General features: G+C 62.2%; 64 protein-coding genes, 2 tRNA genes and 1 other RNA gene (2 of these 67 only partly in view). 30 read left to right on the top strand and 37 right to left on the bottom strand.

The features are described from left to right. Window positions 1-91, top strand: partial view of a co-chaperone YbbN gene (locus FR699_RS05035; RefSeq protein ID WP_154551476.1) — the 3' end only. The gene continues 176 nt to the left of window position 1, outside the view; the window shows 91 of its 267 coding nt (coding positions 177-267); its start codon lies beyond the left edge, outside the window; it ends in the stop codon at window positions 89-91. Between the two features lie 124 nt (window positions 92-215). Here the strand turns inward: FR699_RS05035 and npdG are convergent, their stop codons facing one another. Both npdG and FR699_RS05045 read right to left on the bottom strand, forming a co-directional pair. Further along, window positions 216-884 (bottom strand): NADPH-dependent F420 reductase, encoded by a 669-nt coding sequence (npdG, locus tag FR699_RS05040; RefSeq protein ID WP_154551475.1) that lies wholly within the window; start codon window positions 882-884, stop codon window positions 216-218. Between the two features lie 74 nt (window positions 885-958). Then, entirely contained in the window at window positions 959-1834 is an 876-nt protein-coding gene (locus FR699_RS05045; RefSeq protein WP_158854516.1) for a TIGR01548 family HAD-type hydrolase, read from the bottom strand. A gap of 155 nt (window positions 1835-1989) precedes the next feature. On the opposite strand from FR699_RS05045, the gene FR699_RS05050 reads away from it, so the two are divergent. After that, on the top strand, window positions 1990-2511 hold the full coding sequence (locus FR699_RS05050) for an archaemetzincin family Zn-dependent metalloprotease (RefSeq protein ID WP_154551473.1): 522 nt from the start codon (window positions 1990-1992) through the stop codon (window positions 2509-2511). 32 nt (window positions 2512-2543) lie between these two features. On the opposite strand, the gene FR699_RS05055 is transcribed toward FR699_RS05050, so the two are convergent. The 6 genes from FR699_RS05055 to FR699_RS05080 form a co-directional block, all read right to left on the bottom strand. Continuing rightward, window positions 2544-4238: an L-lactate permease gene (locus FR699_RS05055; protein WP_158854518.1), complete on the bottom strand. Its 1695-nt coding sequence runs from the start codon at window positions 4236-4238 to the stop codon at window positions 2544-2546. Window positions 4239-4433: 195 nt separating this feature from the next. Continuing rightward, entirely contained in the window at window positions 4434-5204 is a 771-nt protein-coding gene (locus FR699_RS05060; protein WP_158854520.1) for a PHP domain-containing protein, read from the bottom strand. A 51-nt stretch (window positions 5205-5255) separates the two neighbouring features. Continuing rightward, window positions 5256-5852 (bottom strand): stage II sporulation protein M, encoded by a 597-nt coding sequence (locus FR699_RS05065; RefSeq protein ID WP_158854522.1) that lies wholly within the window; start codon window positions 5850-5852, stop codon window positions 5256-5258. Window position 5853: 1 nt separating this feature from the next. Next, complete coding sequence (locus tag FR699_RS05070) at window positions 5854-6003, bottom strand: hypothetical protein (RefSeq protein ID WP_158854524.1); 150 nt, start codon at window positions 6001-6003, stop codon at window positions 5854-5856. A gap of 113 nt (window positions 6004-6116) precedes the next feature. Continuing rightward, window positions 6117-7949, bottom strand: a complete 1833-nt coding sequence (locus FR699_RS05075) for a ribosome biogenesis/translation initiation ATPase RLI (protein ID WP_154551470.1) — start codon at window positions 7947-7949, stop codon at window positions 6117-6119. Between the two features lie 19 nt (window positions 7950-7968). Continuing rightward, window positions 7969-8268 carry a hypothetical protein gene (locus FR699_RS05080; RefSeq protein WP_154551469.1) on the bottom strand — a complete coding sequence of 100 codons (300 nt, stop codon included), beginning with the start codon at window positions 8266-8268 and terminating at the stop codon, window positions 7969-7971. 145 nt (window positions 8269-8413) lie between these two features. On the opposite strand from FR699_RS05080, the gene FR699_RS05085 reads away from it, so the two are divergent. Next, complete coding sequence (locus FR699_RS05085) at window positions 8414-8683, top strand: ArsR family transcriptional regulator (protein WP_154551468.1); 270 nt, start codon at window positions 8414-8416, stop codon at window positions 8681-8683. Window positions 8684-8769: 86 nt separating this feature from the next. On the opposite strand, the gene FR699_RS05090 is transcribed toward FR699_RS05085, so the two are convergent. From FR699_RS05090 to FR699_RS05105, 4 genes are all read right to left on the bottom strand, one after another. Continuing rightward, window positions 8770-9993, bottom strand: a complete 1224-nt coding sequence (locus FR699_RS05090; protein WP_158855712.1) for a lactate racemase domain-containing protein — start codon at window positions 9991-9993, stop codon at window positions 8770-8772. A 76-nt stretch (window positions 9994-10069) separates the two neighbouring features. Then, a complete protein-coding gene (locus FR699_RS05095; RefSeq protein ID WP_154551466.1) occupies window positions 10070-10753 on the bottom strand; it encodes a sugar phosphate isomerase/epimerase in 684 nt (227 codons plus the stop codon). Between the two features lie 70 nt (window positions 10754-10823). Further along, window positions 10824-13532, bottom strand: coding sequence for an AAA domain-containing protein (locus tag FR699_RS05100; RefSeq protein WP_158854526.1), 2709 nt, complete (start codon window positions 13530-13532; stop codon window positions 10824-10826). Window positions 13533-13642: 110 nt separating this feature from the next. Next, a complete protein-coding gene (locus FR699_RS05105; RefSeq protein WP_158854528.1) occupies window positions 13643-14116 on the bottom strand; it encodes a redoxin domain-containing protein in 474 nt (157 codons plus the stop codon). Window positions 14117-14250: 134 nt separating this feature from the next. Here FR699_RS05105 and FR699_RS05110 point away from each other — a divergent pair, with 134 nt between their 5' ends. Next, window positions 14251-14523 carry a hypothetical protein gene (locus FR699_RS05110; protein ID WP_154551463.1) on the top strand — a complete coding sequence of 91 codons (273 nt, stop codon included), beginning with the start codon at window positions 14251-14253 and terminating at the stop codon, window positions 14521-14523. A gap of 221 nt (window positions 14524-14744) precedes the next feature. Then, complete coding sequence (locus FR699_RS05115) at window positions 14745-15620, top strand: hypothetical protein (protein WP_158854530.1); 876 nt, start codon at window positions 14745-14747, stop codon at window positions 15618-15620. Between the two features lie 50 nt (window positions 15621-15670). Here the strand turns inward: FR699_RS05115 and FR699_RS05120 are convergent, their stop codons facing one another. Together FR699_RS05120 and tenA are read right to left on the bottom strand one after the other, a co-directional pair. Beyond that, entirely contained in the window at window positions 15671-17185 is a 1515-nt protein-coding gene (locus FR699_RS05120; RefSeq protein ID WP_154551461.1) for a sodium:proline symporter, read from the bottom strand. A gap of 46 nt (window positions 17186-17231) precedes the next feature. After that, complete coding sequence (gene tenA / locus FR699_RS05125; RefSeq protein WP_158854532.1) at window positions 17232-17897, bottom strand: thiaminase II; 666 nt, start codon at window positions 17895-17897, stop codon at window positions 17232-17234. 119 nt (window positions 17898-18016) lie between these two features. Here tenA and FR699_RS05130 point away from each other — a divergent pair, with 119 nt between their 5' ends. Continuing rightward, on the top strand, window positions 18017-18562 hold the full coding sequence (locus tag FR699_RS05130) for a hypothetical protein (RefSeq protein WP_158854534.1): 546 nt from the start codon (window positions 18017-18019) through the stop codon (window positions 18560-18562). Window positions 18563-18597: 35 nt separating this feature from the next. On the opposite strand, the gene FR699_RS05135 is transcribed toward FR699_RS05130, so the two are convergent. Both FR699_RS05135 and FR699_RS05140 read right to left on the bottom strand, forming a co-directional pair. After that, the gene (locus FR699_RS05135; protein WP_154551459.1) at window positions 18598-19554 is read right to left on the bottom strand and encodes a zinc-dependent metalloprotease; all 957 of its coding nucleotides are present in this window, start codon (window positions 19552-19554) and stop codon (window positions 18598-18600) included. A gap of 46 nt (window positions 19555-19600) precedes the next feature. Further along, window positions 19601-19864, bottom strand: coding sequence for a hypothetical protein (locus tag FR699_RS05140; RefSeq protein ID WP_154551458.1), 264 nt, complete (start codon window positions 19862-19864; stop codon window positions 19601-19603). 133 nt (window positions 19865-19997) lie between these two features. Here FR699_RS05140 and FR699_RS05145 point away from each other — a divergent pair, with 133 nt between their 5' ends. The 4 genes from FR699_RS05145 (at window position 19998) to purF (ending at window position 22964) form a co-directional block, all read left to right on the top strand. Further along, a complete protein-coding gene (locus FR699_RS05145) occupies window positions 19998-21068 on the top strand; it encodes a M20/M25/M40 family metallo-hydrolase (protein ID WP_154551457.1) in 1071 nt (356 codons plus the stop codon). Between the two features lie 107 nt (window positions 21069-21175). Further along, window positions 21176-21361, top strand: a complete 186-nt coding sequence (locus FR699_RS05150) for an LSM domain-containing protein (protein WP_154551456.1) — start codon at window positions 21176-21178, stop codon at window positions 21359-21361. Further along, the gene (locus FR699_RS05155) at window positions 21358-21531 is read left to right on the top strand and encodes a 50S ribosomal protein L37e (protein WP_158854536.1); all 174 of its coding nucleotides are present in this window, start codon (window positions 21358-21360) and stop codon (window positions 21529-21531) included. Before FR699_RS05150 ends, FR699_RS05155 begins: the two co-directional genes overlap by 4 nt. Window positions 21532-21536: 5 nt before the next feature. Further along, window positions 21537-22964 (top strand): amidophosphoribosyltransferase, encoded by a 1428-nt coding sequence (gene purF, locus FR699_RS05160; protein ID WP_154551455.1) that lies wholly within the window; start codon window positions 21537-21539, stop codon window positions 22962-22964. 25 nt (window positions 22965-22989) lie between these two features. On the opposite strand, the gene FR699_RS05165 is transcribed toward purF, so the two are convergent. From FR699_RS05165 to FR699_RS05180, 5 genes are all read right to left on the bottom strand, one after another. Further along, a complete protein-coding gene (locus tag FR699_RS05165) occupies window positions 22990-23553 on the bottom strand; it encodes a DUF420 domain-containing protein (RefSeq protein WP_154551454.1) in 564 nt (187 codons plus the stop codon). Between the two features lie 103 nt (window positions 23554-23656). Further along, complete coding sequence (locus FR699_RS13115; protein WP_195837622.1) at window positions 23657-23806, bottom strand: hypothetical protein; 150 nt, start codon at window positions 23804-23806, stop codon at window positions 23657-23659. Window positions 23807-23944: 138 nt separating this feature from the next. After that, entirely contained in the window at window positions 23945-24652 is a 708-nt protein-coding gene (locus FR699_RS05170) for an ABC transporter ATP-binding protein (protein WP_158854538.1), read from the bottom strand. Further along, window positions 24649-25722, bottom strand: coding sequence for an ABC transporter permease (locus tag FR699_RS05175; RefSeq protein WP_158854540.1), 1074 nt, complete (start codon window positions 25720-25722; stop codon window positions 24649-24651). Before FR699_RS05175 ends, FR699_RS05170 begins: the two co-directional genes overlap by 4 nt. 52 nt (window positions 25723-25774) lie before the next feature. Continuing rightward, entirely contained in the window at window positions 25775-27418 is a 1644-nt protein-coding gene (locus FR699_RS05180) for a hypothetical protein (protein ID WP_158854542.1), read from the bottom strand. A 166-nt stretch (window positions 27419-27584) separates the two neighbouring features. Here FR699_RS05180 and FR699_RS05185 point away from each other — a divergent pair, with 166 nt between their 5' ends. The 4 genes from FR699_RS05185 (at window position 27585) to FR699_RS05200 (ending at window position 29290) form a co-directional block, all read left to right on the top strand. After that, complete coding sequence (locus tag FR699_RS05185; protein ID WP_154551450.1) at window positions 27585-27881, top strand: DUF5785 family protein; 297 nt, start codon at window positions 27585-27587, stop codon at window positions 27879-27881. A 248-nt stretch (window positions 27882-28129) separates the two neighbouring features. Next, the gene (locus tag FR699_RS05190) at window positions 28130-28681 is read left to right on the top strand and encodes a CBS domain-containing protein (RefSeq protein WP_154551449.1); all 552 of its coding nucleotides are present in this window, start codon (window positions 28130-28132) and stop codon (window positions 28679-28681) included. A 62-nt stretch (window positions 28682-28743) separates the two neighbouring features. Beyond that, window positions 28744-29205, top strand: coding sequence for an N-acetyltransferase (locus tag FR699_RS05195; RefSeq protein WP_154553183.1), 462 nt, complete (start codon window positions 28744-28746; stop codon window positions 29203-29205). 11 nt (window positions 29206-29216) lie between these two features. Beyond that, a tRNA-Thr gene (locus tag FR699_RS05200) sits at window positions 29217-29290 on the top strand. Window positions 29291-29381: 91 nt separating this feature from the next. On the opposite strand, the gene FR699_RS05205 is transcribed toward FR699_RS05200, so the two are convergent. From FR699_RS05205 to FR699_RS05220, 4 genes are all read right to left on the bottom strand, one after another. Continuing rightward, a complete protein-coding gene (locus tag FR699_RS05205) occupies window positions 29382-30134 on the bottom strand; it encodes a plastocyanin/azurin family copper-binding protein (RefSeq protein WP_158854544.1) in 753 nt (250 codons plus the stop codon). Between the two features lie 347 nt (window positions 30135-30481). Next, window positions 30482-30835 (bottom strand): SHOCT domain-containing protein, encoded by a 354-nt coding sequence (locus FR699_RS05210; RefSeq protein ID WP_154551447.1) that lies wholly within the window; start codon window positions 30833-30835, stop codon window positions 30482-30484. Between the two features lie 2 nt (window positions 30836-30837). Further along, the gene (locus FR699_RS05215) at window positions 30838-30981 is read right to left on the bottom strand and encodes a hypothetical protein (RefSeq protein WP_154551446.1); all 144 of its coding nucleotides are present in this window, start codon (window positions 30979-30981) and stop codon (window positions 30838-30840) included. 73 nt (window positions 30982-31054) lie between these two features. Next, a complete protein-coding gene (locus FR699_RS05220; RefSeq protein ID WP_154551445.1) occupies window positions 31055-31369 on the bottom strand; it encodes a hypothetical protein in 315 nt (104 codons plus the stop codon). A 232-nt stretch (window positions 31370-31601) separates the two neighbouring features. Between FR699_RS05220 and FR699_RS05225 the strand changes: the two genes are divergently transcribed. After that, entirely contained in the window at window positions 31602-32189 is a 588-nt protein-coding gene (locus FR699_RS05225; RefSeq protein ID WP_158854546.1) for a MarR family transcriptional regulator, read from the top strand. A 180-nt stretch (window positions 32190-32369) separates the two neighbouring features. Here FR699_RS05225 and FR699_RS05230 read toward each other — a convergent pair whose 3' ends face one another. After that, the gene (locus FR699_RS05230) at window positions 32370-32570 is read right to left on the bottom strand and encodes a hypothetical protein (RefSeq protein ID WP_154551444.1); all 201 of its coding nucleotides are present in this window, start codon (window positions 32568-32570) and stop codon (window positions 32370-32372) included. Between the two features lie 237 nt (window positions 32571-32807). On the opposite strand from FR699_RS05230, the gene FR699_RS05235 reads away from it, so the two are divergent. The 4 genes from FR699_RS05235 to FR699_RS05250 all read left to right on the top strand — a co-directional run bounded on the left by FR699_RS05235 (window position 32808) and on the right by FR699_RS05250 (window position 36738). Then, entirely contained in the window at window positions 32808-33347 is a 540-nt protein-coding gene (locus FR699_RS05235) for an HIT family protein (protein ID WP_154551443.1), read from the top strand. A gap of 80 nt (window positions 33348-33427) precedes the next feature. Continuing rightward, window positions 33428-34351 (top strand): cation diffusion facilitator family transporter, encoded by a 924-nt coding sequence (locus FR699_RS05240; protein ID WP_158854548.1) that lies wholly within the window; start codon window positions 33428-33430, stop codon window positions 34349-34351. Between the two features lie 150 nt (window positions 34352-34501). Further along, on the top strand, window positions 34502-35269 hold the full coding sequence (locus tag FR699_RS05245) for an SDR family oxidoreductase (RefSeq protein ID WP_158854550.1): 768 nt from the start codon (window positions 34502-34504) through the stop codon (window positions 35267-35269). A gap of 86 nt (window positions 35270-35355) precedes the next feature. Beyond that, complete coding sequence (locus FR699_RS05250; protein ID WP_154551440.1) at window positions 35356-36738, top strand: phosphoglucomutase/phosphomannomutase family protein; 1383 nt, start codon at window positions 35356-35358, stop codon at window positions 36736-36738. 62 nt (window positions 36739-36800) lie between these two features. On the opposite strand, the gene FR699_RS05255 is transcribed toward FR699_RS05250, so the two are convergent. Continuing rightward, entirely contained in the window at window positions 36801-37250 is a 450-nt protein-coding gene (locus tag FR699_RS05255) for a metal-dependent transcriptional regulator (protein WP_154551439.1), read from the bottom strand. A gap of 497 nt (window positions 37251-37747) precedes the next feature. On the opposite strand from FR699_RS05255, the gene FR699_RS05260 reads away from it, so the two are divergent. Beyond that, window positions 37748-38740, top strand: coding sequence for a 5-methyltetrahydropteroyltriglutamate--homocysteine methyltransferase (locus tag FR699_RS05260; RefSeq protein WP_158854552.1), 993 nt, complete (start codon window positions 37748-37750; stop codon window positions 38738-38740). Then, window positions 38737-39792, top strand: coding sequence for a methionine synthase (locus FR699_RS05265; protein WP_158854554.1), 1056 nt, complete (start codon window positions 38737-38739; stop codon window positions 39790-39792). The genes FR699_RS05260 and FR699_RS05265 overlap by 4 nt, the downstream gene beginning before the upstream one ends. Before the next feature lie 27 nt (window positions 39793-39819). Here the strand turns inward: FR699_RS05265 and FR699_RS05270 are convergent, their stop codons facing one another. Together FR699_RS05270 and FR699_RS05275 are read right to left on the bottom strand one after the other, a co-directional pair. Continuing rightward, entirely contained in the window at window positions 39820-40293 is a 474-nt protein-coding gene (locus FR699_RS05270; protein WP_158854556.1) for an NUDIX hydrolase, read from the bottom strand. A 74-nt stretch (window positions 40294-40367) separates the two neighbouring features. Then, window positions 40368-41339, bottom strand: a complete 972-nt coding sequence (locus FR699_RS05275; RefSeq protein ID WP_154551435.1) for a transcription initiation factor IIB family protein — start codon at window positions 41337-41339, stop codon at window positions 40368-40370. Between the two features lie 180 nt (window positions 41340-41519). Between FR699_RS05275 and gatC the strand changes: the two genes are divergently transcribed. Beyond that, on the top strand, window positions 41520-41798 hold the full coding sequence (gene gatC, locus FR699_RS05280; protein ID WP_154551434.1) for an Asp-tRNA(Asn)/Glu-tRNA(Gln) amidotransferase subunit GatC: 279 nt from the start codon (window positions 41520-41522) through the stop codon (window positions 41796-41798). Then, window positions 41795-43099, top strand: a complete 1305-nt coding sequence (gatA, locus tag FR699_RS05285) for an Asp-tRNA(Asn)/Glu-tRNA(Gln) amidotransferase subunit GatA (RefSeq protein ID WP_158854558.1) — start codon at window positions 41795-41797, stop codon at window positions 43097-43099. The genes gatC and gatA overlap by 4 nt, the downstream gene beginning before the upstream one ends. Window positions 43100-43296: 197 nt before the next feature. On the opposite strand, the gene FR699_RS05290 is transcribed toward gatA, so the two are convergent. Next, window positions 43297-44415 carry a glycosyltransferase gene (locus tag FR699_RS05290; protein WP_158854560.1) on the bottom strand — a complete coding sequence of 373 codons (1119 nt, stop codon included), beginning with the start codon at window positions 44413-44415 and terminating at the stop codon, window positions 43297-43299. Between the two features lie 95 nt (window positions 44416-44510). Here FR699_RS05290 and FR699_RS05295 point away from each other — a divergent pair, with 95 nt between their 5' ends. From FR699_RS05295 to FR699_RS05310, 4 genes are all read left to right on the top strand, one after another. Continuing rightward, on the top strand, window positions 44511-44807 hold the full coding sequence (locus tag FR699_RS05295; protein ID WP_158854562.1) for a ribonuclease P protein component 4: 297 nt from the start codon (window positions 44511-44513) through the stop codon (window positions 44805-44807). Window positions 44808-44879: 72 nt separating this feature from the next. After that, window positions 44880-45128 carry a YhbY family RNA-binding protein gene (locus tag FR699_RS05300; RefSeq protein ID WP_154551430.1) on the top strand — a complete coding sequence of 83 codons (249 nt, stop codon included), beginning with the start codon at window positions 44880-44882 and terminating at the stop codon, window positions 45126-45128. Continuing rightward, window positions 45125-46030, top strand: a complete 906-nt coding sequence (locus FR699_RS05305) for a mechanosensitive ion channel family protein (RefSeq protein WP_158854564.1) — start codon at window positions 45125-45127, stop codon at window positions 46028-46030. Before FR699_RS05300 ends, FR699_RS05305 begins: the two co-directional genes overlap by 4 nt. 87 nt (window positions 46031-46117) lie before the next feature. After that, window positions 46118-47935 (top strand): formate/nitrite transporter family protein, encoded by a 1818-nt coding sequence (locus FR699_RS05310; RefSeq protein WP_158854566.1) that lies wholly within the window; start codon window positions 46118-46120, stop codon window positions 47933-47935. A 60-nt stretch (window positions 47936-47995) separates the two neighbouring features. Here the strand turns inward: FR699_RS05310 and ffs are convergent. Both ffs and FR699_RS05320 read right to left on the bottom strand, forming a co-directional pair. After that, an RNA gene (gene ffs, locus FR699_RS05315) (signal recognition particle sRNA) lies at window positions 47996-48308 on the bottom strand. Window positions 48309-48383: 75 nt separating this feature from the next. After that, window positions 48384-48767: a hypothetical protein gene (locus FR699_RS05320; protein WP_158854568.1), complete on the bottom strand. Its 384-nt coding sequence runs from the start codon at window positions 48765-48767 to the stop codon at window positions 48384-48386. 84 nt (window positions 48768-48851) lie between these two features. Between FR699_RS05320 and FR699_RS05325 the strand changes: the two genes are divergently transcribed. Beyond that, the gene (locus FR699_RS05325) at window positions 48852-49154 is read left to right on the top strand and encodes a DUF5798 family protein (RefSeq protein ID WP_154551426.1); all 303 of its coding nucleotides are present in this window, start codon (window positions 48852-48854) and stop codon (window positions 49152-49154) included. 9 nt (window positions 49155-49163) lie between these two features. On the opposite strand, the gene FR699_RS05330 is transcribed toward FR699_RS05325, so the two are convergent. Then, the gene (locus FR699_RS05330) at window positions 49164-49571 is read right to left on the bottom strand and encodes a CoA-binding protein (protein WP_154551425.1); all 408 of its coding nucleotides are present in this window, start codon (window positions 49569-49571) and stop codon (window positions 49164-49166) included. A gap of 95 nt (window positions 49572-49666) precedes the next feature. Between FR699_RS05330 and FR699_RS05335 the strand changes: the two genes are divergently transcribed. Next, window positions 49667-49741, top strand: a tRNA-Arg gene (locus tag FR699_RS05335). A 686-nt stretch (window positions 49742-50427) separates the two neighbouring features. On the opposite strand, the gene FR699_RS05340 is transcribed toward FR699_RS05335, so the two are convergent. Next, on the bottom strand, window positions 50428-51504 hold the full coding sequence (locus tag FR699_RS05340) for a hypothetical protein (protein ID WP_158854570.1): 1077 nt from the start codon (window positions 51502-51504) through the stop codon (window positions 50428-50430). Window positions 51505-51870: 366 nt separating this feature from the next. Here FR699_RS05340 and FR699_RS05345 point away from each other — a divergent pair, with 366 nt between their 5' ends. Then, window positions 51871-52389, top strand: coding sequence for a phosphate-starvation-inducible PsiE family protein (locus tag FR699_RS05345; RefSeq protein WP_158854572.1), 519 nt, complete (start codon window positions 51871-51873; stop codon window positions 52387-52389). A gap of 303 nt (window positions 52390-52692) precedes the next feature. Here FR699_RS05345 and FR699_RS05350 read toward each other — a convergent pair whose 3' ends face one another. From FR699_RS05350 to FR699_RS05360, 3 genes are all read right to left on the bottom strand, one after another. Beyond that, window positions 52693-53745, bottom strand: a complete 1053-nt coding sequence (locus FR699_RS05350; protein ID WP_154551422.1) for a phytoene/squalene synthase family protein — start codon at window positions 53743-53745, stop codon at window positions 52693-52695. An 8-nt stretch (window positions 53746-53753) separates the two neighbouring features. Further along, window positions 53754-54002, bottom strand: coding sequence for a hypothetical protein (locus tag FR699_RS05355; protein WP_158854574.1), 249 nt, complete (start codon window positions 54000-54002; stop codon window positions 53754-53756). A 228-nt stretch (window positions 54003-54230) separates the two neighbouring features. After that, on the bottom strand, window positions 54231-54540 hold the 3' portion of the coding sequence (locus FR699_RS05360; RefSeq protein ID WP_154551420.1) for a TetR/AcrR family transcriptional regulator. 302 nt of this gene lie beyond the right edge of the window; the window shows 310 of its 612 coding nt (coding positions 303-612); the start codon falls outside the window, past its right edge — the gene reads right to left on this strand; the stop codon is at window positions 54231-54233.

Raw genomic sequence — 54540 nt, forward strand, 5'->3', positions numbered from 1 at the left:
CATCGAAGACGACGACGGCATCGTCGAGCGATTCATCGGCGTCACGCAGGCCGACGATATCGAATCGGCTCTCGAAGAGGCGTCCACGTAGCGACGTCACTCCGCTTTTCCCGCGTTTGGTGGCCATCGAGCGAGGAGACAGCGCTGTCAGCATCAAGCGACGCGACGACACTGTACTGTGTCACTGAGATGGCTAAAACAGATCGAGTGGCTGCCTACTCGAAGCGGGCGCCTACGTCGTGGTGGTCGTCGTTGTACTGGGCCAGATTGATCAACAGCGGCGTCACTGACTCGACCTCGGCCGCGTTGTCGATGGGACCGGCGTGTAACGCTCGGAGCCCATCGATAGCCTCGGTCAGCGACGCGACCGTCCCCAGTGCATCGTCGTCGTTACCAACCAGCAACACGTCGATGGAGAGCTCGGCGTCCAGATCTGCCAGCCGGCCGGCAGCCAGGTTGTGGAACGCCCCGACGACGGGGACATCTGCCGGCGCAGCGTCGGCCGCAAGCGCCGTGACGCTGCCGGCACCCGGCCGGTTGTAGTGCATGCCGGCTTCGTCCCGTTTCATCCCCACGGCCGGACTGACCAGTACCGTCCCAGCTGCGAGATCGTCTCTGACGGCTTCGATCGTCTCGACGAGGTGGTAAGCCGGGACCGCTGTGACAACCACGTCGGCACCCGTCACGGCCGCTTCGTTAGCCAGTCCCTCGATGGTCACGTCCAGGCCCTGGTCGGCCAGTTCCGTCTCGTATTCGTCCGCAGCGCTCCTGGCTCGTTCGGCATCGCGGGAACCGATGACAAGCTGGTGGTCGGTGTCGTGCGCCCACCGGAGGGCGAGGCCTTCCCCAACGTCACCGGTTCCGCCGAGAATCGCAACTCGCATATCTCATCATTGGGTCGAGTGGCGTTAAGCCTGCTACGGTATTGGCAACTGACGCGTCACGCGCCGAAAACGCCTCACCCGCTGGGATCCAGCAACGCGGGCAACTCGTTGACCGTCTCGACGACTGCCTCGGCCCCAGCGTCCGCGAATGCCACACGCCCCTCTTCGCCAGTCAGCCCGCCAGTGAGGACACCGATCCCGTGGTACGTGCGCTCGTGATCGGCCGCCGCAGCGTTGACAGCCGTGCGAACGTCGTCTAAGGTATCGCCCGCGAAGGCGACAGTCTCGGCGTCGAATCGCTCGGCGAGGGTCTGCAAAGCGGCGGGGTCGGGCTTGCCCGCCTCCCAGTCGTCCATCGTGAACCGGTGGGCGTCGGGAACCGAGAGGCCAGCACGGTCGAGGGCGATGTCGGCCTCCGCTGCTGGCCGGCCAGTCAAAATACCGACGTCGAAGTGCGTCTGCAAGGCCTCGATGGTCTCACGGTCGATGAGGACTGGTTCGTCGTGAATGTACCCCGGTTCGTCGAGGACCGGTTTTGCGCCCTCGATCTCGCGGTACAGATCGCTCCCGAGATACAGTTGCTGGAAGATCTCACGGTTGTACGCCCGGTCGAGTGCCGTATTGATACGTTCTCGGGCGTCAGCAGGCAGGCGATCGTCGATGACGGATTGTGCGCCGCTAAACCCGCCCCCAGAGGCGGCGATGCGATCGGTGAACGTCTCGACGCTCAGTTCGAACCCTTCCGCCCGAGCCAGTACGTATAACGCGAGCGCATCGGTCAGCATCCAGTCGTTGTTGAAGCCGCCGGCGTCTTTGAACGGCTGGAGCGCTGATCGAGCGATCCGCTCGTCGTGCACTCGGGCGACCGTCTCGACGACGGCCCGACGATAGGAGTCCGCGACATCGAGGAGGACGCCGTCGACATCGAGGACAACCGCATCAGTGTCCATTCGTGCACGGTGTGACGCACTCACAGACAATGGGTGTTCCGACTGCCGCCTATCGCGGTCGTGTACGTCGACAGACACGACTGGGCACAATCCCTGTACCAGCGGGCGTCTTCGAGGGCGAGGTTTTTAAGCCTCGTCCGATCATATCCATCTCCATGCACGTGGACATCGTGCCGGTTGGTGAGCTGCCCGCGATCGTCAAGCGGGAAGCATCCGCCGGGTTGCGTTCCGTCTTCGACTGTGATGTCAGCGTCCACGATGCCCAATCGGTCCCCGCCGGCGCGCACGATCCCGATCGTGATCAGTACCGTGCCGAAGAGTTCATCGACCTTGCAAAGCGGGTGGGCGTGGGCGAGAAGAACGTCGCAATTACTGCCAGAGACCTGTTCTATCGAAACCGCAACTACGTGTTCGGGCTTGCATACCTGGACGGCAGCGGTAGCGTCATCTCGACACACCGACTCCAGACGTCCTCGGACGGCGGCCTCTCGAATAAGTCCTCTGGGGAAGTGTTCGCCGAACGCGTCCGCAAAGAGGTCGTCCACGAGATCGGCCACACACTCGGTCTCGAACACTGTGACAACAAACGCTGTGTCATGAGTTTCTCACCGCGCGTCCGGCAGGTCGACCTCAAAGAACAGACCCTCTGTGGGAGTTGCCAGCGGCGCGTCCTCTGAGCGGTCGGCCGCGCCTCGAAGCAGAGCAGTTCTCAGAACACACCGGGTGCGACCACGTACACCAACAGCGTGCCGATCGAACCGGCAAAGAGCGCGAAAATAACCGTCGGGACGATCACTTTCCGGAGGATGTCCCCTTCCCGGCCAGCGATGCCGACGACGCCACAGATCGCCGCGATGTTCTGGACGGAGACCATGTTCCCGACCCCGCCGCCGACGTTCTGAATGGCCACGATTAGCCCTTTCGAGAGGCCGACGTTCTCGGCAGCGTTGTACTGCAAGGCATTGAACAGGATGTCAGAGACCGTGTTCGAGCCAGTGACGAACGTCCCCAGTGCACCGATCCACGGGACGACCATCGGCAGAGCACCGCCAGCGGCGGTCGCCAGCACTTCCGAGAGGACCTGCATCATTCCCGCGATGTTCTCGGGATTCTGGGCGGATTGGCGCATGATCTGAGTGAGTGAGACCACGACAACCAATGTCATCGCTGCCGGTGCGACCTGCCGGATCGATTCCCGCCAGGCCTCGACAGTCCCTTCGAGATCCAGTCGGTACAGGAGGCCAGTACCGAGTGCGATCGGGATGAACGGCATCGTTCCCGGCAAGTAGAGATACTGCAGGTTCCAGCCGAGTTCGGTACCCAACAGGCCAGTAACGCCAATGGTGAACTGCTGGAGCTGACTCTCGATGCCCAGGCCGGGCCAGCGAGTCACCAGCAGGAAGCCGGCAACCAGCAGGTACGGTGTCCAGGCGAGCCAGACGGGCATCTCCTTGGTCGGCTCGTCATCGCTGATCGAAGCCAGATCGAGGCCCCCAAGCCAGGTATCCGACCACCCACTGCGGTCGGGGAACGTCCACTTGCGTTCGGGAACGAGGACGTTCGCGTTCGCCATGACGATCCCGACGCCGATCACCACGAACCCGGCGGCGATGTCCGGCAACGAGTAGCCGACGAACCACGCAACAGCCCACTGGACGAGGCCAGTGATCACGCCCAACACGAGCGCGAACGGGAGAATTGGGAGCGTCGACCGGGCCGCCCCACGCAGCGAGCGTTCGTCCTCGTCGCCAAACCAGTAAATCAGGAGGAAGACGCCGAGGATGCCCCAGAAGACGAAGGTCAGCCCGGTCATCACGCCGGTCCACTGGCCGACGATCATCTTGAACGCCTCGATGCTCTTTCCGTCGATCAGCTCGGCACTCATCCCTTGGTCGACCCCACCGATAATCGGCGTCCCCGCGGCCCCGAACTGCGGGTTGGGAGCGTTGAAGAACAGTCCGAACACCGCCGCCGCAAGCGGCGGAAAGCCCAGGCCGATAAACAGCGGCGCGGCCAGCGCCCCGGGCGTCCCGAAGCCGGCGACGCCCTCGATGATGGTCTCAAAGCCCAGCCCGATCAACAGCAACTGGACGCGCCGGTCGCTCTCGATGCGCCGGAAGAACCACCGGATCGTACTGATCGAGCCGCCGACTTCGAGGTAGTTCATCAACAAGATGGCCCCGAAGACGATCAGGATGATATCAACCGCGCCAAGGACGCCTTTGAGCGCCGCTGCCGCGAACCATGTGCCTTCCATACCCCACACGCCAACTCCGAGTGCCGCGGCGATCACCCAGCCGACAGTCATCGATCGTGCGGCCGACCAACGCAGCCCGGCCAACAACACGAACGAAACGACGATTGGGAGACTCGCCGCCAGTGCTAAGAGCCCAGTACTCGTCATCTACACGTCTGTGACAGGTCCCGCGGTAATAGTCACTCGATTCAGTTCGCTATTTACCCCGATCGATCGACATTGATGCTGGCCATGTGAAAGATAGTTGCAACTTGCTACCTGCGTTCGGTCGCGTCGCTGTCTCGGCGTTACTGAACGCGCCGGTCGACAATCAAGCTGGGAGCCACCCCTGTTCACTGCTCCTCAGAGGTCCAGTTCGACGATCGGAACGTCTCTGTGCTCGACGGTCGATTCGAGTCGGTCGGTACACTCGAGCAGTTCTTGGGGTTCGTGTGCGTCCGAGCCGATCGTGAACCCGACGCCGGCATCGACCAGTGTCTCGAAAAACTCCTCACTTGGATGGAAGTCACCATACTCCCGGGTGACGCGACCGGCATTGATCTCGGGGACAGTCTGTGAGGCGGCCACGGCGTCGGCGATCCGACGGTAGTGGTTCTCGGACAACAGACCCCGAAGTGCCGGATTGCGCTCGACGAGATCGATGTGGGCCGCGATATCGAACAGGTCCGAGTCGAGCAGCCCAACCACTCGATCGACGTACGTTTCGACCGCGCGCTCCCGTTGGGTGGGCGAGAGCGCGGCGAAGTGCTCTCGGTCGTGGACGTTTGCCCCGTCGAGTTGGTGGACGCTCCCGATCGCATAGTCGAACGCCGCGTCGGCGAGGAACTCGTCGATAGCATCCTCGTGGTCGGGATGATAGTCCATCTCGACGCCGTCGTACAGCCGGAGGTCGGTCCGGTCGCGATACCGCTCGATCGCCCGGCGACGGCGCTCGTGGGTGAGATCCAGGTTGAACCCGAAGGCGTCCCGGTAGGCGCGCGCCCCTTCGGTGTCGAAGACGTTACAGTGATCGGCGAGCCCGAGCCCGTCCAGGCCTGCCTGCTCGGCGGCGGCGACCATACGGGGCAACAACGACCCGTCGGAGTAGGTAGTGTGCACGTGATAGTCGTGCATCAGCCACTCGTTCGGTGAGGACGGACTTGCGGGTTTCGTTCCGTGCGAGAATCACACCAGCATTCGAGCCAGGGGGACCGTCAGCTCAGCCTCGACGAACGCACCGACGGCCAACAGCAACGCGGTGATCACCAGCCACCCAACTGTATGCAGGACGTGACGGGGGATCGAAAACAGACGCTGCCTGCCCGACGCGACTGCCCAGATGACGTGAGTCCAGCGGAACCCGAGTCCAGTGGCGAGCAGTATCGCCGGAATTTCGAACACGCCGTGTGGCGCGAGCAAGGCCACAGTCAGCACTGGCCCGAACGCGGTGGTCGCCTCACCGAGCACCGTCCCGAGCGTCAGGCCGTTGATGGCAAGCACGTACACGGTCCCGACACCGATCGTCAGGAACCCGCCGATCGCCTGCAGTGAGACGAGGCTATTGTGGACGAACAGCTCCATAGCCGACAGCTCGATAGGCTCTAAATCGCTCGCCGAAGACGGCGCAACTGGCAGCGGTGAGGCAGACGCGTTCTTGAATCCTATAGCGACCCCAAGCACAATCAGGAACGCGAAGATGACGGTCGAGAGTCCAAGATATGGGGCTATGCCCCGGAGAAACGGGACGGACGCGACGCGGCGATGGAGTCTCCGCCAGTCCATCTCAAAAACGGACGAGAAGGGTCCCCACGAGGAGTATCGACGGAATCAGGAACAAAATCCCCAGGAACCCGCCGAAAACGAACAGGACGACGTTCAACAGTACCGTCACAAACACGGCGATCGCTTTCTGCCCGAGTGACATTCCAGCCATATAATGAGTGTTTTGACATCATCGAATAAAATTTCTCATTTAGCTGTGGGCAGCGAGCTGCCATCCGAGAAGCGGGATCGGCCGGACAAGCCGACCAAGAAAGTCGTCGCTGGTTACTCGGGGGCGTAATAGTACTCGCCGGCCTGCTTTTGCTCGCGATCGAGCTGACTCTCCGGTTTGTTGATCCGTGGTCGGGACGTGCGCTCGTCCCGGCGGAACGTGATGTCGAGGTTGCTCAGGAAGTCGTTCATCCCGTCCCGCATCGACTGGGGCGTGCTGGCGTGGCCCGAAACCGCCGGTTCGCCGTCGAAGACCAGCAGGCGATCGGCCAGCAGGTCGATCATGTAGATGTCGTGATCGATGACCATGGCCGTCGCGTCGTGGTTCTCGGCATAGCGGCGGATCGCGGTGGTCGCCAGGACGCGCTGTTCGACGTCGAGGTGAGCGCTTGGTTCATCCAGCAGGTAGAGATCGGCGTCCCGCGAGAGGCAGGCCGCGATCGCCACGCGCTGGCGCTCCCCGCCAGAGAGATCGGTGAGTTGCTGCTCCATGATCTCCTCGAGCTGGAGTGGCTGGGCGATCTCGGTGTTCCAGTAAGAGGTCCCAAAGTCCTCGGCGATCGAGGAGAGAAAGGCGTCGACGCGCATCGGCTGGTCGACCTCGACGTATTGGGGTTTATACGAGATGTCGAGTTCGGCGTCGATCTCGCCGGCGTCCGATTCGAGGCGGCCGGCCAGCAGCTTCGCGAAGGTGGACTTCCCGATCCCGTTCGGGCCGACGACGCCGAGCACCTCGCTCTCCCGAATCTGTCCCGACTCGACGGCAAGCGAGAACTCGCCTTCGCCGTAGCTCTTCTCTAAGGCCGGGTACTCGATGACCGTATCACCGGTACTGACCGATCGAGGGGCGTGCTCCTCGAACTCGATGGCCTCCTCGCGGATGCGCATGTTCTCGTTTTCCAGATAGCCCGCGAGGTACTCGTTGATCCCACTTTTGACGGATTTGGGGTCGGTGATGACACCGAAGGCACCTGGCCGGCCGTAGCCGACGTGGATAGCGTCGGCGAGCAGGTCCAGAATAGCGAGGTCGTGTTCGACGACCAGCACCGAGCGGTTTTCCTCTTCGGCGAGTTCCTGAATCAGCCGGGCGGCAGTCATCCGCTGACCGATATCAAGGTACGGTGACACTTCGTCTAGGAAGTAGAAGTCAGCATCGCGGGCGACAGCCGCCACGAGGGCGACCCGCTGAAGTTCCCCACCCGAGAGCGTATCGATGTCTTGATCGACGACGGGGCCGATGCCCACGCGCTCGATCAGGTCGTCCAAGACACCGCGCTCGTCGGTGCGTTCGAGCAACTGCCGGGTCGTTCCGTCGAACTGCTCGGGGATCTGGTCGACGTACTGTGGTTTCCGGGCGACCGTGACGTCACCGTCCAGCAGGGATTCGAGGTAATCCTGCAGGGCCGTTCCGCGGTAGGCATCGAGCACTGCGTCCCACTCCGGGGACTCCTCGAACTGGCCCAGATTCGGTGTCAGTTCGTCGGCAAGCATGCGCACCGCGGTCGTCTTCCCGATTCCGTTCGGTCCCAAAATCCCCGTTACGCGCCCTGGTTCGGGGGCCGGGAGTCCGTACAGCGCAAAGGCATTCTCTCCGTAGCGGTGGACGGGGTTGTCATCGAGTTCCTGTGGCAGGTTGATGATCTCGATAGCGTCGAACGGGCACTTCTCGACGCAAATACCACAGGATTCGCCGAGACAGATCTCCTCACTGATCCAGACCTGATCGGCCCCGCCACTGTAGGGGTCGCCTTCTTCGAACCGTTCCTCTCGCGTGACGATGCACTCTTTGCCCGTCCGGTTTGGCGGACAGAAGTTGGCACACTCGTAGTTACAGCGGTCGGGCTGACAGCGATCAAGGTCGACGACGGCGATAGAATCTTCAGCCATGTATCAAATCCTCCAGGAATTAGGCGGGGGCAGACGTCAGCAGGATCGACCACGTGACGAACCACATCGAGAACGTCATGAAGGCGATGTAGAGATAATCCTTCGTCGAGAACTCACCGATGTCGACCCCGGCGACCTGCAAGACCGGTAATTGGACGATGATCGCGCCAGCGAGCAGTCCAAGCGCCGTATTCTCCGTTGCAGCAAGTCCCATCACGTCCGAGGCCAGCCCGGCCAGGACCCCCATCACGGCAGTCAGGGCCGTCACAGTCACGCTCTTTACGTGACCGGTCAGTTGTCGCGTCTGTTCGGTAGCCATACCCCAAAGTCGGCCACCCGGGCTAAAAAGGCGTTCGTTCGGCGATCCAGGCCTGCTACATGGCTCCAGTCCCGACAGTACTGCCCGGTAAGCCAGCGATCTGACTCCTCAATCTTTATACGGCCGGCGTCCCGAATGGACTTCAATGGCTGAATCCGACGGAGAGGGGATCGAAGACCTCCCGCCGAGCGCAAAACTCGTCTACAAGGTCCTCGAGTACAAGGGGCCACTAACCCAGAAGGGGATCGTCGAGGAATCGATGCTCTCGGCCCGCACAGTCCGGTACGCCCTCGAACGACTCGAAGAAGTCGACGTCGTCTCCGAGGACGTCTACTTCGCAGACGCCCGGCAGAACCTCTACGAACTGACGACTGAGGACGGCACTGAACAACAAGATCAGGCCGTCTCGGACTAACTACCGCGTCTTCTCTCCGCACTTGGCGACGACAACGGAAACAGTTCGTCCACCCGTCCCGAGAGTCCTGTGACTTGCCGGGGCCGTCAGACGAGCAACGTTTTGGGCGCTTTGGGCACGACGAGCACGTCGCTCCCGGGTTCGATCGCGTCTTCGACCGTCGCTGCCGCGTTCATGAGACAGTCCTCGACGAGTTCGGGGTCCTCACTGTTCGTGATGTAGGCGTCACCATGGCGGAGCGACCGGACTGTGACGAACCCACGCTGAGCGCCGGGTTCGTACCCCTCTAGCATGGCCTGGTAGCACGATTCGGCATCCTCGGCCCCCGAGAGCCACTCGTAGAAGCGTTCCTCGCCGCGGCCCGCGCCATAGCCCTCGTCGAGTACGGCGGGCACGACGACGCGACCGCCCTCCTTGACTGGCGCACCGTCCGAGAGGACGACGTAAGTGATCCCCCGCGTCGTCTGGTACAGTTGGGCGTCCTTGGGCGCGCCGACGCCGGAGACGACGACATCGTATTGCTCGTCGACCTCGAAGGCCAATGCTTCGCGGGCGGTCTCGGCCAGGTCGCGAACGACCGCACCCGAGTCACCTGCTGCCGCGTCCAGGAAGCCATCCGGCCCGGGCGTGACGTTCAGACAGAAATCGAGGCCGAGCATCTGGCCGGCCTCCTCGACGGCTTCCCGGAAGGGGTTGCCGTCGATCTTGCCCAGTTTAACGTCGTCCTGGCTGAGCATCTCCGGGCCGTGCGTGTACTTGATGAACGATTCGCCGCCAGCGCCGATGACAACGGTTTTGGCCCCGCCGGAAAAGCCCGCGTACTGGTGGGGTTCGCTCTGGCCCGTCGTGAGTACCAGATCGGCCTCGGCGACGGGGCGGTAGATCTCGATCGGGACGTCGTTGACTTCCCCGACGGTGACAGTATCGTCGGGATCGTGGTTCTCCGCGAGTGCGGCGTACTCACCGAGTTCGGCTTCGATCTCCGCGTGGTCCATCGGGCGATGGAGCCCCAGGCCGAGGACGATTCGCACCTGGTCGCGATCGACACCCGCCGCGTGCAGTTCCTCGAAGAGGACGTCCACCATGACGCCGTCCGGCGCGTCGCGGGTCACGTCCGTGACGACGATCGCCACCTCGTCGTCCGGGTCGGCGCGTTCGGCGAGCGGTGGCCCGTGTGGATCGGCCACGGCGGCTTCGGCCGCCTCGCGGACGTCGACGGGTTCACCGCCGGGTAGTTCAGCGATCGTTACGTCACAGTCGGGGAGATCAACCGCAAGGTAGTCGTCTCCGTGGGGGACTTCGAATGGCATCTGTTCGGTCGAAGATAGTCGGCGAGCTTCATAGGAATTGCCCACCGATGGGGCCGTCCCTCGTAGTGTCTGCCCGCTAGTCCGACCAGTGGCCCTGAAACACCTGATTGGCGGCAGCCTGCTCGTCGGGCATCACTTCGAGAACGATGGGGCCGTCGAACACCGACGCCTGAATCGTCCGGATCGTCTCGCCCAGATCAATCGTACCGTCGCCAAAGGAGAGTCCATCGTTCCGGCGCGTGCCGTCGGTCAAGTGAACGACGCCGATCTGGTCGGGATAGGTCGAGAGGAGCCGATCGAGCGCGCGCTGGTACTCACGTTCGGCCATGTAGAGATGGGCCGTATCCAGCACCAGTTCGTTGCCGGGGGAAAGGATCATCTCCTCAAGGTGCAGGGCGCTCGCGCCGGTGTTGTTCTCGTGGCCGTGTGGGGCCGAAAAGCCAATTTCCTCGACTGTCGGCACAAACACCTGCAAGACGCGCTTAGAGTGCAACACGAGATAGGCAGCCAGTTCGACCGCGAGACGATCAGCCAGTCGGTAATAGTCCGTTTCGTCGAGTCCCACGTGGGGTGTATGGACCGAGACAGCAGTCACCGGCGAGTCCCGTACGGCCGCCAGCGTCTCCTCGAATGCGTCGAGATGGGGGCGTTCGAGATACAGTTCGACGGCGTCGAACCCGCGCTCGCTCGCGGCCGAGAGTGCTGCCGGTTCGGGCACACACTTGCCAGCAACCGTCGGCCCGTCTGATTCGACCGTCACGGGCTGTGTTGACCGTCGTCAGCCTTGCCGCTGTCGGTCTGGGTGGCGGACGAAACGCTGCGTGGCCAACTTAATCGCCACGTGCCCACGCGACCATCCGACCGTACCGCTCGTCCGTCGAGAGGGCGTCGGCGTCACCGATCAGTACCAGCGCCCGCTTTGCCCGCGTCAGGGCGACGTTGATCCGCCGATAGTCCTCGAAAATCGGCCCTTCGAGGCTGCCGGTCGCGACGAACGAGACGACGATCACCTCTTTGCTGGATCCCTGGAAGCGATCGACGGTATCGACGGTGACGCCTTCGGGCACGCGCTGGCCAATCTCGGCCACCTGGGCACGGTAGGGCGCGATGACGCCCACGTCCGTCGGATCGAGCCCGGCAGCCAGATACGAGTCGACTGTTTCGGCGACGGTTTGGGCTTCCGTAGGGTTAGTATTCCCCTCAGCGCGCCCGTCCGGGTCGATGAACGCCACTCGGTCCCGGAGGCTGGTGGGCAGCGCGGACGGATCGGCCCCATCGAGGTCGCCGAGTGATTGCCCGGCGATCGCACCGTTGGCGGGCCGCAACTGGCCATCGTAGAACTCCCGCGAGGAGTAGGCCTGGATGCGCTGGGCCATCCGGTACTGGCGATCGAGCAGCACACCGGCCGCGGGATGGGCGTCGATCAGGCGTTCGAACAGCGATTGAGAGAGGTCGGCCGCGTCTCCAGTGACGTCGCCCTCGCTGCGGACGACCGGCGGCAGTTGCTGGTGGTCGCCGACGAGGACGAACCGGTCGGCGCGGGCGACAGCCGCCAGCGCGCCGGGTTCGGTCAACTGGCCCGCCTCGTCGACGACGGCCACGTCGAAGTCCTGTTCGCGCATGATTCGGGAGCCACAGGTCGCCGTCGTCGCGGCGACGACTGGCGCGTCCGTCAGCGTGGTTGCCCGCTCGTCCGGATCGCCAGCAGGATCGAGTCTGACGTGCTGGAGGTCGTCGCGGACGCCGGTTTCGGTCCCCATCCGCACCACGTCCGAGACGCCTTGCTCGAGGAGTGCCTCGACGGCGTTGTCCACGGCGCGATTGGTAAAGGCCGAGAGGAGCACGCGCTGGCCGCGTTCGACGAGGGCGTCGACGAGCGTCGCAAGCGTGTAGGTCTTGCCCGTCCCCGGCGGGCCGTGGATCAACGCGAAGTCCTCGGCACCGACGGCTCGCCGGACCGCCCGATCCTGGGCCGGATTGTTCTCGACGAACGTCTCTCCGACGTCGCGGAACGTGGGTTCTTGGCGGCCAAAGAGGACGGCTTTCTCCTCATCGGACTGCCCGAGCAGGGCGTCGTGGACGGCCGTGAGCATCCGGTCGGTCGACAGTTCCGACGGATAGACATCGAGCCGCCGGAGTTCGACCGGCTCGTCAGCCGTGACGACGATTTCGTCGGACAGTCGTTGGACCCGGGCCAGTTCCGCGTCGCCGCCGATTGGATCGCCGTCACTCGCCAGCACCACGTCACCCTCCCGGATCTTCGAGGTCGCGCCCGTGGCTTTTGCACGCAACTCCCAGCGGCCGCCGTCGAGTTCGCGTCGCCCAGTCGGTTCGAGGTCGATCAACGCACGATCGGCGGCCGCCCGCTCCGCTTTGTCCTGCCGCCAGAGCTTGGCGTATTCCCAGTGGGCAGCGCGGCGTTCTGCCTCGATCGCACGGTACTGCCGCCGGAAGTACGTACGTTCGGTCTCGGGAATCGCATTGCCAATTTGGCCGGCCTTCGATTCCTGATCGAGGCGTCCCGAAACTGCCATACAGGTGTCCTGCTCGAAGCAGTACTCGCACTTGGCATCGGCCTCGTAGCCAGTCGGAACGTCCAGCCCGTGTTCCATCGCGGCGATCTCGTTGCGCGTCCGGACGACGAACTCAAGCAGGCCCGACCCGATCGAGAACTCCTTGGCCGGCGAGAGATCGCCGCCCTCCTCGTTACGATCGACGGCCGCGTTCTTCGTGTAGAGCAACGTCCCCGTATTGGGCGGTTCCTCGCCGTGTTCACCGAGGACGAGCGCGTAGGCGGCGGCCTGAATCTTGTCCTGGAACCGGGGTTCTCGGTTCGTGTTCTTGCCGGTCTTGAGTTCGACGGGCATCCCGCGCCGGACGGCATCGGCCCGCCCTTTCAGGCCGTAGCGCTCGCTGATGAGAGTCTGTTCCGAGCGCCACTCGCTTTCGGTCGGGCCGAAAGTCTGCTGGCCACCGTCGGTGAGATGGCCCTGCTGGAGCCACCCCTCGATCGCACGAGCATGGTCGCGTGTGTCCTCGCGGACGGTCTCGGCATCTCGGCCCAGCAAGCCGAGTTCGAGGCCGACTTCTTCGACCCGCTCGGCGACGGTTGTCTCGACGTCACGCCCGCGGAGCAAGTCGCCAAAGACCTCGTGGACGATCGTCCCCTTGACGACGGGATAGGCAAGCGGCGTCCCCGAGAGTTTGTTCAGGTAGTACATGCGCGGACACTGGACCCACGAGCGGACGTCGGTCACGTCGACGATGAACTCGGGTTCGACGACGACCATCGTCCCCTCGCCGGTCTGGTAGGTCCTCTCTCCCCGATACTCGCGCTCGTCGGCGTCGTAGACAGCCAGTTCCATGCCGGGTTCGAGCAGGTCGGCTGTCTCCGTCCACTTTCCCCACAGCGTGACCGTGAGGGCTGCTGTACGCCCCTCGTCCGGGCGAATCGAGACTTCCGCGAGGTCGCGCTCGCCGTACTGCGTACTGACGGTTTGTGACTCACCAACTTCGAGGACGGGGCCGCGCAGATGCACACCGGTGACAGGTCCGGGGCGGGAAAAACACTGTCGGTGGCCCGGACATGCCGAAAGGATAACAGGTCAGACCGCCCTGTCTCGGGGCAGTAATCGGTCGTTGTCTGCGCTCAAGCCGACTTGACGGCCGCCAGTAGTTCCTCGTAGTCGGGCTCGTTAGTCGGGTCCTCGGCTTCCCAGGCGTGGGTGACTGTCCCCTCGTCGTCGAGGACGTAGACAGCACGGTTTGCGATGCCGTACAGGCCGAGATCCGGAATATCGATCGAGAGCCCGTAGGATTCGATCACTTCACCGCTCATGTCGCTGACGAGATCGAACCCGAGATCGTACTCCTCGGCAAACGCGCCCAGGGAGAACGACGAGTCCGCACTGATACCGAACAGCGTCGCCCCGGCGGCCTCGAAATCCGCGAGGTGGTCCTGCAGGGCGACCATCTCGTTCGAGCACGGGGGCGTAAACGCACCCGGGAAGAACGCGAGGACGACGGGGCCGTCGCCGAGATGGTCTTCGAGATCGAACGTCTCGTGGTCGCTACCGTTGTACGTCGCCGTGAACGTCGGTGCCGTGTCGCTTTCTGAGACCATAGCGAGCGATGGTACGTCCCCGTCCCCCTAAAAGCCCGCCGTCGTGACAATGTAGACGGGCGATTCGGCGCTTTCTCGACGGGCCAGGTCCACTCGACCGTAACGTTGAGGCGACTGCGTTGTGTGGTGGGGGTGTGTCACAGACAGTAGACGACCTCCGCAACGAGATCCGCCAGTCGACCGGTCGGTTCGAGCGCGAGATCTCGACCGGCTTCACCAAGGAAGACCTCGCGGCGATTTCCACGGCTGTCGGCCACGACGTAGGAGACGGGAGCCTCCCGGGGAAAGCAACGATGCGAGCCGCGATCGCCCAACGTGTCGAGGGGCTCGACGACGAGCGCGATGCGGACGGGCCGTTCAGAAAAGCGGAACTGGAAGCGATCGCCGCCGCAGTTGCGGACGCGTGAGTAGTCACAGAGCGAGGGCGAGCCAACAGAGCACAGTCGGCACCGCCGCGACGAATGTCCTACCAGACGATTTCGGCCGCGATACGGGCGCACGCGGGGGAGATGTGGCCACCGATCGCCCGCACGAGCAGCGGTCGCCCGAACGACGGCAACGGTAGGGGGAGTGCCGTCCCAACAGTCGCTTCATAAAAATACACGTAGTGACAGGCGTTACGCAACGCATGCACACACGGCGGTCGGTGTTGGCAGCACTCGCGGCAGTCGGTGGGCTGGCGGGGTGCAACGAAGAGTCTGCCTCCACGACATCGGTGCCCCGAGACAGTACGATACGGTCCGAACCTGGGAGCACGGTCGATGGAGCAACGAGCGAGAGCGATCCGAACCATCCACCCAGCGGCGAGGCTGTCACAGTCGGAGGGGCTTGGGTCCAATCGTCGATCCTCTATCTGAAAAGTGCAGACCAGATGGGTGTGATTCGATTCGGCGATCGGCAGTTCGTCTTTGTGACACTCGAAACGGACTTCGAGACAGCGCCTCCAGGACCGGCAGAGTTCTCGATCGAGGCCGGCGAATCGACCATCAGCGGTGCGGCCGCGATCGCAGGGCACAGTACCCACAGTCTCGCGCCGGACGAGGGCAATCGTGGCAATCAGTACACGGCCGAAGACCCGAAGGGGTGGATCGCGTTCCCCGTCTCGGATCGGGTGACGCCCGTCACTGACGCGACCCTCAGCGTGGCACACCCCGCACTATCGGACGGCGAGTTCCGGCACAGAGTGTCAGATCAGATCGTGTCCACACTGCACGGAGCGCGCCCCGATTTTGACGTGCAGTCGATCTCCGTGCCGGAACGAGCCAGCGTCAACGACAAGTTACAAATCACGTTCCAAGTTGTGAACAACGGCGGGGACGGGACGTTTCGGGCCGCGATCAACAAGTCGGGACCGAGCTACTCGGCCCACTCGATCACCGAGGCAATACCAGGGGACGAAACGGCGGAGGTTCACTTCGAGACGTTCCTGTACGCGGACGGAGCGTTACAGATCGAAATGGAACTGCCAGGTGAATACCGAGCGTACACAGTGAACGTCGAGTGAGGGGCTACGTCGTCGAAAAACCGTTCACATATCGTCGACAGACCCCGGCTTCAATCGGCCGTTTCCTCGTCGAGTTGCCGAACGGTCCCGCCCAACAGCTCGTGATCGAACGTGGGGCGAGAGAGCCGAGCCGCAACCAACGTCAGCACGGTCGAAAGCAGGAACGCGCCGGCAAAGGAGGTCACATAGAGTGGATCAGCGGCCGGCAGGGCCTCACCAACGACCGGGATGGCAGTGATGTAGCCGCGCAGATCCGGGAAATACGCCAGCCCGAACGCGAGACCGGCGAGGCTGCTGAACAGCGCGCCAAGCCCCGTGAGTCGCCGGGAGTACAGTCCGTAGATCAGCGGGAACGCAACGGCTGCACCCAGTAGATCGGCGAAGAAAAACAGCCGCAACACGCTCCGGGCGCGCAGACTCACGTAGATCGCCGCCAGGGCGACGACGACGGTAAAGGCCCGCGCACCGAGCCGGAGCGTCCGGTCGGCGGGCTCGTCAAGCAATCGGGGAAGGTCAGCCGTCACGAGACTCGACAGGGCGTTGAACAGCGTATCGACGGAGCTCATCACGAGCAACAGCGCAAGCAAGACCACGGCCAGGACAAGCCACTCCGGGAAGGCTTCGCCGAGCAACACGAAGAAGGACACGTCGGCGTTGTAGCCGGCGCTTGCGGTGTCGGTCACGATGTTAGCGTGGCCGGCGGCGACGACACCGAACAGGGCGGCCACGAGCATGATCGCGCCGTTGAGGAGCGAGGCCGAACGGAACCCACGCCTGACTGTCTCGCTGTCCACACCGGCGTAGATGCGCTGCCACCAGGTCTGGTTGATGAGCTCGGCACCAAGGATGGCAAACGAGAGGCCGAGTCCGAACTGCAGTCCCGGCCAGTAGCCCGGATCGAGCAACGCCGGATTCGTCGCGGCGATCCCGTCGTAGACCGCGCTGGGCCCGCCAAGCGAGAGGATCGCGCCCACGGCCGCAACCACGAGCAACGGCAGGACAACGAGTGCCTGGATCGTATCGGTGAAGATACTCGCCCGGAGACCACCGTAACTGGTGTACAGGAGGACGAACCCGCCGACGAGGACGGCCGTCTGCCACTGAGGAACCGCCGCGATCAGCGCCAGCGCCCGGGAGATACCCGTCAACTCGGCAGCGAGGAAGACGAACATGTACAGCGCACTCACCGCGAGCACGAAGGCGTACATCGCCGCGCCGTACCGGGCGTGGGCGTACTCGGTCAGCGAGTGGCCGTCCGGGATCACCTCACGGAGCCGGGGGCCGATCTTTGCGTACGCGAGCATGGGCAGGGCCTCACCGATCGCATAGCCGACGACCGCCGCGATCCCGAAGCTCGCGCCGGCCTCGGGCGCCGACAGCAGGATCCAGACACCCATCACCGAGGCGACCAGCGTGGCCGTCATTCGGCCCTCGCCGACCGAATCCCTTGCCGTGATCAGGTCCTCGACCGACCCGACGCGTCCCCGAGAGTGCCACAGTCCCAGCCCGGCGAACCCGACCAGCGTCAGGACCGTCAGGCCGAGTGCGAGACCAGTACTCACCACGAGCGGTCACCTCCCGTGGACGTGTTAGCCGCAAGTTCTTTCCGAATCATATCGACCACGCCTCCTGTCGCCAGGCAGCGTCCCAAAAGCGGTATTCGTAGCGGGCAGAGGTCTCGAATAGCTCACGGTACCGTTCCCGCTGGGCGGCCGTCGACTCGGCCGCAACCGCGTCCATGAGATCGAGACACCACTGTGTGAGTTCCGTGAACTCCTCGCCAGCGTAGGTGTCGATCCAGGTCGCGTATCGCGCCTCGTCAGGGCGGCCCTGGGCCGCGAGGCGTTTGGCCGTCTCGTTGAACCCCCACATACAGGGCAACAGCGCGGCGACAGTGTCTCCGAACGTCCCCACTGACGCCGTTCGCACGAGAAAGTCAGTGTACCCACGCGTAGTGGGCGAGGGCTCGGTCGCTTCGAGTTCGGCCTCGCTGATACCGAACTCGGCAGCGTACTCTCGGTGGAGGTCCATCTCGGTGTTGATCGTCGCATCGAGTAGCTCCGCGAATCGCCCCAGCCGATCCAACGACGGGGCCGCTGCGGCCCCCAGTGCGAACACGCGCCCGTACTCGATCAAGTAGACGTAATCCTGGCGCACCCAGTGCGTGAACGGCTCCTCATCGAGCGTTCCCTCACCCAACTGGGCGACCATCGGATGCTCGACGATCGCCGTCCAGTAGTCGTCGGCGGTTGGCTGGAGGTCGTCGGTAAAGCTCATGTGAGAGGGGTCGTGCTGGACTGGTTTATAATTGGCTAATACTACAGCATTATATCCTTCGTGAAACAGCGCGACCGCGGACCGTCACGTTCATTCTGACCGGTCGACTACGCTCTCGCATGCGCGTTCGCGACTGGCAGGATATCCTCGAGGACGTCGTAGAGAACGACACCGACCCGGATGGCTGGCGAGCCGTCGGGGGCGACCGCGCGAACGGAATCGGCGAGGACCTCTATCTCGGCCACCCGTCGGTCGGTGTCTACCAACTCAAGACCTACGCGAAAAACCCCTTCGAGGTCCAGGGGGTCGGTACGCAGGTTGCCCGCAAGCTCGAGGACGACATCGAGCCACTCTTCCCGGAAGACGGCACCGGCCTGTTCGGCGTCCAACAACCCGCCGAAGACGAGCGCGAGGCCGAACAGATGGCCAGCCGAGTCGAAGAAGTCCTCAAGACCCACGCCGAGGCCCCGACGACGCCCGACGCGCTGTTCGAAGATATGATGGACGCTATGGACAGCCCAGCCTACGGCCCCATGGAGTTCGAGCCCCGGGACCGGCCCGACGTGATGGACGACCTGACGAGCACCTTCGAAGAGGCCGAAGCACTACTCGAGACCGAACTCGACGATCTGATCGACGAGAGCGTCGACCGCGGATTTTACTGACGGGCCACCCTAGCAGCGTCGAACCGACAGAGAGACTACGGATCGACCCGGGTCAGCCACTCTTGGGGCCGGCCGAGTTCGGTCTCGGTGGGCAGATTCTCGGGCCTGTCCCAGACGGCACTCGCACCGACCAGACCACGCTCGTCGGCGACAACATCGAAGAATTGTTTCCCACGCTCGTACTGACGACGCTTCATCCCGAGGCCGAAGACGTACGTGAGCAGGCGCTTTACCGGCCCGCCGCCCCCACGACGCTCGTCGAGTTTCGCCCGCAGGTCGGCGACCGGTTCGTCGAAGGCCCGATCCATCACCAGCTCGGCGTAGCCTTCCACGGCGGTCATCGCCATGTTGAGTTCCGTGTACGCGTCCCGATCGACACTGCCCTCGGTGAGTTTCTCGATTGCAGTCGTCATCCGCGTTTCCAGATACGTCGAGAGCCAGGGGGCCGCGCCAAACTCGGCCGCGTGAGCAACCTCGTGGAAGGCGATCCAGCGCCGAAAGCGGTCCAGTGAGACGTCGAGATCGGCGGCAGTCTGCGTGATATTCGGATGGACGAAATACAGCGCGTGCTCGTCGGCCTCCGAGCCCGAAAGCAACAGCGGGTCGTACTGGCCGATGACGTTCCGGGCCAGAAAGCCAAGCAGGACCGACATGGTCCCAGTGTTGAGGACGGTGGCCGCTCGCGGAGAGGGTGCCGTTCGCTCCGCGAGCGGGGCGGTAATCCGCCGGAAGGTGTCGGCATTGGCATCGATCCAGTGGTGGCGGTTGAAAATCTGGATCGTCTCCGGGACCGCGACGTCACGGTCGATCGCCGTGGCGATCGCATCTCTGGCATCGGCGACGTCGTCGGCATAGGCCGCCTGGTCGGCCGACGAGAGGGACAGCGATCCTGGATCAGTCCCGTTCGTGGCAGCCTCGACGACGGCATCCCAGTCGACGACGCCATCGTCGTCGGCAGCGGCGACCGCTTGCAGGCTCCGATACGCATCCATACCTGTGGCTGGTACTCCGTGCGGTTAGACGTTCGCCTCCGGCGTGTCACTCGTCGAGTTGCTCTCCCGCTTCGAGGGCGTCCGCTCCCTCCACGGGGCTCGTGTCTTCAGCCAGGAGTTGCCGGACGATCGCGACCGCCGCGACGGCGAGACCGATTCCAACGGCGATCTGCAGAATGGGACGCCCGCTGGCGTCTGCCTCACTGCCCGATTCGTCGCTCGAGTCGTCGCTCGTCGCGCTCCCGAGACCGTCCAACCCAGGGATCGAATCTTCCTCGAAGTGGAGTTCGAGGAACGTGAACTGTGCCATGACTGAAACGACGATCGGCGGCTGTATAGAGGTTCCGCCCGTTGCAACGTGTCGGAGGGGACGAAAGCGGCTCTGCCCGCGCGTCTGAGAAGCGAGTCGTGGTGTTCAAGCCGGAGCCGGTCCCAAGGGCTGTATGGACGATTCACAGCGAGCGTTTCTCGAATCGTTGCTCGAAACGTCGAGTCCGTCCGGCTTCGAACAGCCCGGCCAGCGCGTCTGGGTCGAGTACGTCTCGGCGTTCGCCGACGAGGTCCGCACCGACGAGTACGGCAACGCCGTCGCCGTCCACGAGGGAGACGGCGACGCCGAAATCGCGATCGCCGGGCACGGCGACGAGATCGGGTTCATGGTCCGGGAGATCACCGACGACGGCCTCCTCCGACTCGCCCGGATCGGCGGCTCCGATCGGACAGTCACGCGGGGCCAACACGTCACCATCCACGCCGACGAGGGGCCGGTCGCGGGCGTCGTTGGACAGGTAGCGATCCACTTGCGTGAGGGTGACGACGAAGTAGCGGACGTCCCGGAACAGTACGTCGACATCGGCGTCGAGAGCGAGGAAGAAGCCCAGGATCGGGTCGAAATCGGCGATCCGATCACGTTTTCCTCGGGGCTCCGATCGCTGGCCGACACACGGCTTGCAGCCCGCGGGATGGACAACCGGGTCGGGATCTGGACCGCAGCGGAGGCGTTGCGTCAGGCGAGCGAGGCCGACGCGGACGCGACCGTCTACGCCGTCAGCACTGTCCAAGAAGAACTGGGCCTCCGCGGGGCGCGGATGGTCGGGTTCGACCTGGACCCGGACGCGATCATCGCCGTGGACGTCACCCACGCCACCGATACACCGGACGTCCCCGGCAAGCGATCGACGGGCGTCGAACTCGGAGCGGGGCCAGTCGTCGCCCGCGGGAGCGCTAATCACCCACAACTGGTCGAGGCGCTTCGAGAGGTCGCTGACGCCGAAGATGTCGACGTCCAACTCCAGGCGACGGGCATCCGAACGGGCACCGACGCCGACGCCTTTTACACCCAGCGCGGCGGCATCCCCTCGCTGAATCTGGGACTGCCCAATCGGTACATGCACACGCCGGTCGAAGTGATCGACACCGACGACTTAGACGCGGCGGCCACGGCCCTCGGTGCATTCGCGATCGAAGCAGAGCAGTACGCCCCGTTCGCTGTCGACCTCGACGCCGACGCGTAGCCCCCCTCGACGCTGGACCGTCGAATCGGCATCCTCGTTTCGATAGCGGGCGGTCGAAAGATCAGTGATCCGGTAGGTTTATGCCGCAGTCGCTCCCTGGCTGCCGTATGAGCGATCGACCGTTGGATGTCCTGGAAGCGGCCCTCGATAGCGAGGTGACCGTCGCCCTCAAGGACGACACTGAACGCATCGGCGATCTCGTCGGCTACGACCAACACATGAATCTGGTCTTGCAAGCGGGCGAAGACACAACGATTATACGCGGCGACAACGTCGTCACGATACAACCATGACCGGGAAAGGAACCCCCAGCCAAGGGAAGAAGAACAAGACGACACACGTGAATTGTCGACGCTGCGGCGAGAAGTCCTACCACGTCAAGAAAGGCGTCTGTGCCTCGTGTGGCTTTGGCAAGTCGGCCAAGCGACGCGACTACGCCTGGCAACAGAAGGCCGGCGAATAAGGCGCATGGACGAGAAGTGCGGCGTCGTCGGCGTCTCACTCGCCGACCGCGAGGCCGCTCGTCCGCTTTACTATTCGTTGTACGCCCTCCAGCACCGCGGCCAGGAATCGGCCGGTATCGTCACCCACGACGGCTTCCAACAGCACAGCCACGTGGAGATGGGGCTGGTCGGCGACGCTTTCGACGAAGGGGACCTGGCGGGGCTTGCTGGGTCGGTCGGCATCGGTCACGTCCGATATCCGACAGCCGGAAGCGTCAACAAAGACTGCGCCCAGCCGTTTACCGTCTCGTTTAAAAGCGGGTCACTCGGGCTGAGTCACAACGGCAACCTCGTCAACACCGAGGCTGTCCGAGACGAGCTGGCCGAACTCGGCCACGCGTTCACGTCGGACGGCGACACCGAAGTCATCGCCCACGACCTGGCGCGGAATCTGCTCGAATCGGATCTCGTCCGGGCGGTCAAGCGGACGGTCGAACGGATCCACGGCTCGTACTCACTGACGATCACCCACGACGATACCGTCCTGGGTCTGCGAGATCCACAGGGCAATCGCCCGCTCTGTATCGGCGAACTCGACGATGGGTACATTCTCGCCTCGGAATCGGTCGCCATCGACACGCTCGGTGGCGACGTGATTCGGGACGTTCGCCCGGGAGAACTCGTCGTCTTGCAGCCCGACGGCGAGGGTTACGACACCTACCAGCTCGTCGAGACCGACCGGACGGCCCACTGCTTTTTCGAGTACGTTTACTTCGCCCGACCGGACTCGATCATCGACGACCAACTCGTCTACGACGTCCGGCGGGAACTCGGTCGGCAACTGTACGCAGAGTCGGGCATCGATAGCGATGTCGTACTCCCAGTGCCGGACTCGGGGCGTGCGTTCGCTTCCGGGTACGCCGCGGCCGCCGAGGACGTCGAATTCGCCGAAGGCCTGATGAAAAACCGGTACGTCGGGCGCACGTTCATCATGCCAACCCAGGACAAGCGCGAGCAGGCTGTCCGGCTGAAGCTCAATCCGATCAAGAACACGATCGAGGGCAAACGCGTCACGCTGATCGACGACTCGATCGTCCGCGGGACGACCTCGAACCAGTTGATCGAACTCCTCCGGGACGCCGGAGCCGAGGAGATCCACATGCGGATCGGTGCGCCGCCGATCGTCGCACCCTGTTACATGGGCATCGATATGGCCTCACGCGAGGAGTTGATCGCCGCCGATCGCGACGTCGCAGACATCCGCGAGGAGATCGGCGCGGACACGCTCTCGTATCTCTCGATCGACGCCATCGCCGAAACGTTGGATACTGCCCGACACGACCTCTGTCTGGGCTGTGTCACCGGCGAGTATCCCTACGACATCGACGGGGAGACGACCGACCGGGAGATTACCTCACCGGAGATCGGTGACCCGGGCGTTGCCGACGACTGAAAGTGTGATTTTGGTGGGTTCGGATTCAGGCCGGGAACACGACGTACAACAGCAGGTAGACGACGATCCCAAGCGCGAACGAAATCGCCCACAGCCCGGCAGCAATCCGCCCGACCCGTGGATGGGGTGTCGACGGCAACTCGTCCGGCTCGTAGGCGTACGCCAGCAACAGGACATAATAGAGCAGGGGGAGACAGAGAATAGCCAGCGAGATGTGGATCGCGAGAACGAGGAGATAGAGAGGCTCGATGGCAGCGGGGCCACCAAAATGAGTCGTCCCTTCGAGGGTGAGGCGATAGAGATACAGCGAGAGGAAAGCGACAAATAGCGCAAACGCGGTCCCCATCAGTCGGCGGTGAGTCTGGACGTCCTGACGGTGAATCGCTCGAACGCCGGCCACGATAGCCAAAAGTGCAAGCGCGCTGATTGCCGCGTTGAGGTGCGGGATGGCAGTAATCAACGCTTCGGGTGCACGAGGCAGAAGTGATGACGGGACAACCCCACCCACGACCCCGAAGATGACTGCTAACGAGACAACTGACAGCAGCGTAGCCAATCCACCGACGTGTCGACGAACGGCCGAGCGCATATCCGTGCATGCGGACCGCTTTCAGAAGGCGGTTGTGCTCTGGATCGGTCAGTCACGCTGAGCCACAAAAGCAACGCCACGCTGTCCGGTCGACGTGGTGAAATTAACGCCACGCTGTCCGGTCGACGTGGTAATTCGACTGAATCCACGCATCGAAGTTCGCTCGATCGTAGATGATATAATACTGCTCGCCAGTGTGTTCCGCGTCGATTCGGGGACCGTCCGGTTCCGACGCGCTGTCTGATGAGTCCATTACTATCTTTCCCCTCCGTACCGATATAGTGGTAGTCGCTGCGCGATACATCCTACCTATTCGAACAGAATCAGAAAAAAGTATCGTCTTGTTAGTGAGATATAATGTACGGGGCTCAAGGTTCGAGCCGCCCGTCGACTACGACGAGCCCGGCTCGCCTGGGCGAATCAACTCGGCATACACTTCGGTCATCGATCGGCCATCTGTCGCGAGTTCTTCGCTGGTTGCATCGAAGATGACATGGCCCCGTTCGAGAACAGTCAACCGATCGAGGACTGTAGCAAAGTCCGCGAGCCGGTGAGTCGAGACGAACACAGCGTTGCCGGCCTCGGCATACGACGCCAAGAAGTCGAGAAACTGTGATTCGGCGACATCGTCGAGGTCAGCCAATGGTTCATCGAGCAATAGAAATCGGGGTCGTTTGAGTACGGCGAGAGCCAGGTCGAGTTTCTTCCCGTAGCCACCGGACAACGCACCGGCACGACGGTGACGGACACGATCGAGGCCCAGTACGTCGAGGACGTACGCTTGCCACCCATCAGCCGGCACGTCCATCAGCCGCCCAAACACGCGTACGTTCTCCGCAACCGTGAGGTCGGGGTACCAACTAGGTCGTTGAAATCCAACCCCGACGGTCGCCTCGGGCCGCGTGACAACGCCGTCGGTCGGCTGGACAAGCCCGAGCAAGATTCGAAACAGCGTCGTTTTGCCCGACCCGTTGGGGCCGACCAGACAGTGGAGGGTGCCTGGCTCGACAGCGAGAGAAACGCCGTCGAGAGCGACGATCGGGCCGTACTCGCGGCGCAGATTCTGTACAGTCAGGGTCTGGGGTGTCTGTGCTGTCATGAAAGCCACCGCCTGTAGGCGATAATCGACAGTTCCAGTGCCACACCGGCCACAACGGTTACGACGAGTAGACCGAGCAACCAGTCGTCAAACAGCAGGATGTCGACCGATTTGAGCATGGCGCTGCGGACGACGATCATCCCGTAGTGGACGGGCACGAGCCGTGCAATGGCCCGCCGGAGCGGGGAGAAGAACCCGACGGGATAGATGAGCCCGCCGAGTGCGAACAGCCCGAACAGGACGAGGACGTTCAGGAATCGCCCCGTCGTGCTGAACCGCGAGAGAAACATGATCGTCATTGCGACGATTGCCATGAGGAGAAACGACACGAGCAATCCGGCAACGGCTCCCGGAGCCAGGATATCGAGGCTGTACTCGAACTGGCGGGCGACCAGCCAGAAGACCCCGACCGGAATCGCCATGAGTATCGTAAAGAAGACGAGTTTGCTCACGGCCAGGGCTTCGAGTGAGGACTCGGTACGGATCCGATCGAGGGCGGTCCGTTCGGCTGCCAGGTTGTAAGGGACATACGTGAACGCGAACAACGTAATCACACCGAACAACAAGAGCGGCATGAGAAACTCGGGAAGTGTATGTGTCGGCTCGAGGACGGTCCGCGTAACGCGAACGTCGACGGGGAGGGTGGCGGACAGACGGGCGTTTGCAATGCTCGTGATCGCTTTGGAGGTCTCTCTGAACGGCACCAGACTCCCGTCGACGTACAGGACAAGCTCCAAGCGCCCGTCTGATTGGGCGGCGACATCCGCTGGAATTTCGATGACGGCATAGACAGACTCGCGGCGGAGATCTTCGAGTGCGTGTTCGGTCGACTCGTATCTGACGGGATCGGAGAAAAACGTCACTGCGCCTTCGACCACCGACAGGTCGGCATCCGAGACGTCTTGGCCGGCACCGACGACACCGACAGGCATGTCGGTCGGCACGACCGTCTGGAAGGCGACGCTTGCGCCGGCGAACACCGCCGGCACGACGAGAAGGAGGACAATCAGCGCCGCGAGATTGCGCTTACTCCAGACGAGTTCCTTTCTGAGAAGTGGGCGAAGGCGCATTGGGAGGCAATGAGTGCGTCGAGAGAGCCGCTGTTGAAGCTATCGGAGTCGATCAGCCCATCAGGCCGCTGGTCCCGGCGAGTCGTTGCATAACGTCGACGAGATCACGAGCCGGATACTGGAAACTCATCGAGACACGACGCTGGTCCTGGGTAACTTCCAGTTGGTCGACCAACTCCGAAATCTCACTGCTCTGTGATCCCATCGTCGCGAGCGACTTCAATCCCTTGACGGCTTCAGTGACCGTCTCGGCACTGCTCTGGTCTGTGGCTGTGACCTGCATTTCGACGCCGACATCGCTTCCGCTCGTGTAGTAGACGCCGGACATGGTTTCGACGTTCCGGACGATCTGGGCACCTTGGGGCATCTGACTGGCCTGCTGGGTTGCCTGGGCTGGCATCGTGCTGGAGAACTTGACGTATCCGTCACGCAAGTTCTCGAAGGACTGGCGAAGATCGCCGCTGAAGGCCTCGGCATCGCCATTTTCGACGTCGATCGCGTCTTTGACTGTCCCTTCGTAGCCGATCACGAACGTCCCGCCACCCATCGCGGCCACCCAGGTGTCCGGGCCGTAACTCTGGGACTGGACGTAGACGGTCGTCTCGGCGTAGCTCTGTTCTTCGAGTGTGCCCGTCCCGGCAGTCTCTTCGATCGTACTGATGAGATCGGTCTCGGACCAATCGGTCTTGACGATGAACCCGACGTATTGGGCCATCCCGGTTTGAGTATCGGGATAGCGGGCGAACATCGTCGCCGAGTGGAAGCCGTCGACATCGAGCGGTGACTCGGATTTGACCTGTTCGAGCATGTCGCTGTAAGAGGTCGGCCCCGAGTAGTAGGGATTCTGGGCACTCATCTCGAGTGCTCCATCAACCATCGTCTCCGTAGTTTGATCGTCGACGATCCCCGAGTCCATGTACATCACCATGTCGACGTCCTCGGGAACGGTGTCCAGAGCCGGCGAACTACTGTCCGCGCCATCAGAGAGGAACGGCACGTCACCGCCAGTGGCGACGAAGACGCCAGCCGCAGCCGCGCCACCGACGATGACCAGAATGGCGAGGATCGTCAGGGGCGTCCACTGAAAGCCACTGGGAAGCCAGGACCCGCCCCCACCCTGGGGCGGTCCCCCGGGCTGGCCGCCACGCCCTGGCGGTGGCCCTCGTTGCCCTTGCTGGGGTTGCCCTCGTGGTTGGCCCTGGGCCTGATTCTGGCGCGGTTGGCCACCCTGCTGGCGGCCACGTTGTGGTTGCCCACCTTGCTGGGGTTGTCGCCCGCCCTGTGGCTGACCACCCTGGCGCGGTTGGCCGCCTTGCTGTGGTTGTCGTCCGCCCTGTGGCTGGTTCCGTGGGTCCCGGCCCTGCTCGGGTTGGGCCTGAGACGGCCGGCCCTGCGGTTGCCGAGCGCCTTGTGGCTGGCCACCCTGACCCTGCGGTTGCCGACCCTGGTTTGGCTGGCCCTGGCTGTGACCACCCTGTGGGGGTTGGCCCTGGGGCTGATCACGCGGCGGTTGGTTCTGGGGCCGGTCTCGACCGGGCTGTTCGCCGGGTTGCCCCTGACCGTGCCTGCCCTGCTCGGGTTGCTCCCGGTGTCCATCGTGCTGTTCGTGCCGATTGTGGGAGTCCGACGGCCCACCCGTCGATTCGTCGCCCCCACGGTCTGTCTTGTCGCCGTTGTCTCCGGTATCGTCAGGCATGCTATCACCTCGAAGCGACCCCGGAGTGCCGGGAAACCGCTTCGAGCAACTAGTTGGATCGTAGCACAACTCCCATTTAATTCTTGTTGTGCGCTAGAAATTGTCCGCAACCAGCCGACCCTGCTGGCTGGGATAGCTTTTTGCCGGCGACCGTCCCACTCTGTGTATGGACTGGCCCCACGATCCCGACGGCGAAAAAGGGAGTGAGGGACGTCGCAAGTACGGGCAGGCGATCCTCGCAAAGAAACTCGACGCCGAGGACTTCCCAGTCGAAGCCGCGTCCTTCGAGGATGAGTACGGCGACCATCCGGTTCGTCTCGATGACGAGACTGTCATCAGCGTCGCGGACATCTTTGCACACGTCGAGGCGACTACCTTCGAGACGTTCCCGGAATTTCACACCGCGGTTGGCGACGCGATGCGGGGAGCGGGCTACTGGCCCCTAGAACGCGAATCGGCGTGACCACGATCGACGGGACCGCAAGTACCAGCTGCCGGTATCTACCGGATCGTTGTACAGCTCCGATCGGTTGTGCAGGCCGGAACGAGACTTGTGCTCCGAGCGCGACTGCGCACAAAAGATAGCCAAAGAGCAGTCACGTCGCCACCGTCGCAAATGTGGTGGTGTTATGGTAATTGTGAACATAACACGGCGGCAGGCATAAGCGTGGTGGAGGTATCTTTTAGAACGAACGCGGCCAACAGATGGGTATGAGCGCCGGGAGCACGATCAGAGAAGTAATGACCCGGGATTACGTCGGTGTCAGCGAATCCGATACCGTCCTCGATGCAGGGCAACTCCTCCGAGAGGAAGGTGTCAGCGGGGGAGTTGTATTGCGAGGCAACGAACCCGTCGGGATACTGGAAGTCGGTGGAGTGCTCGATCACGTCTTGGAAGGTGACGACGGCGAGACAGTCGACGAGGCGATGGTTCCAGAGGTCGAACGTGTCGGGGCCGACCAGTCGATCGCAGTCGCGGCGGATCGACTCGTCTCGATCGACGAATCGTTGCTGGTCGTCACCGACGACCGCGACGGCGTCATCGGTGTTGTGACCGAGGGCGATCTCGTCAGAGCTACCGCGCTGGGTCGCGATCCGGACGACCAACGGGCCGAGACCGTCGAACCGGCACGGACTGAGCAGAACCCGGATACCGACGAACGGTACTCAAACCAGGGGATCTGTGAGCGGTGTGGCGCACTCACCAGCGACCTCGCCTCGTTTAACGGGCAGTTGCTCTGTAGTGACTGTCGGGATATCTAACGAGCACAATCCCCTTACTGGCGTGGCCCCAATCACGGGTCGTGTTCGTCGAATCACCCACGATGGACGCTGCCGACGAACTCGCGGACATGTGGGTATCCCTCGCAGCCGATCAGCGTGCGTACGGCTCGCATCTCGAAGCCGAGGCCAACCGTGGACAGATTCGTTCGGCGATCAGTCGCCACATCGTCAGCGATCGTCTCAGGGTTGCCCGCGAGAGTGATCGATTGCTCGGGTTCGTCATGTTCACGGTCGAGTCAGGCTCGCTCAGTCGATCAGTGTCACGAGGACTCGTCGAGAACCTCTATGTCGTCCCCGATCGCCGGCGGGAAGGAATCGGCACGGTTTTGCTCGACGCCGCAGAAACGGCACTACGGGACGCAGAAGTCGACGTCATCACACTCGACGTGCTCGCGGCCAACGACGACGCCCGGTCGTTCTATCGCGACCGCGGGTACGACCCCCACCGGATGAGCGTCGAAAAGTCGATCGAAAACGATAGCCACTCAAAGGGGGACGAATAAGCACCGACTGCGCCAGGGGAGCTTGGGCGGTGCAAGCACTCGACTTGTAATCGAGAATTCGTGGGTTCAAATCCCACCCCTGGCTCTGTATCGAAGTCTATACTTCTGTGGCTGGTTGCTTCCTCACACATAAACGAGCGTAAAAAACAGCTACACGGAGAAGGGGACGGCGGGTTTCAATCCTCGTGGTTCGTCAGTAGTTGTTCACGGCGTCGCTGGAACTCCGCGTCGTCGATTTCACCTCGTGCGTACCGGCGTTGGAGGGCTTCCATCGCGGAATCGTCACGCTCGGGCGGCCTGTCGCCTCGACCCAGTGCCCAATAGAGGGCACCGCCAACCAGTCCCGCCATCCCGAGTGCCCCGCCGATGAATGGCACTCCGCTACCCCATCCACCGTTTCGACCGTTCATCATGCCAGGGCCAGCCCCCATCCCAGGCCCCATCATGCCGCCATCGCTGCCTCGGTCACTACCAGTGGTGGAACCATGCACTATGGTACCTTGTTCGACGATATCGTTGCTTTCGGGCACGTCACCGTCCGGAATCGGACTCGATTCGGCCGGGCCGCCAGGGCTGGCAACGACGATACGACCGACCATCCCGGCCGACGTGTGCGGGATGCAGTAGTAGTCGTACGTGCCCGGTTGTTCGAACGTGTACTCGAACCCGCCGGCGGAGATGACTCCGCTATCGAACGTGTTGGCTTCGGATGGGATCCGGCTTTCGTAGGCCGTAGCGGAATGGGCACCGGCCGCCAGTTCGAAGCGGACGGTCGTCCCCGGTTCGACGTGGAGGCCGATCGGATCGAAGTAGTTGTTCCCCATCGTGACGACGGGCGTCTCCTGGGCAGCAACTGACTGGGTGAATCCCCCAGCCCCGACCGTCCCGGCCCCCAGCGCTCCTAGAAACTGGCGTCTACTGTAGCTCATGAGTCGAGTGAATGCGGTTCTGTGATCCGCGGACGATGCTACGAAGTTGATTCAAGGGTTCTATCGATTGCTGGGCTGCGTTCGCGACAAGCGCCACAAGATCCATCCGGCTGTCGCCCGGTTGGAATTCGACGGCGGGGTATTCGTCCTCGATGCCTTCGTGTCTCTCCCGGTGCGTTGTGCACGGTCCGCACGTCTCCTGGGTGGAAAGAGTGTCTTCGGTCATATGTCTAATACTGTCTTGTGGTTTTTGTACACTCCCATTACCAACCAACGGCTGAGAGGGTGCCAGATTTCGGATTCGAAAGGAGTCGGTAGGGAACCATCAGCGTTGGTGAATGCGGTGATCACTCCGAACGTTCTAGCTTGGTCCGACGCTCCTCGAATGCGTCCTCGGAGATCTCCCCGCGGGCATACGCCATACGCAACTCCTCCATCGGAGGATTCCGAGAGGCCTGTGATTCCGTCATCCGGTGGAAGAAGACATACCCACCACCGAGCACCGCGAGGAGGACGGCAAGCCGAACAAACATCCCAACGAGCGCCCACCACCCGCCGGTCGAGGCGTACCCGTCCATCATTCCACCGTGACCCGCCATCCCACCGAATCCGCCCCCCATCGTGAGCGTGGGGACGACGACGAGTGCGCCCAGAATCAAGAGGGCGACGGTCGTGGCGTCGAGTCGATCCGACGAAGGCATCGTCACTCACCCTCCGAGGTCGCTCCAAACTCGTCTGCAATCGTCGCGATGGCGTGCTCGAACCGTTCGTTCTGGAGTCCCATCGTGACTGCAGCGACACCGTTGTCGAACTGTACACCGATCGTTGTGATACCGGTCTGTGACATTGGTAGATTGTGTGCGTATGTGTTTTCGAGCCCGGAACGGGCGTGTGGCGTTGTCATCGAAAGGGCAGGGCCGTCAGCAGTGACTTTGCCCGCCCATGCCGACAGCGGAGTGGTCGTGCTCGACCGGCCCGCGATCATGGTCGGCCTCGGCCATCTCGTCGACGGTCCCGTCCATTTGGGACTCCATCCATTCGGCTGCGCCCGCCCCCATGTGCTGGGTCATGTGGTCATCCATCCAGGGACCCCACTCATCTGCAGTTTCGTTGGGTGGCGCTGCGTCGCCAGCGGTCGTTTCGTTCCCGTGTGCGCTGACCATCGGGAGCGCAACTGCGAGTCCGACGATCGCGATCGCCACGAGCAGCCAGCGGCTGAGTTTGACGTTGGTCAATGTGTTTCTCCTCAAGTACCCTGAGGACAGCCCAGGGGTTATCACCCTGGGTGTGAATCCGCGACTGAGATCGTTCGAGACTGTGTATACCGCTCGCTAATCGTTTCTCAAAAGAGAGAGTGTTCATCGCTGCCGAATTCGAGTCGTTCGGGGAGACAAACCGTAATCGACACCCTGCCTGGCGCTCAACAACAACCATGAGCCGCAATCCCGGGCAACTGGAGGGAACCACATGAATCGGCGGCGTGCAGATACCGTGGTCGTCGTGCTCGTTGGATTCGTCAGTATCGTTGGCGGTGCAGTCAGCTGGCAGGCCTATCAACAGCGTCGCAGCCTCGAGGAGTCGATGGGCTCGATGATGGACGGGACAATGGAGACGATGCACGGTCCCGATCCGTTGTGGTACGTCCTCGGGACGCTACTGGTCGTCGGCATCATCGGTGGCCTCTATCTGCTGGTTCGAACGGACCTCACGGACGAGGCCGATCCTCCTCAGGCACCAACGCCGGATGCAGCATCGTCCGAGACGGCACCCGCGCGGGACGACGAGTCGACAGGTGAGGGGACACCCACGCCAGAATCAGATCCACAAGCGCGCGTGCTCGATCTGTTGCCGGACGACGAACGCCGCGTGCTCGAACCCGTCGTTGACTCGCCCGGAATTACACAGATCGAACTTCGCGACCGGTCTGATTTCTCGAAGAGTAAAGTCAGTCAAACAGTGAGCGCACTCGAAGAGCGTGGACTATTGTTTCGGGAGCGGCAGGGCCGGACGTATCGAGTCTTTCCGAGCGACGATCTGAGCGACGAGACGCAGTAGTCGCTGGGTATCGAAAAGGGATTGCGTACAGCAGTAGGCGTGAGCGGTTGGCACCAGGCAGCGTGGACTACACAGCGGGGAAAGATTGCGAAAAGTGCTCGGATACAGTGGAACGAGAGTGACTGGTAGACAAGCGCGGTTCGGTACCAGTGAGCCGCGTTGGGGCCGTCAGGGATAGCCTCAGGCGTCGTTCATGCGCCGTCGTGTTTCTCGGCCACAGACCCGACACTGCCTCACGCGATACGGCTCACGTGAGAAGGCGGCGTTCGTCCGGTCGTCGCTCTCGGTCACGAGCGTCAGTGACACCGCGTGTGGCTGGTCGGTCCCACAACTCGGGCAGTACTCCATCATGGAATCGGTCGCGTGATCTGTGCTGGCCATCTCACCTCTCGAGAGGGGAGAGCAAGAGATAACAACGGCAGTCCGTTCGGACCGTTCATCGCAGGACAGAAGGCAAACTCCAGTAAAACTGAAGAATCCGATCGAGACAGTTCACCGCTGGCGTTTCGAACGTGAAAATGGCCGTTTCCCCCGGCAAACGGCCGATAGATATAAATACGCCAACTCACGCCGAGGGGAGAGCGGAACCGATTAACTCCCCCGGGGGCGTGTGCACGTATGGACCAGGTGTTCGCGCCGTGGCGCATCGAGTGGGTCGAGCGGGACGAGAAAAATCCGGACATCGACGAGTGTGTGTTCTGTGAACTCCCCGAGCGTGACACACACCGCGAGGAGTACCTCCTCGCCGAGAGCGAACACGCTTACGTGCTGTTGAACAACTACCCCTACAATCCCGGCCACGCAATGGTCATTCCACGAACGCATACGGGTGAGTACGGTGACCTGAGCGACGCGGCACTGCTCGATCACGCGCGCCTCAAACAGCGGACGATCGCTGCGATGGAAGCAGGTCTCGATCCGGATGGTTTCAATGTCGGCCTGAATCTCGGCGGGAGTGCGGCCGGTGGGTCGATCGACGACCACCTACACACGCACGTGGTCCCACGCTGGGCGGGTGACAACAATTTCATGGCAGTCATTTCGGAGACGAAGGTGATCGTCGAGGCCATCGCCGAGACGTACGACCGCCTCCACGACGCATTCGCTGCCCAGGATGGGGCCACCGTCGCTGGGGACGACACGGCCGTCGAGTTTTGAGTGACTACCACATCGTAGGGAACGCACGTGAACACGCCGAACAGGAAGGTCCATTACTGGCGCTGTGCAACGGGGAACCGATGAGTCGCCGCCACACGCTTCGTCGGGTGGGGCTGGTACTGTTCGTCGGGAACTTGGCACTGGTTGTCGCCAAAGGAGCCGTTGCCCTCCAGACGGGGAGTCTGGCAGTCGAATCCGAAGCCATCAACAGCCTGGCAGACACCGTGTACTCGATGGTGATTTTGGCGGGGCTGTATCTGACGACCCGGCCGCCTGACTTCGAGCACCCGCACGGCCACGAACGGATCGAGCCGTTCGTCTCGTTGTTCGTCGCCGTTGGCATCTTCATTGCGGCTGCGGTAGTCATCTACCAATCCGGCACGGCGTTGCTGGGCGGACCGATCGAGCCGGTACAGAGCCCGTTGGCCATCGCCGTCCTGCTGGTCTCGGTGCTGGTGAAACTGGGGCTCTATCGATACTGTCTGGCGGTCGGAAGAGAGTGGCAATCGCCCGCCCTCGTCGCGACTGCGCTCGACAACCGCAACGACGTCTGGACGGCCGGTGCTGCACTCGCCGGGGTCGTCGGTGCCGGGTTGGGTGCACCGATTCTTGACCCGCTGGCGGCGATGATCGTCGCAATCGGTATCGTCCACACGGGCGTCGAGGTCGTCCGGGATAACGTCAATTATCTCGTTGGGGCGGCCCCGCCCGAGGAATTGCGGGCCGAGATCGTCCAGCGAGCGCTCGAACACCCGGACGTCGAGGGCGCTCACGACGTCATTGCCCACTACGTCGGCCCCGAGATCGACGTCAGCCTCCACATCGAAGTCGAGGGCGATCGTACGCTTCGAGAGGCCCACGACATCGAAACGGCCGTCGTCGAGACAGTCGAAGCTCTCGATCAGGTCGACGAGGCATTCGTCCACGTCGATCCACGGCAACTCGGCGAGTGGAAAGCCGATCAAGAAGTCGATCGGCTTGCCAGCGACGACGAGACAGCGTGAACGGGAGATGTGCAACTCGCGGGCAGTGAATAATACAAATATTCATTATATTTTCACTATTGCGACAAAACCTGCCGGTAGAGGGGCTCTTGGGGCCACAATACCCCAAAAGTATTTGCCACCTTCGGACGAGGTTCGTATCGACGTATCATGTCTTTGCTCGAAAACGACGTTGCTGTCGTAACTGGTGGTTCGAGTGGTATCGGCCGGAACATCTGTGAGACGTTCGCCTCGGAGGGGGCGTCCATCGTCAACGCAGATATTCAGGAAGCGCCCCGGCAGGGCGGCACACCGACCCACGAGATGGTCGCTGACGAATACGACGTCGAGGCGACGTACGTCGAGTGTGACGTCTCGAAGAAGGCTGATCTGGAGGCTGTTGGTGAGGCAGCCAAGGAACTCGGGGGGATTGACGTGTGGGTCAACAATGCCGGGATTTTCCGTGGCGAGGAGTTCACCGAGGTCACGGAAGACGAGTACGATCAGCTAATGGACATCAACGTCAAAGGGTCCTTCTTTGGCGCCCAGGTCGCCATCGAGCAGATGGTCGAGTCCGGCGGCGGCAGCCTGATCAACCTCTCGAGTGTGGCTGGACTGGAAGGATCGGGCGATTTCGTCACGTACTGCTCCTCGAAAGGGGCTGTCCGACTCATGACCTATTCGCTCGCGGATAAGTACGGTCCGGAGGGCGTCCGCGTCAATGCCATCCACCCGGGCGTCATCGAGACCGAGATGGTGACTGACGACGTGCCGATCATCGGCGGCGAGGGCGAAGAGGCGTTCCGCCAGCAGGTACCACTTCGGCGCTTTGGCCAGCCTGACGATATCGGAAACGCCGCGCTGTTCCTCGCCAGTGATATGAGCGACTACGTCAACGGAGAATCGCTAGTCGTCGACGGCGGCCAGACCAACACCTGATCGAGTGCGGTAAACCCGATCGAATCGGGCGAACGCGGGCGGGACGGATCGGCGCGTTTTTTAGGGTTCGATCGGCACGGACACACATGGATACGCCGATCGAATTCGGAACCGATGGGTGGCGAGATACCCTCGATACGTTCACGACACCGCGGATCAAGATGGTGGCACAGGCCGTCGCGGACTATCTCCGCGAAGAGACAGACCGGGCCGGCGATACCATCGCAGTCGGATACGACGCCCGCGATTCCTCGCCAGGCTTTGCTGAAGACGTTGCCGAAGTCCTCGCAGCCAACGGCTTCGACGTACTGGTCGCCAAACGAGACTGCCCGACTCCGATCACGGCCTGGACGATCGTCGACCGTGATCTGGCCGGCGCGATGGCTATTACTGCCTCGCACAACCCGCCAGAATACAACGGTGTGAAGTACATTCCCGAGAATGGTTCGCCCGCACTCCCCGCAGTGACCGAAGGACTCGAAGCACGGCTGCGCGAGCCCGACCCACTGCCCGAAGCCGACCATGGCGACATCGAAGAGGTCGACTTCACCGCAGCCTACTACGAACACGCTCTGGACCTGCTGGAACCGGAACTGTCCGATCTCACAGTCGTCTACGATGCCATGCACGGCAGTGGTCGAGGGGTCACTGACGAGTTGCTCGAACGTGCCGGAGCGACCGTCCACCGCCGCCGCTGTGAGCGCGACCCGGACTTTGGTGGGACTCCGCCCGAGCCGTCGGCCCAGAACCTCGAAGGACTGCTCGAAGCCGTCCGTGAGCACGACGCCGACCTGGGCGTGGCCAACGACGGCGACGCCGACCGGATCGCCGTCGTGACACCGGAGCGTGGGTTCCTCGACGAAAATCTGTTCTTCGCCGCCTTGTACGAGTACATGCTGGAAGACGACGCCGGCCCAGCGGTTCGGACGGTCTCGACGACGTTCCTCATCGACCGTATCGCCGAGGCCCACGGCCAGACTGTCCAGGAAGTCCCAGTCGGGTTCAAGTGGGTCGCCCAAGCGATGAGAGAGCGTGACGCACTGATGGGCGGGGAGGAAAGTGGCGGGTTCTCGATCCGTGGGCACGTCCGGGAGAAGGACGGCGTTCTCATGGCACTGCTCGCGTCGGTCGCGACCGCCGAGTGCTCGCTCGACGACCGGATCGAGGCGCTGCTGGCCGAACACGGCGAAATCCACCAGGATCGCCGGAATCTTGACTGCCCGGATTCGGAGAAAGATCGGGTCGTCGGCGAGATCGAACAAGCGCTGCCCGAGACGGTCGCAGGCGTCGCGGTCGAGGACGTCAACGACGCCGACGGGTTCAAGATCCTCTTAGAAGACGGGTCCTGGCTACTCGCCCGTCCCAGCGGCACCGAACCGAAACTCCGGATTTACGCCGAGGCCGACAGCGCCGATCGGGTAGAGACACTCCTCGATGCGGGCGTCAACATCGTCGAACCGATCATCTGAGAGGCCGTCGTCGCCCTCGATTGCTTCTCGAGGCCGGTAAAACAGTTGCGACGCGAGTGCGATTAGTCTGCACTGGCATCCAGATGCCGACAGTGCTTTGCGTCGGCGTCATAACAGTCCGGGCATTCCTCACAGCGGTCGACGTATCTGGTCAGCCGGGCAGCAACGTCGTCACTCAGTGCGTGTTCGAGTTCACAGGCTTCCTCGTGAAACCCCTCAGTGACGTCCAGCCCGTCGACGAGGAACCGCTCGATGAGACAGTGTTTGGCCAGTAAATCCGCCGCTTGGCGCTCGCCTTCGTCGGTCAAGATGGCTCCGCGTCGCTTCTCGTAGTCGAGAAGTCCGTCCTCTTGAAGTCGAGACAGCATCTGCGTGACGCTGGGCGGGGAGACAGCCAGCCGCTCGGCGATCGCGCCCGTCCTGGCGGGATCGCCGTCCCGCGAGAGGATGTATATCTCCTTGAGATACATCTCGACACTCTCGCTGACGGCGGAGTCTTCGTGGTGGCTCATGATAGGCTCGTCTAACGGCCAACCAATGAAATAGTCACGGGTCCGCCCGGACCGGTAGTCCTTTTCCCGACCGCCTTAGTCACTGTAGTCGGCGAGCGATCGACGAACGTACTTCCCCTATCACCACGGACCGGGAATCCCCTCCCGAGAAGCGACTGGCAGTGACGCTGCCCCGTGTCACTCGTGTCTAACTCCCGTAGCAGTGCGTGAGTCCGAACTCACGGCCCACGTGTGTCGACACGATTTGTTGGTGCACATAAACGAATAGGTGTCGTCGTCACCTGTATCCGCCCCCGCAGCGCCACACTTCGGGCAGTACGTCTGATACGCTCGTCCGACGGTCGCGTTTACCACAGTTAGACAAACGCTCGGCGAGGTCTATCATGAAAGTACCGATTTATTTCTGACCGACACGAACTGGTCGACGGTACTTTATAACCCAAGCGCATTAATTTGAATGAGAAATATTAAAGGCCCTCATTCCATAGCCGGATGTAATGACAGAGATAGTAGCGACCACACCGGGGTTGTATCCGCTGCCAGACTGGGCGAAAGACGATCTGGCAGACCTGAAAGGCCACCAGAAGAGTGATCTCATCGGCGGGGACGAGAACAACGCGATCACCGGAGCGTACGATCGCGCCCGCGAGGAAGTAGTCGATCGCCAGCAGACGGCTGGTCTCGACCGGATCGTCGAGGGACAGTTGCGCTGGGACGACATGCTCGCCCACCCGCTCGCAGTCCACGACAACGTCGATACTCGTGGCATCGTGCGATATTACGACAACAACAATTTCTATCGCGATCCGGTGATCGAGGGCGAATTGACACCGGACGGCGACGTCGCCGGCGAACTCGATGGGGCTGCCCAACTCGTCGACGAGGGACTCCAGGCAGTCTTGCCGGGGCCGTACTCGCTTGCAGAACTCGCTTCGGACGAGTACTACGGTGACGACGCGGCGCTGCTCGACGGCGTCGCGCAGTTCCTCGCGGGCGAACTCGAACAGTTCCCCGACGTGGAGACGTTGTTCCTCCTCGAACCGTCGCTCGTGACCGACCCGCCGGGCGATGGCGACGACGAGCGGGCGAGCAACGCCATCGACACCGTCGCAGACGCGATCGACGCCGAAGTCGTCGTCCACACCTACTGGGGTGCCCTAGAGGAGAAGGTTCACGCCCATCTGCTCGACGCCGACGTCGACGCCCTGGGGTACGACCTGGTTAGCGATCACGAACAGACGATCTACAACGTCAACGAGTACGGGACGACAGAGAGTGTGGCCCTCGGACTGGTCGACGGCCAGAACACACTGCTGGAGACGCCCGAAGAGATCCGTGAGCGCATCGAGTGGTTCGGCACAGAGACGGTCAACGACTTCGAAACGATCTACGCGACGCCAAACACCGAACTGTTCTACCTGCCAGTCAACAAGGCCGAGGCCAAACTCGACGCGCTTGCCTCGGCGGCAAACGAGGAGGTGTCCCTATGAGCAACACACGCGAGCAATTCCGACCGGACGACCACGAGAACGACCACTTCCTGCTGACGACAGTCGTTGGCTCGTACCCGAAGCCAAAGTGGCACGACCGCGCCCGCGAACTCTTCGAGGACGAGGACGCTGATTTCGACGCCGAGGAGTGGGAAGAGTCGAAAGACGATGCCGCTCGGATCATCACTGACGAGCACGAGCGCGCGGGTCTCGATGTCGTCACTGACGGCGAGATGCGGCGCAACGAGATGGTCGAATTCTTCGCCGAGCGCATTCCTGGCTACGAGTTCAACGGCCGCGTCAAGGTCTGGGGCCACAATTACTTCGACAAGCCAAGCGTCGTCGAGAACGTCGAGTACGACCAGCCGTGGCTGGTCGATGAGTACGAGTTCACTACCGAGGTCGCCGACGCGCCGGTGAAGGTCCCGATCACCGGGCCGTACACACTGGCATCCTGGAGTTTCAACGAAGTTTATGACTCCGAGGCGGAACTCACGTACGCCCTGGCCGATCTTGTCAACGAAGAAATCGAAAAACTCGTCGAGGCCGGCGCGAAGTACATCCAGATCGACGAGCCGGCACTGGCGACGACGCCCGACGACCACGCCATCGTCGGCGAGGCCCTCGAACGGATCGCCGACGACGTGCCCGAAGACGTTCGCCTCGGTCTGCACGTCTGCTATGGCGATTACTCGCGGATCTACCCCGAGATGCTCGAATACCCCGTCGAGGAGTTCGACCTCGAACTCGCCAACGGCGACTTCGAGCAGATCGACGTGTTCAAAGAGCCCGAATTCACGAAAGATCTCGCGCTGGGCGTCCTCGACGTCCACGACACCGACGTCGAGTCCGTGGCGGAGATCAAGGAGAACATCAAAAAGGGACTGGAAATCGTACCGCCCGAGCGTCTGACTGTCTCGCCGGACTGTGGCGTCAAACTGCTGCCACGCGAGGTCGCCTACGAGAAGATGGCTAACCTCGCCGAGGCCGCCCGCGAGGTCGAGGCCGAACTGGACGCTGGTGAGATTGAGGTTCCTGCTGCCGAGAACTGACGCTGCGTAGTGTTGTCCGTCCTGCCCTTACTGATTGTCGACTGTTTCGATCGCCTGTTTGCCGATCTCTAGGACGTCATCCGCCAGCCTGTCGCTCGCGGCCTCGAGATCAGACGGCGAGAACCACTTCCAGGCCTCGGGCGGCGCTTCGCCATCTGCAGGGTCGATAGCACGGTTCTTCAGTTCACCGTAGAAGATGAAGTCGATGTGCTGGTGACCGACTTCGCCATCGTGGACGTTGATGTCCTCGAGCAGGAAGTGCTGTGGCTGGGGGATGCTTTCGGCCGTGGCTGATTCGAGGTCTCCTTGGGAGGCGATGAGATCCGGTTCGAGGCCGATCTCCTCGTGTACCTCGCGACTGGCAGCGACGTGAGGGAGTTCGTCTCGATCGATGTGCCCGCCAGGCGGGAGCCACATCTCTAATTTCTCGTGTTCGTGAAGGGCCGTCTCACCGTCGTGGACGACGTAGACTGTCGCGACGAAATGGCGGGTCGTTTCCATGGATACGGCCGAGAGGGCAACCGAGTTGAACCTGCCGAAGTGGACCTCAGAAGAGCGGACGTTCGTCGACGCGTTCAGCTCGCCCTGATGCCTTCCTTGGCTTCGAGCAGTTCGTGATAGCGGTTGCGGATCGTGACCTCGGAGATGTTCGCGACTTCGCTGACTTCGTTTTGGGTCACCTTCTCGTTGGCCAGCAGTGAAGCAGCGTAGATGGCCGCAGCGGCCAGTCCGACGGGGCTCTTTCCGGAGTGGACGCCTTCCTGTTTGGCGTTCTCCAGGAGGTCACGGGCGTGGCGCTCGGCTTCCTCGGTGAGCCCGAGGTCGGAGGCAAACCGGGGGACGTAACTTGCGGGATCGGCCGGTTGGACCTCCAAGCCGAGTTCCCGAACGACGTACCGATACGTTCGGGCCGTCTCGTCTTTCTCGACGCGGGAGACGTTGTTGATCTCGTCGAGACTTCGCGGGTTGCCCGCCTGACGGGCAGCGGCATACAGCGAGGACGTAGCGACACCTTCGATGGAGCGACCGGGCAGGAGGTCTTCGTCCAAGGCCCGGCGATAGATGACAGAAGCGGTCTCGCGGACGTTCTCGGGCAGGCCGAGTGCGCTCGCCATGCGGTCGATTTCGCCAAGAGCCTGCTTGAGGTTGCGTTCTTTGGAGTCCCTGGTGCGGAAGCGTTCGTTCCAGGTCCGGAGGCGCTGCATCTTCTCGCGTTGACGGCTGGACAGCGAGTTGCCGTAGGCGTCTTTGTCTTGCCAGCCGATATTCGTCGAGAGGCCCTTATCGTGCATCATGTTCGTCGTCGGCGCGCCGACGCGGGACTTCTCGTCTTTCTCTTTGGCGTCGAAAGCGCGCCACTCCGGGCCGGGGTCGATCTCGTCTTCCTCGACGACCAGTCCACACTCGCTACACACCGTCTCACCGCGTTCGGAGTCCGATCGGAGTGAACCGCCACACTCCGGACAGACGTGTTCGGTCTCCTGTTCGTCCTCGGTAGTCTCTTGCTGATTCGCTTGCTCGTAACTTCTGAGGGTCGTATCTGACATTGGTCGAGTACGTAACGGGCGGGAGGCCCGAAGAACGGTTTCGCTCGTCTTTGTGTTTTTTCGGGGAGAACTTAAATTCTTTGGTCGGCCAAAACCGGCAGCCATCGCCGGATAGTCGGTGTCGTATTCGGGATCCACCGTTTCGAAACCCTTAGTGGCGGTCCCACCCAGCGAGAGGATATGAGCGAATCGGTCGTCGATCCCGAGGAGGTCGAGCACGTCGCGGATCTCGCGCGGGTGAATCTGGACCCGGAGGAGCGCGAGCGATTCACCGAGCAATTTGCAGACATTCTCTCGTACTTCGAGACGCTCGATGACGTCCCCGAAGTCGAACCGAGCGCGGAGCTGACCAACGTCATGCGTCCCGACGAAGTAACCGAGAGTCTCGACCGCGATGCAGCGCTGGAAAACGCACCTGACAGCGAAGACGGCTTCTTCAAAGGGCCAAACGTCTCATGAGCAACAACGCCTACATCACCGAGGAGACGATCGAGGGTGCAGACGACGGCCCCCTCGCGGGTCGAACCGTCGCCGTCAAGGACAACATCTCGACGGAAGGTGTCCGGACGACGGCTGGCTCTGCGATGCTCGAAGACTACGTACCGCCCTACGATGCGACGGTCGTCGAGCGCCTGAAGGCAGCCGGGGCGACGATTCCCGGCAAGGCCAACATGGACGAGTTCGGGATGGGGACGACCACGGAGACCTCGAACTTCGGTCCGACAGAAAATCCCGCTGCCGAGGGGCACGTCCCTGGCGGCTCTTCGGGTGGATCGGCTGCGGCCGTCGCCGCAGGTGAGGCCGATCTCGCGCTGGGCAGTGACACTGGCGGCTCGGTGCGATGTCCGGCCGCCTTCTGTGGCGTCGTCGGGATCAAGCCGACCTACGGACTCGTTTCTCGGTACGGCCTGATCGCCTACGCCAACTCCTTAGAACAGATCGGCCCGATCGCGCCGACCGTCGAGGACGCGGCCGAGCTACTGGAAGTCATCGCCGGACCGGACCCACACGACGCGACGACCCGTGACGCGACCGACGAGATCGGCGGTCCAGACCCCGACGGCCGCCGGGACTACGCCTTCGCCGACGCAGCCGACGGCGACGTCGAGGGATTAGAGATCGGGATTCCCACGGAGCTACTCGACGGTGCCGACGAGGCAGTCGTCGAGACCTTCTGGGACGCCATCGACGAGTTAGAAGCGAAAGGCGCGAGCTACCACGAGGTCGATCTTCCCTCCGTCGAGCACGCTGTCGAAGCCTACTACGTCATTGCGATGAGTGAGGCCTCCTCGAACCTGGCACGGTTCGACGGCGTTCGATACGGCCGTTCGGGCGGCTACGACGGCAACTGGAACGAGACCTTCGCGACGGCCCGTGAGGACGGGTTCGGTGAAGAAGTCAAGCGGCGGATCCTCCTGGGGACGTACGCACTCTCGGCGGGGTATCACGATAAGTACTACAAGAAAGCCCAGGACGCCCGCGCCTGGGTGAAAGAAGACTTTGATTCGGCCCTTTCGGAGGCGGACGTCCTGGCCAGTCCGACGATGCCAGTCCCGCCGATGGAACGGGGCGAGAGTCTTGACGATCCCCTCAAAATGTACCTCGCAGACGCCAACACGACGCCAGTCAACCTCGCAAACCTCCCAGCGATCTCCGTGCCGGCCGGCGAGACAGACGACGGACTGCCAGTCGGAGTACAGGTGATCGGTCCGGCATTCGGCGAGCGGACGATCATCCGGGCTGGGAGCGCGCTGGCGTAGTGTTGTGAACGGGTGGTGCGGTTTTTTCGCCCACGTTTTTGCGTGAGAGGTCCGCCGTGCGGACCCGAGCGGAAAAAGGTGGTCGCGTGAGCGGACGATCATCCGGGCTGGGAGCGCGCTGGCGTAGTGTTGTGAGCGAACAACAGTCCCAGCCAAGTAAGGAGAGGCCGAGCCTCGGCGGACGGCCTTTGAAAGCGCTAGTCGTCTTCGAGGACACTTTCGTAGACGTCTGTCAAGCGATCTACGGCGTGATCAATGCTGATGGTCTCGCGTCGGCTGAGGCATTGTTCAGCGAGCGTGTCCTGTTCGGCGAGCACGCGGTTGATCGCTGCGCGGAAGCCGGTGATATCGCCTTGGGAATACGAGTAGCCATTGACGCCATCCTCGATAGTGTCTGCCAGCGCCCCACTGTCGACGCCGGCAACCGGCGTCCCGCAGGCGTTGGCTTCTAACGCGACGAGACCTTGCGTTTCGACAGGGCTCGGGAACGCAAAGGCGTCCAGTGCCGAGTAGAAAGCGGGCAACTCCTCACGTGGCAGAAAGCCAAGGAAGCGGACGTCGACGTTTGCAGCCTCGGCCCGGGCCTCGATGTCGTCACGGGCCGGGCCGTCACCACCGAAAACGACAGTTACGTTCATGCCGTCAGTGGCAGAAATAATATCCGAGAGACACTTTTCGTAGCCGTGACGACCCGTGTATCCGACGAGCGGACGGTCGGTCGGGAGGTCGTATCGTGTCCGAAAGTCGTCACCGGCGACCGGCTGCAATCGCTGTACGTCGACGCCGTTGGGCACGACTTCGACCGGCGTCGAGACATCGACCGTCTCGACAATGTGGTCGCGGGCACGGTCACTCGGCGCGATCACGACGTCGGCACGGTCGAAGAACCACCGCTCGTAGCTCGTGGCGGTCCGTCTGACCGTCCGTTCGACACGATCGCCAAGTGAGACGTAGGCCGCGTACTCGCTGGTCGGCGTGTGATAGGACGCGATCAGGGGGAGATCCCGTGAGCGGGCGACCCGCATCGCGCTCATACCGAGCCCGAACGGCGTGTGGGCGTGGACGAGGTCCACGTCCCCGATCGCCTCGGGGACACGCGGGACGCCCATCCGAAAGCCCTCGTAGAAGGGAAACGGCAGACTCCGGACGGGGTACTCGCGGTCGTCCGGCTCGTAGTCGTCGGCATCCGGGTAGACGATCGCCATATCACCGCCTCGGTCCCGCCAGCGGTCCCGCCAGGCCTGAACGGTGTAGGTGACGCCGTTGACCGTCGGCAAGTACGTATCCGTGAACGCGCCGACAGACGGCAGTGCCATATTGGACCGAATTTGGCCGAGGATCGATTAATGCGTTGTGATACGCCCGGCGTCGACCGATACCCCTAACCCGGCGACGACGCTACGTGGCCGTGATGAGTGACGACGCAACGATCGCCGCCGAGCGGATCGAGGTGCTGGCCGAGCAAGCCCGCGAGGCGGCCCGAACGGACCACCCCGACCGCGCACGAGAGTGCGTTCGTCGAGCACGTCGGGTCGCGGAACGCCACCGGCTGTCTCTGCCGGCGTCGTTCGAGCGGTTCGTCTGTGATCGCTGTGATGCCTATTTGTGTCCGGGCCGAAACGCCCGGGTTCGGACACAATCTGGCCACGTCGTCGTGACGTGTGAGTGTGGTAGCCAGGCCCGATACCCGTACGCTGACAGCCAGTGAACGATACTGGCTCCCGCGGGAGGACTCGCGCTTGGCTAAGCTTAAAACGCGTTCAGTCCGAACATCGGTGACATGAGTGACGTAACTCCGAGCAACGCGATGCACGAACTCGATGTAACTCTCTGGGTCGGCAAACACGGCGTGGATGCCGTCGCCGACGAACTCGACGACCAACTCACGGACCGGGACCTGGTGAAAGTCAAATTCCTTCGAGCCGCCCGTGGAGAGGGTGACGTCGAAGCACTCGCGACCGAACTCGCCGACCACGTTGAGGGCACCGTTGTCGAGACACGAGGCCACATGGCGGTACTACAAGGATGACACTCCTCGGCTCTGTCGTGTTACAGGCTGATTCCGGGCTCATCGCGCGCTTGTTGGAGGGCGCGAACGTACCCTATGCCGACGTGATCGGGGCGATGGTCACGTTCGTCCTAGTCTCGGTCGGCGTCTACCTCCTCGGTCGGATGACTGTCGTCCCACTGGTAAACCGTGTGTTGAAGGCCCGAGATCTGGACGTTCACGCGCGAACGCCGATCAAGAAGCTTACCGGTGCTCTGGTCGTGTTCGTCGCCATTGCGGTCGCGTTTGCCTTTGCGGGGTTCGGGAACATCCTCACCGCGCTGGCGACGATCGCCGCGGCCGCGACGCTTGCGATCGGGTTCGCTATGCAAGACGTGATCGCGAACTTCGTCGCCGGCGTGTTCATCTTCACGGACCAACCGTTCCGCATCGGCGACTGGATCGAATGGGACGACCGCAGCGGCGTCGTCGAGGATATCAGCCTCCGCGTGACGCGCGTGCGGACCTTCGACAACGAACTCCTGACGGTCCCAAACTCCACCCTGACCGACGGCGTCATCAAGAATCCGGTCGCCAAAGAGCAACTCCGTCTGAAGTTCGTCTTCGGGATCGGCTACGACGACGACATCGACAAAGCGACGGAAATCATCGTCGAGGAAGCACAGGCCCACGACGAAATCCTCGACGATCCCGCACCGTCGGTGCGTCTCGTCGAACTCGGCGACTCCTCGGTGGGCCTGCAATCGCGCATCTGGATTTCGGAGCCGAGCCGGGGCGATTTCGTTAAAACCCGCGGTGAGTACGTCCAGGCTGTCAAGGAGCGATTCGACGAAGCGGGAATCGACATCCCGTATCCGAACCGTACGATCGGGGGCGAACTGGAACTGGCAGACGGAGCCGCCATCGGGGAACTCGAGAGCTGAAACCCCACGCTGGCTGGCAACTGGACGCCACTGTCGACGTGCCCGCCGAGAGCGAACTTTCTTGGGGCTGCCGTGCCGGGATCGGACATGGCCGAACCCGATCGAGTACCCAGCGAACCGGCAGACACCGACGTGCCGACGCAGGGTGAGGTGATCCCGGATCGGTTCTCTACCGACGAAGTATTCCAGCGGATCGTCGCCGACGCCGATCACGAGGTGACCTCCGGGGTGCGGGAATTGTTTTTCAGCGCGCTGGCGGCCGGGTTCGCGATCACGGTCACGTTCTTGCTGTACGCGTCGCTGTACCCGCGGACGGACGGCGGTATCGCGGCGGTGATGCTCTACCCGCTCGGGTTCATTTACATCATCATCGGTGGCTACCAGTTATATACCGAAAATACGCTCCCGCCGGTAGCACTGACGCTCGAACGCCTGGTTTCGATCCCGACACTGTTGCGCCACTGGCTGATCGTCCTGATCGGTAACTTCGCCGGCGGCGCGGCCGGTGCAGTCGTCCTCGCCTACGGGGGCGTTTTCAGCCCCGAAGCCGCAGCGGTCGCGGTCGATCTGGCCCACAAGGGCGTCGAGACGCCGATCGTCTCGTTGTTCTTCAAGGGTGCCTTCGCCGGGTTCATCGTCGCTGGCGTCGTCTGGCTCGACTTTGCTGTCCGGGACACCGTCTCCAGACTCGTCATCGTCTACCTGGCGTTCCTGGCGATCCCGCTGGGGAACCTGTTTCACGTCGTCGTTTCGTTCACCGAGTCGATCTACACGGTTCTGGCGGGTGATTTGAGCGTTGTCGTCGCGATGACGGAGTTCGTCGTTCCGGTTGCAATCGGCAACACGGTCGGCGGGATCGTGCTCGTGACGATCGTCAACTACTATCAGACGAGCGAGCGACGCCTCGAAGTCGACCGTTTCGAACACGTCCGCAGGCTCTCGATCCGGGAGTGGGTACTGGGGAACCTCGCAGGCCGATCGTACGTGCCGATCGTCGACACAGTCGAAGACATCGTCCGCGATCCAGATTCCCACCGTGTTCTGGTCCCGATCACGAATCCACGAACGGAAACGAAGCTCGTGCACTTGGCATGCACGTTCGCCGCCGCTCGTGAGAAGGGGACAGTTCATGCGGTTCACGTCGTCCAGACCCCCGGCCACGTCAGCAGCGACGAAGAACGCCACGATCGCATCCTCGAAGAGTCCGATCGGCTACTAGAAGACGTCCGACGTGTCGGCGAGCAGTACGACGTCGGCTTCGAGACGTCGACGATCGTCTCGACGCGTTCTCTAGAGGAAGTGTTCGATCGGGCACGGCGAACCCGCCCCGACCTGGTTGTACTCGGTTGGGGCGAGGACAAACTCTGGGACAGTGCCCGGGCCGAAAAGCCGGTACACGAACTGACGAACAGACTGCCCTGTGATTTCTTGATCCTGAAAGATCGCGGCCTGGACTGTTCACGAGTGTTGGTGCCGACTGCAGGTGGTCCAGACTCGTCGCTGTCGGCCGAAATCGCCAAGATACTCCAGGCGGCAAGCGACGCCAAAGTCACGTTACTGCACGTCGTCGACGACCAACGCCACTGTGATGCGGGAGAGCGTTTCCTTGCCGAGTGGGCCGCCGAGCACGATCTCGAAGCCGCCGATCAACTGGTCGTCGCCGGGGACGTCGAGCGAACGATCGAACGGGAAGCCGAGGATCACACGCTGGTCATGCTCGGCGCGACCGAGCGCGGGCTGCTGGCTCGGCTGGTCACTGGCTCGTTGCACCTGCAGGTCGTCAACGATGTCGAGTGCTCGGTCGCACTCGCCGAACGGCCACACGAGCGAGCGTTCTGGAAGCGTCTGTTCGGTCGTGGACGACGCCGGTCGATTCCATCGGACCGATACCAGGACGATCCCTGACCAGCAGTCGCTGTCGGAGACGCCGTGAGATAGTACTACGAGACGTATAATTCCGGATGAATGTGGACAGCCGGGATGGCCCGGCGTTCGGACGTGGGGAGTCCCGCGTGCCTCCTCCACCCCGCGACCCTGCGAGCGGCAGGTGTCCGAGGGTCCGCTGCTCGCTTCCGCGCCTGGCGGAGTGCCCTCGGTTAACGACACCGGCACGCCCCTGCAGGCGATTCGGTGTCGACCGCTACCCCCGTAGGACGAGGCTTCGACGTTGGCTAACGGGGCCCGCGTCCGTCTGTCCGGACGCCCCCGGGATTTGGCCCCCGCTGAAGACCATAGCGCGGGTGACGAGCGGGGCCTAACCGCCCGGCCTAGTCCGGTTTGATCGTACTCCGGTTGTCCATAAGGGCCTTTCGGCTCGGAACTGTGTTTCGGCCACGACGAAAGTGGTGACCACTCACCAGACGCGAAGTTCTCGCGCATACCAGGCCGCAACGAGTGGCACTGTACTGGCCGTCACAACGAGGGCGTGACGATGGTACCGGGTGATCGATAGCACATCAGTTCTGGCCGTCAGCGCCCAGGCGACCGCCATCCCAGCCGCCAACAGCCCGAGTGCCAGCGTGACTCCGGCTGCGAGAGCAGGATCTGTCCGTCCTTGGCGGCCAGCAGCAAAGACGATCACCGCAATCAAGGCCAGCAAGCCACCGAGGAGTGGATTCACCGCGCCCGTCTCGTAGTAGAGGCCGGCCCCGGCAGACTGAAACGGGACTGCCAGTGTCGAGAGGAAAGCCAGACACGCGAGTACACCCACGAGCGGGGCCAGACTGGTTCGCTCCATGCCTGAGCGTGTGATCGACGCCCCCTTAATGGCGACGTTCCGCGGACCGAAAAGCGCACAACCCGGCAGTGACAACCCAGGGGCATGGGATTTGGCGACACCGCAAAGAAGCTCCAGAAAGTCACCGGCATGGCAGAGGACCTCTACGAGAAGATGAACGATCTCCGGGGGCAGATCCAATCCCTCCGAGAAGAGCTCGAAACGACGAGCACACAGGTCGACGAGATGGAACAGGATCTCGCCGAGCAACGAGCGTTGTTGGAAGCGCTGGCCGAGCAACAGGGCCTCGATGTCGACGCGATCGTCGCGGATGCCCACATCGAAGACGCCGACACGGTGCCCGAGGCCGAAGCGATCGACGAGGGAGACGAGGAAACAGCCGAATAATACGTCGCCTCAGGCGAGCAGTCGCTGGTGTTGGACCTTCAAACAGTGGTCTTGGACGACCCGCCGACCGGCGTCTTCGGCACGCGAAACAGCCCCATCGTGGGTAATGCCAAGCTGGAGCCAGATTGCTGGCTCGTCTTCGCGATCCAGTGCTGCGTCGACGATTTCGGGTACTTCGTCGCTCGGGCGAAAGACGTTCACGAGGTCAATTTTGTCGGGGACGTCGGCGAGTGAATCGTACGCGTCGCGGTCGAATATCTCCTCGGCGAAGGGATTGATCGGGATGACGTCGTAGCCAGCAGCGAGGAGATATTTCGGGACCTCGTGGGCATCCTTGCCGGGCGTCGAGGAACACCCGACGACGGCGATAGTAGTTGTCGTATCGAGTAATTCTTGCAGTTGGTCGTCAGTTGGCATGCCTGTATCTGGGGGTGCGGTATGGAAAAACATACCGTCGAACTGGATAGAGACATTTTTTACAGTGGGTACCTACTGTGTGGATGTAACCGGGAGGGCGCTTAGCTCAGCCTGGACAGAGTACTTGGCTTCGGACCAAGCTGTCGTGGGTTCAAATCCCTCAGCGCCCGTGCAGTGAGACGGTGAGCGATGCGAACCGTCGAGCGAACCGGCACTGCGGATTTGAACCCTGCCAGTCGCGCGCAGCGGAGCAAGCACGTCTGGGTTCGGTTCAAATCCCTCAGCGCCCGTCGCATTTCGCTGCGAACAAACTGTGAGCAGCAAATGCGCCATCTGAGGCATTTGAACCCGGGGAGTCGCAGCGCGAACGAAGTGAGCGACCGTCTCCATTTGGTTCAAATCTCTCAGCGCCCGTAAATTCTGCGCGAACGATAGTGAGCGGTGAGGAGCGTCAGCCGAGGATTTGAGGCAGGGAGTGGGAGGTGAACGAGCAGTGCGAGGTCTCAAAGCGACCTCGAAAAGCCGAACGGAGGAGCCGTGAGGTAGCGAGCGAACGGGAACGAGTGGGGTTCGAATCCTGCAGCGCCCATATTTCCGAGGGGTGTAATCGCCCGATAGCGGCGCAATAAACCGCCAATCGAACGCAGCGCAGTTGCGCTCGTTCGATAGTCGAACGACGGGTGATTTCCACCGGGAGTCGCGTACAACCAAGCAGGTGGCAATTCAGAAAGTCAATCGGTGGGTGACGGGCGTCTCCCGCTTGTCTCGATTCAGTGTCCTCTTGTTACCGCTCTCAAATCCGTGCTGATGACGTTCGTCGGGCAGTGACTGCGTACAGCGTGGACGGGGCCACATTCTACCGTTCCGATACCTGCGATTCGTCCGTCCCCCACGACAGGCCCACGGTTGTTTCTGGCGGGGCGAGCGGGCTCGTCGGCAGCTCACCGCTCGGGTCGGGGTCGTTGTAGGCTTTCGGAGCCACGTCGTTTGGTGCGTCGGGATAGAAGAGCGAGGCAAACGCGTGGATGTGTTCGCGTCCGACGTCGAGTTCGAACTGTCCGCCGCCGAACATCTGAACCTCCTGGTTGTGGCAGTAGTCGATAGTGTCAAAGAGCGACTGTATCGAGCCGAATCGGGATGGCTTGATGTTGAGCCACTCCGGGTCCCAAGGGAGGTCTTCGACGGTTTCGACGCCTCGAATCGGGTAGTCCCACGTTACGCGTGCCTCGTGTCCCTCGAACAGTGGTCGCGTCACCTCGTTCAGTTCCGGATCTTCGATGAATGCTTCGGGAAAGCCCTCGATGATTCGCTCGTACAGCTCCGGGTCGGCAGGCTGATCGACCGTCGTCCCGTGGTACTGTCCTTTGAGGTCGAGTGTTCGGACAGCGTCGGTTGCCGCGAAGCGCTCGATGACTGCTGTTGTCCACTCCGATGTCGGATCGAGTTTGAACTCCAACTCGGGGTTCCGGTCGAGCCAGTCGAGCACGACGTCGCCGGTCGGCGGGTCCTCCAGACGTGTACTTACGACGAATCGAACTGGATCGTACGTGCGGCCGAGACAGTCGGCGAGGTCCGTGTCGGCCTGCTTCAATGCGAGATCGAGCGCGGCGCTCTCCAAGGCCCACTGTCGATAATTACGGAAGATTGACTGGTTCGGTTCGGTGCCGTGGAATAAATCGATCTCAGATACCTGGTCCGAGAACGCGTCGAGGGTGTATTCTCCCGTAATAGGGAAGTCCGCTGCAGAAGCGCGTAGGGCTTCGTGTGCGTCGTTGTCGTATGTGACGTCCTCGCCACGCCCGGTTTCGCCGTTGCCGTGTAACGAGACGATGGTCGTCGCTCGGGTGAAGCCACTGGACGTGTCCCGCTCGCGTTGTTCGAGCTCGTAGGCCTGTATTTCCAGTTCGAGGCCGGAGACGTGATCGTACAACACTGTGAACCCTCCTTTGTCCCGGCGGCATTAATAACTGAGAGAGACAGCCGTCGAACCGATGGAGACGTGGGGTACAGACGCTACGACGGACTCGGACACGCCATCAACGACGACGAGGTCCAAACGGTGAATTCGTTTATCGAACGACTCGTCTGAACTGTGGTGACATCAGCACACGCTAGGAGAATATGTCGGCTACAATGGGATGGTCTCCGGAGGGACACGCTTTTGCTGCCCGCAGCTATCGTATCGAGGGTGTACCCGACGACGGTGCTGTCGCGACGGCCAACTGTATATGTGTCTGGCGCTCTTACAGTTCAGTGAATGAACAGCCGACTGCCCGACGGGAACGTGCCGTCGACATAGATGAGCAGTGCTGACCAGCCCCCCACGGAACACTCTTCGGACAGTGTTGAACCCGGACTCTCGACGTCGTTGGCAGAACGGTACTCGAACGTAATGGGGCGATTCGTCCATGGGGTCGAACTGGCCGCCGCAACTGTTTTTGCCGGCCTCTTCGCGATAGGGGTTGTCGATCTGATACTCCAAATATTCGGAGCCGTACAATCGGGGAGCATCACCGATCCACTCGTCGTCATTGGGTTCATCGACACTGGCCTGCTCCTGTTGATCATCGTCGAAGTGTACCAAACGGTGCTTGCATACGTCGAGGAGAACGACACGCGACGCATCGTCCAGCTCGTTATTTACACCGGCGTCATCGCGATGGTCAGGAAAGTTATCATTTTCCGAACGAGCGAGTATCCCACACTCGAAGATGCCGTCTTCGCCGCTGGTTCGTATGCGATCATTATCTTCGCGCTAGTCGGGCTACTATTTGCCGAACGAGTCTACGGGAACGGTTCCACGCTACTATCCGACTAGGGGACGAGACGGGTGAGAGAGAATCCAGGCACGGGCGTACTACTTGTGTCGTCGTTCGCGTCCAGCGGTACACGAGCCTCGATGCACTCGACGTCGAGACCGAGGCCAAATCGACGACCGACCCCCCACAGCACAAACGAAGATCGGACCGTTTACCGCTGTATTCCCGTCCTACCCGGAGTTGGGACAGCGAAGAGTCCAGAGAGCGTTCGTCACCCATAGAACGGCACGTCGTGGTAGCCGTTTTATCAGAGACACGCCACGGAGGAGCAAGTTTGGTGCTCTTTGGCACTGAGATGAGTATCAGTCAACAGCGAGGTGGTACGGCGTTTCGGCAATAGTGCGACGAAGATCGGGGATCGAATCCCGCCCAGCCTCGGTCGCTGCGTCCACGATCGCCACCACTTCCTGGCGAGAGATCTTCACTCCGCCATCGGTCAATGCGTCCTCGGGACGGTCCCGCAACTCTCGAAGGGTCCCCACGCTCAACAGATATGGGACCGACCACGCAGCGATCGTGTTACCGTGAGTGAGTGGCATTGCGTCGATATAGTCTGCAGCATCGTCGAGAAATGTCGACGCGTGGGCGGCAGTCCGTTCGACGACTTGGGCAGCTGCTTTCCGGTTGGTCGCCTCGAGCATCGTCTCTTGCTCGATCCCCGCAGCTGCGAGCCACTCGGCGGGCAAGTAGACGTTGTTCTCTGTCGTGTAATCGTCGTAGACGTCTTTCGCGACGTTCACCAGTTGCAAGAGGAGTCCGAAATCGATCGCTGTCTCGTCCAACGTCCGAGCAGGAGTCTGTTCGATTCCGTCTCGCGTCAGTAAGTTGGTGATGAGCTTGCCGACAGTCCCCGCAGCATAATAGCAATACTCCTCGAGTTCAGCACGATCGACGAGACGGAGTCCGCCGGAAGCCTCATATCGTTGCACGAACGTTGCCATCCCGTCGACCATTTCCCGGACAGGCGGGACAACCGCTCGCTTGACGGATGCTGGCTGAGTAGCGAACGTCGCCTGGATTGTCGGGGAACGCGCGACGACGGTCCAGTCAGGACCGCGATCGGCCGGGGCCGGCAGCCACTTGTCGACAGCGTCTCGGAACGCCAGTATCGTCTCGTCACTGGCCGGGTCGAGCGCAGCTCCGTACGTTCTCAGGAGAGACGCTTGCCTTGCAGGCGGGATGTGATCGGCGTCTTCGACAGTATCGGCCACGCGACACAAGAGATACCCCACACAGATCTGTGACGACATCGGCTCCGCTAAGACGTCAACTGTCAGAGCAAATGTCCGGGAAACTCCCTGTAGGGCGTCGTGACACCACGAGAGGTCCGGTTCGGGAGAGGAAGCAACTACCATTGGTGTGATCACAGAGTACTGAGGTAAACGACCCACCACAGGAATCCAAAGCCGCCCAGCCCCGAGACCAGTAGGGCGAGGGCGGTTCTTCGCTGGGTAGTGTACAGTTTGTACCCACAGTAGACGGCAATCAGGCCGAGCGATGGAACGAGAACGAGTGACAGGATAGCAGTAGCCAGACCGACAGCGACGTACAGACGCCCACCCTGGTTCCAGGCTCGGGCCGAACTCACGAGGCTGCCCCGTGACAGACTCATTTGTGCTGCATCCCTCGCATAGCAGTTACTAACTAGTTAGTAAATATTTAAGCGTTGCGGAGATTGGCAGCATACACGAGACGATACTGGGCAACGGGCCAGGTATTCTAACTGCGACAGCTCGCTGGACAACGCGAGCGTTCGTGTCTCACTATCTGTACCCGGCCTCCCGATCGGGAGAAAGACATCCACCGACAGGCGAGGAGTTGACAGCTGGGCCGAGTGGGTCTAGTGGCTATTCGAAGGACTCTCGACAAATAGTTGTGCCGAGAGATACTCGTCAACGGCCTGTCTCGCATCAGCCACGATGCTGTCTTCGTCTAAGTAGATCGAGCGCGCACGTGCGCCGTTGACGATCATGAGAAGGGTCTGAGCGACGTGTGCCGGCTCAACGTCGCGAAAGACTCCCGCAGAGATACCCTGCTCGATGACCGTCTCGAGGAGATAGCTGATATATTGATCAGTCTCCGTGAACCGGAGACTGAACGATTCCTTGTGGAGGGTCTGATTGCGCATTTCGGCGAGCGCGACGAGAAGA

The sequence above is a fragment of the Halorhabdus sp. CUG00001 genome, assembly GCF_009797925.1.
GTDB lineage: Archaea > Halobacteriota > Halobacteria > Halobacteriales > Haloarculaceae > Halorhabdus.

Bases quoted from the DNA above. Each gene is read 5' to 3' on its own strand.
- FR699_RS05345 (WP_158854572.1), top strand. From the start codon at position 51,871: ATGAGCAGTGCTGACCAGCCCCCCACGGAACACTCTTCGGACAGTGTT.
- FR699_RS05150 (WP_154551456.1), top strand. From the start codon at position 21,176: ATGAGCGATCGACCGTTGGATGTCCTGGAAGCGGCCCTCGATAGCGAG.
- FR699_RS05165 (WP_154551454.1), bottom strand. From the start codon at position 23,553: ATGCGCTCGGCCGTTCGTCGACACGTCGGTGGATTGGCTACGCTGCTG.
- FR699_RS05265 (WP_158854554.1), top strand. From the start codon at position 38,737: ATGAGCAACACACGCGAGCAATTCCGACCGGACGACCACGAGAACGAC.
- tenA (WP_158854532.1), bottom strand. From the start codon at position 17,897: ATGAGCTTTACCGACGACCTCCAGCCAACCGCCGACGACTACTGGACG.
- FR699_RS05175 (WP_158854540.1), bottom strand. From the start codon at position 25,722: ATGCGCCTTCGCCCACTTCTCAGAAAGGAACTCGTCTGGAGTAAGCGC.
- FR699_RS05130 (WP_158854534.1), top strand. From the start codon at position 18,017: ATGCGCGTTCGCGACTGGCAGGATATCCTCGAGGACGTCGTAGAGAAC.
- FR699_RS05140 (WP_154551458.1), bottom strand. From the start codon at position 19,864: ATGGCACAGTTCACGTTCCTCGAACTCCACTTCGAGGAAGATTCGATC.
- npdG (WP_154551475.1), bottom strand. From the start codon at position 884: ATGCGAGTTGCGATTCTCGGCGGAACCGGTGACGTTGGGGAAGGCCTC.
- FR699_RS05270 (WP_158854556.1), bottom strand. From the start codon at position 40,293: ATGGAAACGACCCGCCATTTCGTCGCGACAGTCTACGTCGTCCACGAC.
- FR699_RS05075 (WP_154551470.1), bottom strand. From the start codon at position 7,949: ATGGCTGAAGATTCTATCGCCGTCGTCGACCTTGATCGCTGTCAGCCC.
- FR699_RS05320 (WP_158854568.1), bottom strand. From the start codon at position 48,767: ATGGAGCGAACCAGTCTGGCCCCGCTCGTGGGTGTACTCGCGTGTCTG.
- FR699_RS05355 (WP_158854574.1), bottom strand. From the start codon at position 54,002: ATGAGTCTGTCACGGGGCAGCCTCGTGAGTTCGGCCCGAGCCTGGAAC.
- gatC (WP_154551434.1), top strand. From the start codon at position 41,520: ATGAGCGAATCGGTCGTCGATCCCGAGGAGGTCGAGCACGTCGCGGAT.
- FR699_RS05080 (WP_154551469.1), bottom strand. From the start codon at position 8,268: ATGGCTACCGAACAGACGCGACAACTGACCGGTCACGTAAAGAGCGTG.
- FR699_RS05070 (WP_158854524.1), bottom strand. From the start codon at position 6,003: ATGGCTGGAATGTCACTCGGGCAGAAAGCGATCGCCGTGTTTGTGACG.
- FR699_RS05180 (WP_158854542.1), bottom strand. From the start codon at position 27,418: ATGCCTGACGATACCGGAGACAACGGCGACAAGACAGACCGTGGGGGC.
- FR699_RS05090 (WP_158855712.1), bottom strand. From the start codon at position 9,993: ATGCCATTCGAAGTCCCCCACGGAGACGACTACCTTGCGGTTGATCTC.
- FR699_RS05170 (WP_158854538.1), bottom strand. From the start codon at position 24,652: ATGACAGCACAGACACCCCAGACCCTGACTGTACAGAATCTGCGCCGC.
- FR699_RS05155 (WP_158854536.1), top strand. From the start codon at position 21,358: ATGACCGGGAAAGGAACCCCCAGCCAAGGGAAGAAGAACAAGACGACA.
- FR699_RS05350 (WP_154551422.1), bottom strand. From the start codon at position 53,745: ATGGTAGTTGCTTCCTCTCCCGAACCGGACCTCTCGTGGTGTCACGAC.
- FR699_RS05185 (WP_154551450.1), top strand. From the start codon at position 27,585: ATGGACTGGCCCCACGATCCCGACGGCGAAAAAGGGAGTGAGGGACGT.
- FR699_RS05235 (WP_154551443.1), top strand. From the start codon at position 32,808: ATGGACCAGGTGTTCGCGCCGTGGCGCATCGAGTGGGTCGAGCGGGAC.
- FR699_RS05210 (WP_154551447.1), bottom strand. From the start codon at position 30,835: ATGCCTTCGTCGGATCGACTCGACGCCACGACCGTCGCCCTCTTGATT.
- FR699_RS05240 (WP_158854548.1), top strand. From the start codon at position 33,428: ATGAGTCGCCGCCACACGCTTCGTCGGGTGGGGCTGGTACTGTTCGTC.
- FR699_RS05290 (WP_158854560.1), bottom strand. From the start codon at position 44,415: ATGGCACTGCCGTCTGTCGGCGCGTTCACGGATACGTACTTGCCGACG.
- FR699_RS05225 (WP_158854546.1), top strand. From the start codon at position 31,602: ATGAATCGGCGGCGTGCAGATACCGTGGTCGTCGTGCTCGTTGGATTC.
- FR699_RS05300 (WP_154551430.1), top strand. From the start codon at position 44,880: ATGAGTGACGTAACTCCGAGCAACGCGATGCACGAACTCGATGTAACT.
- FR699_RS05135 (WP_154551459.1), bottom strand. From the start codon at position 19,554: ATGGATGCGTATCGGAGCCTGCAAGCGGTCGCCGCTGCCGACGACGAT.
- FR699_RS05045 (WP_158854516.1), bottom strand. From the start codon at position 1,834: ATGGACACTGATGCGGTTGTCCTCGATGTCGACGGCGTCCTCCTCGAT.
- FR699_RS05105 (WP_158854528.1), bottom strand. From the start codon at position 14,116: ATGGTCTCAGAAAGCGACACGGCACCGACGTTCACGGCGACGTACAAC.
- FR699_RS05190 (WP_154551449.1), top strand. From the start codon at position 28,130: ATGAGCGCCGGGAGCACGATCAGAGAAGTAATGACCCGGGATTACGTC.
- FR699_RS05060 (WP_158854520.1), bottom strand. From the start codon at position 5,204: ATGCACGACTATCACGTGCACACTACCTACTCCGACGGGTCGTTGTTG.
- FR699_RS05215 (WP_154551446.1), bottom strand. From the start codon at position 30,981: ATGTCACAGACCGGTATCACAACGATCGGTGTACAGTTCGACAACGGT.
- FR699_RS05245 (WP_158854550.1), top strand. From the start codon at position 34,502: ATGTCTTTGCTCGAAAACGACGTTGCTGTCGTAACTGGTGGTTCGAGT.
- FR699_RS05250 (WP_154551440.1), top strand. From the start codon at position 35,356: ATGGATACGCCGATCGAATTCGGAACCGATGGGTGGCGAGATACCCTC.
- FR699_RS05295 (WP_158854562.1), top strand. From the start codon at position 44,511: ATGAGTGACGACGCAACGATCGCCGCCGAGCGGATCGAGGTGCTGGCC.
- FR699_RS05065 (WP_158854522.1), bottom strand. From the start codon at position 5,852: ATGGACTGGCGGAGACTCCATCGCCGCGTCGCGTCCGTCCCGTTTCTC.
- FR699_RS05055 (WP_158854518.1), bottom strand. From the start codon at position 4,238: ATGACGAGTACTGGGCTCTTAGCACTGGCGGCGAGTCTCCCAATCGTC.
- FR699_RS05255 (WP_154551439.1), bottom strand. From the start codon at position 37,250: ATGAGCCACCACGAAGACTCCGCCGTCAGCGAGAGTGTCGAGATGTAT.
- FR699_RS05260 (WP_158854552.1), top strand. From the start codon at position 37,748: ATGACAGAGATAGTAGCGACCACACCGGGGTTGTATCCGCTGCCAGAC.
- gatA (WP_158854558.1), top strand. From the start codon at position 41,795: ATGAGCAACAACGCCTACATCACCGAGGAGACGATCGAGGGTGCAGAC.
- FR699_RS05310 (WP_158854566.1), top strand. From the start codon at position 46,118: ATGGCCGAACCCGATCGAGTACCCAGCGAACCGGCAGACACCGACGTG.
- FR699_RS05230 (WP_154551444.1), bottom strand. From the start codon at position 32,570: ATGGCCAGCACAGATCACGCGACCGATTCCATGATGGAGTACTGCCCG.
- FR699_RS05325 (WP_154551426.1), top strand. From the start codon at position 48,852: ATGGGATTTGGCGACACCGCAAAGAAGCTCCAGAAAGTCACCGGCATG.
- FR699_RS05305 (WP_158854564.1), top strand. From the start codon at position 45,125: ATGACACTCCTCGGCTCTGTCGTGTTACAGGCTGATTCCGGGCTCATC.
- FR699_RS05050 (WP_154551473.1), top strand. From the start codon at position 1,990: ATGCACGTGGACATCGTGCCGGTTGGTGAGCTGCCCGCGATCGTCAAG.
- FR699_RS05195 (WP_154553183.1), top strand. From the start codon at position 28,744: ATGGACGCTGCCGACGAACTCGCGGACATGTGGGTATCCCTCGCAGCC.
- FR699_RS05115 (WP_158854530.1), top strand. From the start codon at position 14,745: ATGCACACACGGCGGTCGGTGTTGGCAGCACTCGCGGCAGTCGGTGGG.
- purF (WP_154551455.1), top strand. From the start codon at position 21,537: ATGGACGAGAAGTGCGGCGTCGTCGGCGTCTCACTCGCCGACCGCGAG.
- FR699_RS05205 (WP_158854544.1), bottom strand. From the start codon at position 30,134: ATGAGCTACAGTAGACGCCAGTTTCTAGGAGCGCTGGGGGCCGGGACG.
- FR699_RS05330 (WP_154551425.1), bottom strand. From the start codon at position 49,571: ATGCCAACTGACGACCAACTGCAAGAATTACTCGATACGACAACTACT.
- FR699_RS05085 (WP_154551468.1), top strand. From the start codon at position 8,414: ATGGCTGAATCCGACGGAGAGGGGATCGAAGACCTCCCGCCGAGCGCA.
- FR699_RS05145 (WP_154551457.1), top strand. From the start codon at position 19,998: ATGGACGATTCACAGCGAGCGTTTCTCGAATCGTTGCTCGAAACGTCG.
- FR699_RS05275 (WP_154551435.1), bottom strand. From the start codon at position 41,339: ATGTCAGATACGACCCTCAGAAGTTACGAGCAAGCGAATCAGCAAGAG.
- FR699_RS13115 (WP_195837622.1), bottom strand. From the start codon at position 23,806: ATGGACTCATCAGACAGCGCGTCGGAACCGGACGGTCCCCGAATCGAC.